Source organism: Paenibacillus sp. GCM10027630, assembly GCF_042676305.1.
GTDB lineage: Bacteria > Bacillota > Bacilli > Paenibacillales > NBRC-103111 > Paenibacillus_S.
Window position 1 is genome coordinate 115,344 of sequence record NZ_JBHTGY010000052.1, and the last position, 57,671, is coordinate 173,014.

Sequence of the window (57,671 nt, forward strand, 5' to 3'; positions counted from 1 at the left end):
ACCACGCCACGCAAATTGATGACACCCTTAACAAACTCAGGTGTTTTGGGAACTCTAGTCATTGGCTGCATACGCTCGATCGTACGCACCTTTTCTACCTCAACGCCGTACTCTTCATGTGCCAAGGCAAATACGATTACTTTGATTTCTTTTCCCATATTCCCGTGCCTCCTCTTAGTTATCAGCTAGCATCTGTTAAGTTAATTTACTGAAGATTACTTAATAAGTGCATTCGTATCAATAATTAACGCCACTTGCCCGTCTCCTAAAATAGTTGCACCGGAAACAGCAAACAATTTGGTGAAATATTTACCCAGCGTCTTTAGAACAATTTCTTGTTGACCAATAAATTCGTCTACCACAAGGGCCGCAAGTCGTTCCCCTTTACGTATGACCACAATCTGTGTTTCTCCTGTAAACTCATCGGCTGCACCTGGTACATCAAACAGCTTGGCTAATGGAACCAAAGGGATAACACTGTTGCGGTAATCCACCATCAGATTGCCATGAACGACGCGAATCTGTTCTTGTTTGATAGCTGCTGTCTCCACGATAGAGGAAAGCGGAATCGCATATTTCTCACTGCCCATACGAATCAGCATTGCTGAAATGATGGACAAGGTCAGAGGCAATTGAACGGAAAATTTGGAGCCTTTACCTAGTTTGGAAGTAACCTGTACTTTTCCTCCCAAGCTCTCAATCTTGGTTTTTACAACATCCAGCCCTACGCCACGACCGGATAAATCAGAAATTTTGTCAGCTGTACTGAACCCTGATGCGAAAAGCAGCAAATATACTTCTTCATCCGACAATCGAGTAGCCTGGTCCTGCGTTACGACTCCTTTTTTAATTGCCGTTCTCAGAACATTATCACGATTAATTCCACGTCCATCATCTTCGATTTCTATGAACACATGATTTCCGCTATGATACGCCCGTAAATTGATTGTGCTCGTTTCTGACTTTCCAGCTGCAATTCGATCTACTGTAGGCTCAACTCCATGATCAACCGCATTTCTCAGCAAATGAACAAGCGGGTCGCCAATTTCATCGACTACGGTTCTATCCAGCTCTGTGTCGGCACCGGTAATGATTAAATCCACCTTTTTATCCAAGGTTTTGGCTACGTCACGAATCATTCTCGGAAATCTGTTAAATACAGTGTCTATTGGAACCATGCGCAGTTTCAAGACGATTCCTTGAAGATCACTGCTGACTCTAGTCATATGTTCAACCGTTTCGGTCAGCTCGCTCTTTTTAATTTCACTGGCAAGCTGTTCCAGACGGACCCGATCAATCAGCAGCTCGCTAAACAGGTTCATAAGCGTATCCAATCGTTCAATATCAACACGAATGGTCCTGTTAGCCACTGGAGCATTTGCTGCTGCCGGCTTCTTAACTTCTACCTTTTCCTGTGACTCAGCCTCGGCTGTTGCTGAAGCTGCTGCGATCTCTTGTTGAGCAGCCATAACTGGAGGCTTCATCAGTTCATCCAGCTTGGCCGAGTCCAATACGCTAACTATAGCTTTATCGATTTCGGATACACTGGAAATTTGCTTCTGGAGGCTTGCCTGATCCGTACTGGATATGAAAAAGACAGAAAACTCATTATCAAATCGCTCTTGTTCAATATCCTCTACAGGAGGGTTCGACTTAATAACCTCACCATTCTGCTCCAATACATTGAATACCATATAGGCACGGGCAGCCTTAAGAACACAATCCTCACGAACCCCAACCTCAATGTAAAATACGCTAATTCCTGCTTCAATCGACTGTTGGATAATGGATAATTGAAATTCATCCAATACTTCAGCAGAGGAAGCTTCCCCCTTCACAGGAGCAGCATTTCCGGCAGCTCCGCCACCTTTTAAATACTCGCCAGTTACGATGGATTTCAAGGCTGCAACGATAACGGATACGTCGGCCTTCCCCGTTCCCCCTTGAATGATATCTTCAACCATAGATTCCAGGGAATCCAAGCTTTTGAAGATACAGTCAAAAATAAAAGAATCCATTTTTAACTTACTATTCCGAACCAGGTCCAGAACATTTTCCATCTCATGTGTTAGCGAAGCCAGATCCTCAAAGCCCATCGTTGCCGACATTCCTTTGAGCGTATGCGCAGACCGGAAAATGTTATGTACGATACTAATATCTTCAGGGCTGCTTTCAAGACTCATCAAATTATCGTTCAAAGCTTGTAAATGCTCCCTGGATTCGTCAATAAACATAGATAAATATTGATTCATCTCCAAAACCATACACCTCCGTCAATGTAGTTCATCCCTAATGCAGTAGTTACACTTCACTTAAATTAAATTCAATTCGTATTCGTAATGACTGCATGGGATATCTTCCGGGCAATTTCCTGCTGAGGCAGCACATGCATAACGCAGTCCAACTCCACAGCAGCTCTTGGCATCCCATATACAATGCAGGTTTCTTCTGATTCCGCGATAGTAGTAACAGCCCCTGCCTGCTTTAATGCCTGCATCCCTTTAGCGCCATCCGCCCCCATTCCTGTCATAAGAACGATGTGCCGTTTTAATTCTTTGAGCGGAAGTATCGATTCAAAAAGGACATCAACGGATGGTCGATGACCGCCCCTTGGCTCCTCTTGATTCAAATGAATTTTGTACATTCCTGGGCCGTTCCGGGCTATAGTCATATGATAACCTCCAGGCGCTACATAAGCAGTGCCATTTTGAAGAATCATTCCATTTTCTGCTTCCACTACCTTCAGCTCGGATACAGAGTCCAGCCGCTGCGCCAAAGATTTGGTGAAATTAGGCGGCATATGCTGAACGATTACGATTGGAGCTGGTATATGTCCAGGAATCTGCGAAATGACTTGATGAAGTGCCCTGGGCCCTCCAGTCGAAGTCCCGATAGCTACAAGATGACTTACATGTGATGACGGTTTCAATTGCTGCTGCTTTTCAGAAATCGACTGAACTACGGTTTCTGAGACTGGTGCTACTCTTGGTGATGGTTTGGCAACCAATGGATTTAATTGAAACTTGTTGACATTCGTTTTAACTGCTATATGAAGCTTCTCCAGTAGTGCTGTTTTTACTTTGTGAAGATCTAAAGAGATGGACCCTGATGGCTTTCCGATAAAATCAACGGCACCTCGTTCTAATGCAGTTATCGTTTCCCTCGCACCATCTTGTGTTAAACTGCTCAGCATGACCACTGGAGTCGGCTGCTCAGACATGATGGCCTTCAGAGCATCAAGTCCGTTCATCTCGGGCATTTCGATATCCATCGTTACCACGTTCGGTTTAAGCTTTTTCACAAGCTCTACGGCTTCCTTACCGTTCTTTGCGGTTGCAATTACTTGAAACTGAGGATCCTCCGTAATGAGGTCAGTAATGATTTTTCTCATAAAAACAGAATCATCGACTACGAGCACTCCATATGGTTTCACTATGATCTAACACCTCCATGTTGTCTGTTTGGTTGGCACAAGAGGTTGTTACTGTTTAAGAAGTCTTATCATTTTCGATAAAAATCCTTTGACCGCCCCATCTTGATTTTCAGCAGGTGTTTGTTTGGCAATGTAATCCTCCACTAACTTATCAATAGCCTGAGAAGCTGGAGAAGAAGGGAATTCAATTGTAAAAGGAACCTGTTTTTTAACTGCTTTGGATACATGGTTATCATCAGCAACAAACCCTAGTGTCGGAATATCAAGCTGCAGGAATTGCTTGGCTACCATGCTGATCTTGTCTGCTGTTTGCTTGCCTTCCTTCCAATCCGTCGCTCGATTTACAACAAGCTTGAACTTGACTGGCTCATTCATAGAGTTAACCATTTTTATAATGGCATAAGCATCTGTGATGGATGTTGGTTCCGGTGTAGTAACAACGAATGTTTCTTCCGCAGCTAGAATGAATTTCAGCGTTTCCTTCGACAATCCAGCTCCAGTATCGAAAATAATAAAATCAACTGAACCATTTAATTGATTAACCTGATTTGCAAAATAATCGAGCTGTTCCTCCGTTAACCTTATTAAATCATTAAATCCGGATCCGCCTGCGATAAATTGAAGATCATTATAACCGGTTTGAATAATTTCCCAGATCGTCTTCTCTTTTTTGAGGAGGTGATACAAATTATACTTAGCTGTAATCCCCATCAAAACATCAATATTGGCTAAGCCGATATCGGCATCAAACACAAGAACCTTAAAGCCTTTCTTCTGTAGGGTAAGAGCAAAATTCAAAGTAAAATTTGATTTGCCTACCCCGCCCTTGCCGCTTGTTACAGTAATAATTCGTGTCGTCTTGGGCAACTGCTGGTTTTGCTGGCTTGAAATGAGATTCCGAAGTCCTTGTGCCTGATCATTCATTGTTACTGGCCCCCAGTATCAAGTCAATGATATGTTGTTCCGCCAATTCCGTAATATCATCCGGTACACTTTGCCCATTGGTAACATAGGATAATTGAAGCTTGAAATCATGGACAAGATTGACGACGGAGCCGAATGAGTCGGTTTCATCCATCTTAGTGAACAATACCTTGTCCAGCTTAAATTTCGTAAAGTTATCCGTTATTGCTTTCATGTCTTTATATTTGGTTGTTAAGCTCAATACAAGAAACGTTTCACTTTTTCCCTGTGAGCGTAAAAGCGAATTTAATTCGGACACATACATCTCGTTGCGATAATTGCGGCCTGCAGTATCCATAAATATAAGATCACAATCTTTTAATTGCTCGTAGGCTTTAGACAAGTCCTGTGGGGAAAAAACAACCTCCAACGGAACGTTTAAAATGGTCGCATACGTCTTTAGCTGTTCTATGGCTGCAATTCGGTAAGTATCGGAAGTGATGAATCCGACCTTACGATTATATTTAAGCACCTGCTCTGCAGCCAGCTTGGCAATCGTCGTTGTTTTACCTACCCCTGTTGGTCCTACAAAATGAACTATTCTTGTATCAGGGGCCATATGCTTCGATTCCCCTACCATAAACAGACCAAGCAATTGCTTGCGAATTAATTTCATTGCCAGCTCGTCTGTCAATGTCAGACCTTCAACATTGACTATTTCCGTCACTTCAGTAATAACTTGTTGGACGAGAACCGGGTCTAGTTCCTGATCCAGCATCCGCTGCTGCAGCGTTGCCAAGGACGGATCCATGGGAGACTGCTGGAAGCCCTGGACTGAAAGCTTATGCATAAACTCTTTCATCTGCTTAAGCTCTTGGAGCAATATATCTTCCTTTGTATTAACCGCTACCGCTGCTGATGCTGATGCAAGCGGCGCTTGTTGTGCGTTTTGTACTTGTTGTGTTTGTGGTACGTATTGTGCCTGTTGTGTTTGTGGTACGTATTGTGCCTGTTGTGTTTGTGGTACGTATTGTGCCTGTTGTGTTTGTGGTACGTATTGTGCCTGTTGTGTTTGTTGTGCTTGTGGTACATGTTGTGCCTGTTGCGCTTGTGGCATATGATTTTGAACCTTTACGGCAACCGGCGGTGGGCTGGGTATAAGGACATCCGGTACCTCAGGAAAAGACAGTGCAGGCTCATCCACTCTTTTGGGCAGCACAGCTCCCGCACTGTTGTTCGGTCTTGAGTACGCCATCTGAGCGGTCTGTAAAGAATTATAGCTCTTAGGCGCTTGCTCCTGCAGCACCGCAGGTGCTGGCGATGAGGCGGCTTTTGTAGAGCTTGCTGCGGCTGTTGAATCCGTTGCCGCGAGCACTTCAATCTTTTTCTTGGAAAACATCCCCATAAAGCCGCCTGAACGTATTTCTTTTGTACTTAAGATGACCGCATCTTTTCCTAAGTCAGTTCGAATTTTTTGTAAAGCATCTGGCATAGAATCAACTACGTAGCGCTTCACTCTCATAAATTAACTACCCCCATGCTTTGAATTTCAACGTTGGGTTCGAGTTCGCTGTAGGAAAGAACCGGTATATCCTGCATAGTCCGTTCCAAAAGCTGTCTTAAGTACATCCGAATCGTAGGTGAGGTCAATACGATTGGCTGTTGGCCTGATTGAAGAAGCTTCGTCACTTGATCGGTTATTCGTTGGTATATCATTTGCGTAGAAGATGGGTCTAAAGCCAGATAGCTGCCCTGATCCGATTGCTGTACGGATTCAGCAATTTTCTTCTCGAGTGTGGGACCAACGGTAATCACCTTAAGCGAATCCCCATTACTTGCAAATTGCTGTGTAATTTGCCTGGATAAAGCTTGTCTAACATATTCGGTCAAGATTTCAGGATCCTTGGTATATGTTCCATAATCCGCCAAGGTCTCCAGTATTGTGACCAAATCACGTACCGATATTTTTTCTTTCAATAATTTCACAAGCACTTTCTGGATATCCCCAATGGATAACACATTCGGAATAAGATCATCCACCAACACAGGATAGCTCTCTTTGACATTCTCTATTAATGATCTTGTTTCCTGACGTCCCAGCAGCTCATGAGCATGCTTCTTAATGATTTCCGTTAAATGAGTGGCTACAACAGAAGGCGGATCAACTACAGTGTAACCGGATAATTCAGCCCGTTCCTTCATTATTTCATCGATCCACATGGCTGGTAATCCGAAAGCAGGCTCCAGAGTGTCGATACCTGTGATTGAATCATCGTCTATGCCCGGGCTCATGGCCAGGTAATGATTCAATAGAAGCTCACCGCGTGCAACCATGTTACCTTTAATTTTGATTACATATTCATTTGGCTTCAATTGAATGTTGTCACGTATTCGGATTACCGGTACGACAACCCCCAGCTCAAGCGCACATTGTCGACGAATTAATATAATACGGTCTAATAAGTCCCCGCCTTGTTGAGTGTCTGCCAGTGGAATCAATCCATAGCCAAACTCAAACTCAATGGGATCCACCTGCAATAAACTAATGACACTTTCAGGACTTCGAACTTCCTCAATTTGCTGTTCTTCCTCCAGCAATTCTTCCTTTGCTTGCTGCTTGACCAAATTTTGCTTCATTTTCATTGCCGCAAAAGCCAACAGAACAGCAATCGGGAATGTAGTGAAAAAGTGAATAGGTGTAAAAATACCCAGCAAAGTAATGGTACCGGCGACAATATACAGGAGATTAGGATAAGAGAAAAGCTGCTTCGTTAAATCATGAGCCAAATTACCATCCGATGAAGCTCTGGTAACAATTAAGCCTGCTGCCGTAGAAATTAGAAGAGCAGGAATCTGACTAACTAATCCATCACCTATCGTCATGATCGAGTATAGTTCTCCTGCTTCGGAGATACTCATCCCCTTCATGCTCATTCCTATAACGAGTCCGCCCAATAAATTGATAATCAGGATGATAATGCCGGCAATGGCATCTCCCTTTACGAATTTACTGGCACCATCCATCGCTCCATAAAAGTCAGCCTCATTGGAAATTTTCTCACGGCGCTCTTTCGCTTGCTGCTCATTAATCAAGCCTGCATTCAAGTCTGCATCAATAGCCATCTGCTTACCCGGCATAGCATCCAATGTAAATCGGGCAGCCACTTCGGCAACGCGCTCAGAACCTTTGGTAATAACGATAAATTGAACAATAACCAGGATTATAAACACTACAAAACCGACTACGATATTACCCTGGGCGACAAAAGAACCAAAGGTTTTGACCACATTACCGGCATCCGCATTTGCCAAAATGTTACGAGTTGTCGAGACATTTAAGGCTAGCCTAAACAAGGTGGTTATTAATAAAAGGGAAGGAAATATTGAAAATTGCAAGGCTTCCTGAGTATTCATGGAAACAAGGATAATCATCAAAGCAATAGAAATATTAATGATCAGCAATACATCTATAAGCCATACGGGTATAGGAACAACCATCATCATTATAATGCCAATTACACCTATCAGTACGACCAGATCTTTTACTTTCATTACGCATGTCCTCCTTTCCTAAGCTAGTTAGCCTTACCTTTTACCTTATATACATAGGCTAAGACTTCAGCGACAGCCTGGAACATATCGGCCGGGATGGCTTCTCCAATCTCAACTTGAGCATAAAGCGCGCGAGCTAAAGGTTTGTTCTCCATAGTAACAATACTGTTCTCTTTCGCAATTTGTTTAATTTTTAATGCAATATAATCCGTACCCTTTGCAAGAACCGTTGGCGCCTGCATGTTTTTAGAATCATACTTCAATGCTACAGCGAAATGCGTAGGGTTAGTAATGACAACATCAGCTTTTGGAACTTCCTGCATCATACGCTGCATAGCCATTCTTCGCTGCTTTTCACGGATTTTACCTTTTATTAACGGATCCCCTTCCGTCTTCTTATATTCGTCTTTAATATCCTGCTTGGACATTCTCAGGTTCTTTTCAAACTCATATTTCTGGTACATATAATCAAACAGTGCTAGTACGATCAGAATAAGTCCGATTTTGATTCCCAATTTAAACGTAACGGATCCGGCAAACACAAATATATTTTCCAGAGGTAGTCTGGCAAGATCCATTAAATGACTTTTCTCAGCCCAAAGCGTTGAATAAACAACATAGCCGATAATGGACATTTTAAGTACAGACTTCATAAAATCTACAACAGTCCGCATAGAGAAAATGTTTTTGGCACCTTCTATCGGATTCAGCTTATTGAATTTCATCATGAGTGGATCGGTAGTCATTAGAAATCCTATTTGCAAATAATTACTGAAAATAGCTGTGACTACAGTTATTAACAGGATCGGTGTAAGAAGCATCAAGCTCTGAATAACGAGTTGTTTGAAGAGTGAGCCCACATTTTCGATAGATAAATTAAGCAATAAATAATCGTTAAATACAGACCGGAACACATTCATCAGCTGATCCTTCATATAACCGCCGAACAAATAGAACGATAAGAATGCGAAAAACAAAATAAAGGCAGCAGGCAAATCCATACTCTTAGCAACTTGTCCCTTTTCTCTGGATTCCTGCCGTTTTTTGGGAGTAGCCGGTTCTGTTTTTTCGCCCGCAAACATCTGTAAATCTAGCTGTAAACGAATACGTTCCACATCCAGTCCTCCCGGTTAACCCGCAAATAACCCAAAAAACTTTTGCAAGTGGTCGAGCATTGAAATAAAGGTATCCTTGAATACATCCTCATACGCTGGAAATAACAAAATCAATAATACGAAGCCTATGATCATTTTGAGTGGCGCCCCAATAACAAAAATATTAAATTGAGGAGCTACCCTGGTTAGCAAGCCAAGTCCAATATCAGTTAAAAAAAGAGCTACGATAACCGGAGATGCCATCTGCAAGCTAATCGCAAATACGGTTGAGAAAGTTTTCAACAAAAATTGTGAAATCTGCCCACCGTACATCCTCGTGAACATGTCATTGGATAATGGAATCCATTCATAACTTTCTATTATTGCTTTGAGCAGAAGGTGATGCCCGTTAAAAGACAGAAACAACAGCATCGCGATCATATACTTCAAATTACCGATAACAGGCGAGGATGCTCCAGTCATAGGATCAATAACATTTGCAATCCCAAACCCTATCTGTATATCAATAAAGGAACCGGCTATCTGCACGATAGTAAAAAACATATAAGCAATAAAACCAAGACAGACACCAACAAGTATCTCCCGTATGACCGTCAGTAAGTAAAGAGAATCAAGCGGAACCGTAGTTGTTGTGCCTGTTACTGTGTATGCCATTAATGTTACGAAAAAAGCAATCCCAACTTTAAAATGTGCCGGGACATTTTTGGCCGAAAAGACGGGTACTACGACAAAAAAGGAGGTTATCCGACAAAAGAAAAGCATGAAGCCAGGAAAAAATTGATTAACCCATTCCAATAGACTCACTACCTAGCCGACATATTTATAAAGGTTATTCAACAGGTTATAAGTAAAATCAACCAACGTTGTCAGAATCCAAGGACCAAAGGCCAATACCGCAAGAAGTACGGCTACAATCTTCGGAACAAAAGCCAAGGTCTGCTCTTGAATCTGAGTGGTTGCTTGAAAAATACTAATGATCAATCCAACTAGCAGAGCGAGTACCAGCATGGGAGCACTAGCCTTCAAGACCGTATACACAGCCTCACCGGCCAGATGGATGACAAACTCGGAACTCACGATTTCTTCTCCTCCTGCTTGGGTCAGAGTACCCTAAGAGTTTTTGACTAGGCAAAAACTGACTTTGTAAGCACCGACCTTACGTATTGTAGCTTAGCAGCAAGGATCTCACGACAAGATACCACCCGTCGACCAAGATAAACAACAATATTTTAAAAGGCAATGAAATCATTACGGGAGGAAGCATCATCATCCCCATTGCCATGAGTGTGCTTGCTACTACCATGTCGATGACCAAGAATGGAATGAATATCATGAATCCCATTTGAAAGGCTGTCTTAAGTTCACTTATTGCATAAGCGGGAACTAAAGCTGTTAAAGGTGTATCCGCGACGCCGCTTGGCGGTTGTGCTTTGGAATAATCCAAAAACAGTTTTAAATCCTTTTGTCTTGTGTGCTCAAACATGAAACTTTTTATCGATAATGAAGCTTTATCCAATGCTGCTGTTTGAGTAATTTCGCCCTTGAGATACGGCTGCAGTGCCGTCTGATTTAAATCACCCAAAGTAGGGGCCATTATAAAAAAGGTCAGGAACAAAGCTAATCCAATCAGCACTTGATTGGGCGGCATTTGCTGGGTTCCAAGCGATGTTCTGACAAAACCAAGGACAATAATAATTCGAGTAAAACTGGTCATCAGAACAAGAATTGCAGGCGATATGCTTAATATGGTGATTAGCAATATGATATTGATTGTACTTGCAGCCCCACCTGTATTACCGGAGGAACCAATATCAATATTAATTCCAGGTATCGGATCAGCCGCATAAGCATATGTACTATAGAACATTATGGCTAACAAGGATAATGCGGTTAAAGCTCCAGCTTTCCATTTCATGGCTTATCATTCAACCGATCTTTGTTTTTGTCATCCATCAACAATTCCTCCACCATCTTCTTGCGATCAGACAAATGCTGCATTTTATTGTGGAATACTTGCTGAAAGGATGCCGTTATATCGGACTCTTCTACATCAATCGTGTCATCCTGCTTCTTTCTCAGTTTGCTCAGCCATCCGCTGAAAGTCTCAAAATTGACTGTATTAGAGCTGCCGACTGTCAGCATATCCGTTATATAAGCAACTTCTTCGGCATCATCAATTTTCTCCATCAATTGTACGTTGTCTCCGACTCCAACAATATAAAGCGAATGACCAATTTCAATGACTTGAATGGATTTGTTTGGCCCGAGCGGCACTCCGCCTAAGGAGCGAAGAGAACGACCAAATAAAAATTTATTTTTTTTGGCTAGAAACTTAATAATCACGAAAAACAATCCGATAATAAGAATAAGAAAAAAAATAACTTTAACGACCATCCACATAGTATCAGCTGTACTTATTCCAGGATAGTCCATATTAGGTGCATCATTCGGAAACTTATCCGCAGCAGTGCCGGATTCCCCATAACAAACTATAGAGAATCCAGCTAGTTGAATCATCCCCACGAATATAAATGAACAAATTCTGGTTGCGAGTCTATTCAAGTTTCACATTCCTTTCGGTTTATGTCAGACTCTCCCCTTACCGTTATTATCCCAACGTTTTCTTAATAGCTTCGATAACACGATCTGCCTGGAAGGGCTTCACAATAAAATCTTTGGCACCCGCTTGAATAGCATCAATAACCATAGCTTGCTGTCCCATAGCGGAACACATAATAACTTTTGCATTCGGATCTAATTTTTTGATTTCCTTTAGTGCAGCAATTCCATCCATTTCGGGCATCGTGATGTCCATAGTAATTAAATCAGGACGCACTTCTTTAAATTTTTCGATAGCTTGGGCGCCATCATTCGCTTCACCACAGACTTCATAACCATTTTTAGTCAAAATGTCTCGGATCATCATTCTCATAAAAGCTGCATCGTCTACAATCAAAATTCGGTTTGCCATGGGTAAACAGTCCTCCTAGGGGTTAGTTAGTATTGTAATTTTTGAATTCGATCCCACTGGTTCACTATATCAGTTACACGTACCCCAAAGTTCTCATCGATTACGACGACCTCACCTTTAGCGATCAGCTTATTGTTGACAAGGATGTCAACCGGCTCACCGGCAAGTTTGTCCAGCTCGATAATGGAACCTTGCGAAAGCTCAAGTATATCCTTAATTACCTTATGTGTTCTACCTAGCTCTACTGTCACCTTAAGTGGTATATCTAACAATAGATTAAGGTTAGTATCCTCCGCAGGGGTTAATTGAGTTGTATTAAATCCTGTGAACTGGGCTGGCTGCACGTTAACATCCCTTACAGGACCCGCACCATAAGCCGCAGGAGCAGGAGGCTGTTGATACATCGGTTGCTGTGGTGGATACATAGGCTGTTGATACATCGGCTGCTGTGGCGGATACATAGGTTGCTGGTACATCGGTTGTTGTGGCTGCATAGATGGATCTAGATACATCGGCTGCTGATACATCGGCTGTGCATATGGATCATGCATAGGTGGTGGTGCTACAGGCTGCTGTTGAACCGGCGCTGGTGGTGGTGTTGGAGCAGCAGGTGCTGCGGCCGCCGCGGTTTCCTCAACTACGTCTCCCCCTCCCATTAATATCGATACCATGTCCTTAGCAAAAGGAACCGGCAGCAATTGCATAATTGTGGAATCAATCAAATCTCCAATTGTTAACCGGAAAGAAATTTTAATAAATACGTCCTCAGGAGGAAGTGAACTGGCCCCTTCTCCCTCAGCCAAATTTAAAATATCAATTCCAGGCGGAGAAATGTTGACAAAACGGTTAAAAATGGTGGACATCGATGTTGCGGAAGAACCCATCATTTGATTCATGGCTTCTTGTACAGCACTAATATGAATTTCTGACAATTCAATATTTTGTCCCGTACCGTCTCCACCCATCATTAAGTCGGCAATTACTTGAGCGTCACGCGTTTTAATTACAAGCAAGTTTATGCCATCAAACCCGTCTACATAATTTACATGAACAGCCACATGAGGTTTAGGAAATTCTTGAACTAATTCTTCTCTTGGAATAACAGAAACTTTGGGAGTTGTAATATCGACTTTTTTACCGAGCAATGTGGATAACGCTGTTGCTGCACTGCCAAAAGTAATGTTACCTATCTCTCCAAGAGCGTCCTGCTCCAGGGAAGATAAATAGTCATCGATATGAACCTCTCCACTCGCGTTATCAAAACTATCACCGGAAGACTGTCTTAATAATGCATCTATTTCTTCTTGAGACAAATAATCTTTATTATTCGTCATTCTCATCCGCTCCTTCCTCAGTGACAATCTCTGTAATCTGAATAGCCAGTTTTCCTCTACTCGTACCCGGAGTTCCTATATATTTCAATTTCTCTCCAATCCGGATGTTCAACAAATCTTCTACCGGCTTGTTCAATGCAATGACATCACCAGCATTCAGGTTCAAAAACTCTCGGATTGATATTTGGGATTCGCCTAATTCGGCTATAATAGGAACTTTGGCCTTATGTAATCTGGATTGCAGCGCCATTACTTCTTCAGGTGCGCTAGTTTTCTTTTGCGATACAAACCAATGATGGACAGACAACCTTGGCATAATTGGTTCAATAACCACGTGCGGAATACATAAATTGATCATACCCGTCGTATCCCCAATTTTAGTGCTTAAGGATATTAAGGCAATCGTCTCATTAGGAGAAACAATCTGCATAAACTGCGGATTGGTTTCCAATGCTTCCAAACGAGGAGAAAGATCAATGACTGTTTTCCAAGCTTCCTGGAGGCTCTCGAACGCTCTGCTGAATATTCGTTCCATTACAATAGTCTCAATCTCAGTCAGCGCATTGATTTTGGTAGGTGAAGTTCCTGCTCCGCCAAGCAAACGGTCCAACATGGCGAACGCTACGTTAGGATGAACTTCAAGCACCATTCTTCCTTCCAGAGGCTCTGCTTCAAAAATATTAAGTATGGTCATTTTTGGAATGGAGCGGATAAATTCATCATAAGGCAATTGTTCGACTTGTACCACATTTATTTGCACAAATGTTCGTAATTGTGCCGAAAAATATGTCGTTAAATAGCGCGCGAAATTTTCATGAATTCTAGTTAAGCTTCGAATATGGTCCTTTGAAAAACGAACCGCCCTTTTAAAATCGTAAGCTCTGACTTTTTTCTGGGTATCTTCCTTCTTTAGCTCCTCTGCATCCATCTCACCGGAGGATAACGCGGCCAACAAGGCGTCTATCTCATTTTGCGAAAGCACATCAACCATCTCGTCACCTCCTTCATGCAATTTCCTTTAAGACCCATCATTATTGAAGAACACTGTCTGTAATCCAAATTTGCTTGATTTTCCCGGAGGAGAGCAATGGGTTCATTTTATTCATAAGGGCCGAAGTTAGATTATCCAAGCCTTTGCTGCCTTGTACCTGCTCTGGAGTCATGTCGGAGAGCGTTTGTACGATTATGGCTTTCATTTTGAAATCCAGCTTTTCAAATTCATCCTTGGCCTTCGTATTTTCCAATTCAATAGCGAAGCTTGCTTTAATGAACCTATTATTGGTTGCAAGATTCGTCAATATATCTTTTAAAATAACAGTGCTGGCCTTTGTTTCTTCAGGGGAAAGCTTTTTGGCCGGCTTTACTTCTTTCGCCGAATTTTGTGCGAGCTCTTGAGGATCTGAGCTTCCTTTTTTGTCCATGTATTCCAATAATACGAAAGCTGCCGTCAATATTAAGGTTATAGCAATTAGAATTGCCACCACTAGCAAGAAGATTTTACTTTTAAACAACTACAACCCCTCCGAATCCAAACTCTTAATTGTTCCGGCAACCGCACCGATTGATTTCATATATTGGGTCACTAGCTGGACCACATCTTTTTCTGGCTCTAATACGGTAATTTTTTTACTTGTAATTAATGTAATCATAGTATCAGGTGTTTCCTCGATACTTTCAATCAGCAAAGCATTGATTGTAATTATCCTCCCATTGAGCCGCGTTAGTCGAATCATGACTAGCCTCCGTTTTATAAAAATTAGAGGGAGAGGTTAGGCTCCCCCATCATTTCTATTATTGTTTCAAATTAACAACTTCTTGCAAAATTTGGTCAGAAGTAGTAATAATCCGTGAGTTAGCTTGGAAAGCACGTTGAGCCACAATCATTTCTGTAAATTCGCCTGTCAAATCAACATTTGACATTTCCAGTTGGCCTGCAACGATTGCTCCTGTTCCGTTAACCGGATCATTAGCTGTAAGAATCGCTCCGGAAACAGGCGCTCCTGCATCATTGGAGTTTGGAGATTGACGGTATAAATTACCTCCAACCTTTTCCAGACCAGAAGGATTAGAAACCTTACCAATACCGATAAAGACACCCGAGCTAGTAGTCGTTCCAGTGCTATCAACCGTAATGATCTCACCTGAGTTGGAGATGGAATAAGCAGTTACAGGTCCGCCAGCTCCCAAATTGTCCAGATCGATGATTGCATTATCCGAGCTAAGAACAAACATACCATCTGAGGTAACAAGCTGATTGTTGGCGTCAAATGAAAAGTTCCCTGCGCGAGTCAAGAAAGGTTCGCCTGTACCAGGAGTATCACTAACAAGGAAGAACCCATCTCCGTCTAATCGCAAGTCGGTCGGTACATTTGTAGTCATTGCACTACCTGGTGTATGGATAGTGTCAATAGAACTGATCGACACACCCAGACCGATTTGCTTTGAGTTGACTCCACCTTTGGTTCCATCTACAGAGGGAGTAACACCTGCAACCGTTTGGCTAAGAATATCCTTGAACATAACGCGTCCGGCTTTAAAACCAACAGTGTTAACGTTGGCGATATTATTACCGATCACATCCAATTTGGTTTGAAACCCTCTCATACCGGAAACTCCAGAGTATAGAGATCTTAACATAGAATGTTGCCTCCTATTGAGTTATATGATTAGGTTGCTTCGGTCGTTCCACAACCAGGGGCTTCCTTAAAAGGTCCGGCCCTACTGTTACGAAATAATGACCGCACTGTCAATTTGAGTGAACAAGTTATCTTTCATCGACGCTTCATCAAGCGCGGTTACAACAGTCCTGTTCTTAATATTCACAATAAGTGCGGTATCGTTGATCAGCATTAGAGAATCCTTGGCGCCTTTGGACGCGGCTTTATCAATAGCAGATTGAATTTTGGCCAATTGCTCAGGCTGAAACTCGATCCCTCTCTGACGCAGCCTCTGCTCTGCATGATGACTAAAACGGACCAACTCATTTTGCAGTACATTCTGAAACGTTCCTTCCTTAGCCGGGGCTGGAGCATCGTTTCTCTTTAACTGCTGAGTTCTTAAACTTCCTGGATATAGCTGGCCTACAGAAATCCGTTCGGTCATGGCTTAACCTCCGAATTGGCAATTTCTGTGATTCGATTCAATCCGATTTGCTCACCATCAATCACAGCATATTGCCCATCAGCCTTCACTACGATCGAACTAACAATTCCCTTTTTAATAATTGGGTTATTGCTGTCACTTGTAACATTAGTCCAGGAAATTTCTTTTCCGATCAAGCCGGAGGCAAAGCCCAAAGTTTGACGGAGATTCTTCATCTCGGTATTCATATTGGTTAACTGCTCAACAGACGTAAATTGAGCCATTTGTGCAATAAATTCTTTATCCTGGAGAGGCTCCATAGGATCTTGATTTTTAAGCTGAGTCATCAGAATTTTCAAAAACTCATCCTTGCCCAGCTTGCCAGCATCCTCTTTTTTTACAGTACCTGAATTTTGGATGTTCGTCTTAGAGTAATAAGGATACACATTCCTGGTACTTACTATTGAATCAGACATTTGTTCACCTCCTAATCATTCGTAAAAGCCGCGTTAGGGCTTATGCCGTAGTATCGATAGAAGTTTGTCCAAGACGATTTGAAACCGGTGCAGTTTTTGCAGCTGCCTGAGTCAATTCTTCATCCAAGGATAAAGCTTTATTCGTTCCGTTACCCTTTTGCTGCTTATTGGACTGCTGGGATTGCTGCTGCCGTTGTTCCTGGAACATCCCGGATTGGAAGGATTGGCTTTGTGTTACTTCCAGCTTGTCTACCTGAATGCCCTGACTTTGCAATGTAGCTCTAAGTTGACTCAATTGACTTTCCAGCATTTCTTTGCCAGTCAAGCTGTCAGCCATAAACTGTGCAATCAATTGACCATTGTGGATCGTCAGCTTCACATCTACTTGACCCAAATGCTGCGGGTATAAGGAAAGCTTCGCTTCTGTAATCCCATCCGCTCTTGCATCCAGTGTAAAAGCTTTAACAAAATCAGTCATATCTTCCGTAAAGCTGTGCGAGTGCATCAGCAATACCGGGGTCTTCGTTAATTGTTCGCCACTCTGAACCTGCTTGAGAAATTCATGCATAGGCATGACACTGTTGTCAGCAGTTGTATCGACTACCATTTCCTGCAGCGGCTCAAATAATGGTGCATCATTTACCACTTCTTCTACCGTTGTCTTGGGAGGCAATGCTCTAGCTGCCAGAAATTCCAATTTAGGATTAACAGCCGTTACATTCACTTGAAAAGCGATATCTCTTTTAATTGGATTGGTAACAGTCGATACTCCTGGTGACCGATCATTCGTTTGAGTAGAAAATAGCTGTGTAGCTACTTCACTGTCCGTAACCGAATCCTTTGAATTATCACTAACAGCTGGAGCGGCAACCAATGGCGCTAATACTTGCTGAAGATCAGCTACTATTTTTTGCAATGAATTCCCGGTCAAAAGATTGGAATTCTGGTCACTGTTTGATTGCAAAAGATTTTTAAAGCTTTCCAGCAATTTATGTGCTTCAGCTTTGGTAACAGGCTTCAAATCGGCAACCGGTACTGTCTGAGCAGTTTCATTGTCAGTAGACGATGTTTCCAAAGGAACAAACAGCAACGGATTCAACCTAGAATTCTGAGCATTTCCATTAGAAGGCTGAATCGCTTCATCAACTGTAGCTTCACCAGTCTCACTTGTTTGATTTGGAGTCACGCTTAATGCAGCTGGGGTTTGAAGCTGTAAAAGTGCTTGAATTTGTGCGAGCCAAGCTTGCACACCAGGATCATCCATAAAGGCTGAAGCAAAATCAGTATCAGAGTCCATGAGGTTAATAAGATCATCCAATTGCTTCAAAGAATCTCCTAAGCCCTGTTCCGGTAATACGGTTGAATCTTCTTTTAAAGCAGCCATTAACTGAGCCAGCACATTTAAACCAACTAGAGAGATTTGTGAGTCCCCTTGACTCACATCAGCTTCACCAGCCAGCATGCTGTTCAAAGTTGCGGAGAAGCCTGTCTTGGCTTGACCCGATAATGCGGGTGCTGCAGATGTACTTCCATTAGCGTTGTTTGAAGCATTCGATGAAACCGAAGCTGTAGGAGTCACTGATACTTGCGCTTGAATTTCCATTTTTATTTTTCACCTCCTTTCGATATTATTGTGCTAGGTGAGTTGAAATAAGTGCAGCGGTTTCTTTCGATTGTTCGGAAATAGCTGTAAGTATTTTGGAACGGCCTGCACTGTCCATAGAGCTTAATATAGATATCACCTTAGCGGGATTGGTGTTTTGTATTTCCAATAATACGGTTGCAGCGCTCTTAGGCGTCATACTCGAGAAAGTAGCTCCAAGATCCTCCTTACTAAGCTTTTGATTGACATCAGTCTCTGGAGTCGATGCTTGCTTTAGACGTTCCTGATGAAGGGCAGCAATTTGCTTGTCCTTTGTTGAAGTGAGATCCTTCAGCAAGATCGATGCATCAGCAGCCATTTTAGGATTCATCTTCTCAAGAACCTTCACCCGCTCGTCTACTTTCATCATGCTTAGCACCAGCACCATCTCAGCTGTAGTTAGGTTTTCCATAATAGGCCCCGCTTTGGAAGGTGACATCTTAGCATACATGCTAGCCAGCTGTTGGACTTTAGCCGTATATTCATCATCATTTTGCGTTTTCGCTTTCATCTGCTCTTCCAAAGTACTGTTTTTAAGCTGAAGCTCTTTGATCGTTTGGTCCCTCTGTTGAACAAGTGTATCTGTTTTCTTCAGCTCCTGATCTTTTTGCTCCAGTTTCGAATTAAGTGCTTGAGCCGTTTCTTCTGCTGCAGGGGCCGAAGCCGCCTGTTGCTGCGCTGTCTTATCGGATGGCTTAGACTCAGCTGATTTATCTTTCGGAGCCGGGAGAACTGTATTAACTATCGGAATCTTGTTAGCTGCACGCAGAACATTGTTCGTTACATCGTAACCAAATATAGTCATCAAGACGCCCAGCAGTACGGCAGTGAATACAAAAGGGATCAAGAACCAAATTAAAAACCGTTCCATTGCGCCATACGAGGAGTTATTCTCAACATCCACCTCTGCCACAAAACTCACCTCCTTGTACGTTTAAGCTCTATGACAATCTCCGAAACCGGGTGGTTGCCATTTCATCTAGCTGCTCTTGTTCTTTCTTAAGGGCCGTTGCAGTGAAACGCTGCTGAGCTCTATCTTTGGCTTTGCACCAAATTTTTTCTTCCAGCATTTTACCATTCAGTACCTCCTGCTTGGTAAGCATAACCTGCTGTGCTTGTTGAAGGTCTTTGTTCTTGGTTACAATTTTCTGATCGATGTGATCAACAAATTGCTGCAGCATCAATATCTGTGAGATTGTCGCTTTGTTCGAAGAAACAGTATGTAATTGATCATGAAGATCATCTTTTTCCGTATGCAGCTCGGTCAACGATGACTCCTCTTCCCTTACCCTGCCTATTGCTTCGGAGAGCATCCACTCCGCTTGTGTTTTCTCATTTGTTTTTAAATCAACAATTTTCTGAAAAGCATAACGGAATCTCATAATTTGTTCTCATCCCTCATCCTTTTTGGAATTCTTGGATTAATCTTTCCCGCGCATCACTATATGTCAGCTTATCTGTCACTCTTTGCTTCGTGTAATCCCAAATTGATTGAATGTATTCCAAGGAAAGATCAATTTCAGGATTCGAACCTTTTTGATACGCCCCTATATTTATAAGATCTTCCGAATCTTTATATACAGATAATAATCGTTTCAATTGTTCTGCAGCGAGCGAATGTTCAGAGGATACAATTTCCTTCATTACACGACTTACACTGGACAGTACATCAATTGCTGGATAGTGACCGCGATTCGCAATGCTCCGGTCCAGAACAATATGGCCGTCCAATATACCTCGTACTGCGTCTGCTATTGGCTCATTCATATCATCGCCATCCACTAGTACGGTATAGAACGCGGTAATGGAACCCTTAGGCCCAGTGCCTGAGCGTTCCAGAAGCTTAGGAAGCATGGCAAAGACAGAAGGGGTATATCCTCGTGTCGCAGGTGGCTCACCTACAGCTAGTCCAACTTCACGTTGTGCCATAGCGAAACGAGTTACCGAGTCCATCATCATCATCACATTAAGTCCACGGTCCCTGAAATACTCTGCAATGCTGGTAGCGATCAAGGCTCCCTTAATACGAATCAATGCAGGTTGATCAGAGGTGGCAACAATAACGACAGATCTTGCAAGGCCCTCCGGACCGAGATCACGTTCTATGAAGTCAAGTACTTCGCGGCCACGTTCACCGATTAGAGCGATAACATTTACATCAGCCGAGGTATTTCTAGCGATCATGCCCATAAGTGTACTTTTACCAACGCCTGAGCCTGCAAAGATACCAACCCGCTGACCTTTGCCGATTGTAAGCAGTCCGTCGATGCATCGTACTCCTACACTAATTGGCTCCAATACACGCGGCCTCTTCAATGGATTGCCGGGCGCATTGTTTGTTGAATATTGAGTCATTCTTGAAGGAAGAAACGTACCATCCAACGGCTGTCCCAGGCCATCTAAGACTTTACCAAGCAGCTCATGACCAACCTGTACGGTAAGAGGCTTCCCTGTTCCTACGACATCGCAGCCTGGCCCAATCGCATGAAGCTCTCCCAATGGCATAAGCAATACTTTGTTATTTTTAAAGCCTACAACTTCCGCCTTAAGCGGCTGATTGGATTTAAGTGGATAAATGTAACATACATCGCCAATGCTTGCATCAGGGCCCTCAGATTCAACTGTCAGCCCTATGACCTGTGTGACCTTTCCATTAACACGGATTGGATCTATCTGTCTAAGATGCTCAATGTATTTGGAAGCATTCGGTATTTGACTCATCTAGTTTCCCTCATTTCTGACGGCTAGATGCTGCAAAGCATTTTTGATTTCCTTAAGCTGTGTATCAATTCTCGCGTCTATGCTTCCAAATGATGAACGGACCACACAGCCTTGATCGTGAACCGAAGGATCCGGAATAATTTGCAGCTCCGCTTGAGAGTCGATATGCAGAAGCAGTTCTTCCCTTGCATCTTGAATATTAGAGAAATGAGCAGGAGCTACACAAAGTGTAATAATCCCTTTCTCTCTTCTTCTCGATAGCACCTTTTGAACAAGTTCAACGATCCATTCCGATTCAATAGTTAGCTGACGTTCAACGATTTTTTCTGCAATCGAGCAGCTTAATTCTATGAGGAACGGCTCAGACTCCTGAATGATCTGCTGCTTCAATATATAAGCCTGATCCAATATCTGGGAAGCTTCCTGAAGCATTCCGTCGTATTGTTCGCGAAGCTCCGCTTCTGATTGCTTAAGTCCGTCTTGATAGCCTTGTTGGAAGCCTTCATCTTTAAGTTGATTTTGCAGGTCAAGATCCCGCTGTCTTTGTTCGTTCCACCAGAGCTCTGATTCTGCTTGAACTTGCTGTCTGATTGCTGCCGCTTCTTCCATTGCTGCCTTTACCTGTTCTTCGGCAAAAGCTTCAGCGTCTTGCAATATTTGCTCTTTAATTTGTATGGCTTCATTAAGTTCTTCCAAATGCGGATTATCAGCTTCACTTGAATCATCTTGAGCTGCATTTAATTCGGGTTTAACCGCAACTTCTACGACTTTTTTATCGTCTAAAGCTATGTATTGAGTAAACTTGATGACATTAGACAATAATATCATCTCCTCCACCGCGAGCGATGATAATTTCACCGGCCTCTTCTAGTCGCCGGATAGTGGCCACGATACGTGTTTGCGCCTCTTCAACATCACGCAATCGTACAGGACCCATGAATTCCATCTCTTCTCTGAACGTTTCAGCCATCCGCTTCGACATATTTTTAAATATCGCTTCGCGTACTTCTTCACTGGCAACTTTAAGCGCTAGCTGCAAATCTGCATTCTCAATGTCACGAATAATACGTTGAATCGAACGATTGTCGATATTGACAATATCTTCAAATACAAACATTCTTTTCTTGATTTCTTCAGCCAATTCAGGATCCTGAATTTCCAAGGAATCCAGAATGGTACGTTCTGTACCACGGTCAACACCATTCAATATTTGAACGATAGCAGCTATACCGCCAGCATTTGTGTAGTCTTGCGTTACAGTCGCTGACAGCTTCTGTTCTAATACTCGTTCAACCTGGCTGATAACTTCTGGAGAAGTGCTATCCATCAATGCAATCCGCTTTGCAACGTCTGCCTGTTTCTCCTGTGGGAGCGAGGAAAGAATAATGGAAGACTGTTCCGGTTGCAAGTAAGCCAATACTAGTGCGATCGTTTGTGAATTCTCATTTTGAATAAAATTGAGAATTTGTGCAGGATCAGCTTTCCTTGCAAAGTCAAACGGCCTAACCTGCAAGGTTGCTGTTAATCGATTGATAATGTCCAACGCTTTTTGGGAGCCTAGAGCTTTTTCCAATATATCCTTTGCGTAAGCAATACCACCTTGAGAGATGAACTCCTGAGCCACACATATTTGGTGAAACTCAGCCAAGATAGATTCTTTCTCAATATTATCGACTTTTCTTACATTTGCGATTTCCAAAGTTAATTGTTCGATTTCTTCATCGCGTAGATGCTTGAATATTTGAGCCGACACTTCGGGGCCTAAACTGATTAACAATATGGCTGCTTTCTGACGCCCTGTTAATCCTTGTTGCTGAACTTTTGCCAACAAAGTACACCTCTCTATTCATCTACTAGCCAAGTACGCAGCAGATTGACAAATTCTTCCGGCTTTCTTTTCGCCAATGTCTCAAGCTGTTTGCGTATTTGGTTATCGTTAGTCACATTATCAATATCAATAGTCGGAAACTCAACCGTTGCAGGTTCAGCAGCCAGTTCATTCTCAGCCTCTTGTTGGGCTTTGCGTCTACGCATAAGCATGAAACCGCCAATAACAAGGAGTGCCAATGCAAGTCCGCCTAAACCTCCGTAAATCAATAGCTGATTCGAGCTTGGAGCTTCGGTTTGTGGTCTCGCAAACGAATGTGCAAAAACGGTTACTTTTTTAGCAAGGTCTGCTTCTGCTACCGGTGGCTTGTTATCTGCCAACGCAGCTCTGACCACATTTACTAATATTTGTTGCACAGCATCCTTTGTTTCCTGCGTCAAAGAATTAGGATCGGCCGGGTTAGGTGGTTCAACTCCGACATTAATGGTTAAATCTTTAACAACGTATGGTGTTGCTACTATATCGTTTGTAATTCGGTTAACCTCGTAGTTCACCGTTTTTTGAAGCTCTTCTGACTGAGATTTCCCATTGTTAGTACTACCCGGATATCCTGGAACATCCGTTTGTCCTGTACCGGGAACACCTGCCGCAGCGGCGCCTCCGTCACTATTATAGTTTTTTTGAATTTCCTGTACCGAAATTTCCAAACCTTTTTGATCAACCGCATTCGGTGCTGTTACCAGTTGCTGCTTCGAGTTGGTTTGATCAAAATTCATAGTTGAGAAAACTTGAACGATAACCTTGTCTTTTCCAAGAATAGCACCCAGCATTTGCTGAATATTCTTTTGAATATCATTTTTGAATTGATTGTTAATTTCAAAATTCTGAGTTGCTAGATTAGCGCTTGAAACCTTGCCTTTTCCTTTAGAGTATTCAAGCAGCTCACCGTTCTGATCGGAAATTGTAATATTTTCTATAGGTAAATCTTTTACGCTATGAGATACTAGATTGTACATGGTATCCACTTTGGCTTGATCCAATGTATAGCCTTGCTTCAAGTTAAGCACAACGGATGCGCTAGCCTTCGCCTTCTCAGACCCCTTAGCCAGAAACACGCTCTCTTCAGGCAAATTAATTAATACCTTTGAGCTGCCTACTGCACTGTTTGAATTAATTAATTGCTGCAGCTCGCCTTGAACCGCATTTACATATTTAATGTTGAACTCTTTGTCTGTAGTCCCGAAAGTACTGCTCTGATTAAATGCACCGTAACCGACGTTACCTGTCTTATTTAATCCCTGGGATTCAACGGCAAGCTTGACATTGGCAACCTCACTTCTTGGAACACCAATGCTTTTACCATCCTCACTAAGCTGATAAGGAATTTTAGCGCCATCCAAATAATTTTTGATCGAAGCAGCATCCGTTGGCTGCAAATTCGTATATGCCAGTGCATATTCAGTCTTTGAAAAATTGTAGCTTATTATAGCAATAGTCAATATTACAAGCACTAATGTTGAAACAAAAGTAATTTTTTGAGCTTTACTAAATTGACTCCAATATTGCTTCACACGGTTCCAATATTGGACTATATTCTCGTTCACTATTCCACCCCATCCAAAGACCGTAGCTACGACTCAACAGATCAATTACACTTGCATTCTCATAATTTCTTGATATGCATCGATTACTTTATTTCGAACTTGAACCGTCAGCTGTAAACCTAAGGAAGCTTTCTCCGTTGCGATCATCAGCTGATGCACATCCGAAATTTCACCCTTCACAAACTGATCATTGAGTTTATCAACACTTTGCTGTTGTTGATTCAGCTTATTCATAGCATCAGTCAAAAAATTTCCGAATTGATCCGTTACTTCTGAAGCGCTCAAGCTTTTAGATGCTACAGGTTGTAACACTCCTTGTAAAGGCTGCAACCCCAACTTGTCTATCATCATTAAACCTCCTCTTCACGATTCGCTTATCTTCCTATTTCCAAAGCCTTCGTCACAAGTGATTTCGAAGCATTTAAAGCGGTAACGTTAGCTTCGTATGAACGAGATGCTGAGATCATATCCACCATTTCTTTAAGCACATCAACATTTGGCATCATAATAAATCCATTCTCGTCTGCATCAGGATGCGTAGGATTGTAAACCTGCTTAAAGGGAGAAGTATCTTCAATGATCTTCGTTACTCTAACCCCTTCTCCAGCCGTTTCTGCTTGTGCATTTCTAAGCGTCTGCTGAAACGATGGCTGTTTTGCCTCAACTGTAACTAATTTTCTTTGGTATGGCATCCATTTTCCATTGACCAGCCTTGCCCTAGTCGAATCAGCGTTAGCAATGTTGGAAGAAATTACATCCATTCGAAATCGCTGTGCCGTTAATGCGGAAGAACTGATGTCAAAACCATTAGTAAGCTTCATCTAACGCTATCTCCCTTCAATGGCTGTTCTGGCTTTTTTGATTTCACTGCTGACTTGTTGAACCATGACATTATACCGAAGCTGATTCTTTGCCAATAGAGACATTTCATAGTCCATATCCACGTTGTTCAAATTATTGTTAATCGTGGACAAGCCATCTTTAACTATTTGAGCCTCTGGTTTAGCAGGACGTCCGATAACAAAATGTCTTGGGTCGGTTCTGTATCCTTGGATGGATGAACCATTTAACTCATTTTGCAGTAATTCCTCAAACTGAACTTCGGATCTTTTAAAATAAGGAGTATCCGCATTGGCAATATTATCTGCAATCACACGCTGACGAATGGTCGAGGCGTTCAAAGATCGTTCCATTTGATTAAATGCCGGTTTATTGAGTATATCCACTGGATCTCCCTGCCTTTTGTGTGATGTTTGAATGTACTATTCAACAAGTTGTTTGCATTATCCTCCTTTCTTCGACAATTTAAGCGAAAAAAATATTGATATGTAAGGAGAATTTTCTAACTTTTTTTTAGTAAATCTGGACTATATCTATATTGAATAAATAAAGAAAGAATTACAATATGAAAAAAGCCCTATATTTGTAATATAGGGCTTGGAATAAGACATTCACTATAATTTAATACTTTGGATACCTTGTATTAGTTGATCATTTAGTACTCTAATGTAGGTTCCTTTCATGCCAAGGGACCGTGTTTCAATGACTCCTGCACTCTCTAATTTACGCATGGCGTTGACAATAACCGACCTCGTAATTCCGACACGATCCGCTATTTTACTCGCTACCAGTAAACCTTCCGATCCCTCAAGCTGGTCGAAAATATGTTCTACAGCTTCTAATTCACTAAAGGATAAGGAGCCAACCGCCACTTGAACTACAGCCTTGCTTCGTGCTTCAATTTCAATTTGCTCCGTCTTTTCCCTTAAAATCTCCATCGCGACGACCGTTGATCCGTATTCGGCCAGAATCAGATCGTCATCAATAAATGCACCGTCCCGCTTAGTTAATATCAATGTACCTAATCTTTCTCCACCACCTATAACAGGGACAATGGTAATGGAAATAGCTTCCTCCGGCAAATGGTCACCAAACAAATGATGATCGTTTTTGGCATCCATATTCGAAGAGGTTTCCTCAACCTTCAACAGCAGTTGGTTATATTCTACGGAAAATCGGTTTTCTTGCAGGATCGTTTCAAGCAACTCTGAATGCTGCTCCGTTGTTGAAACCGCCCTCCCAAGCACCTTTCCCTTACGGCTTACAACAAATATATCTGCACGTAATATATCACTTAAAACCTCTGCCATGTTCTTAAAGCTTACCGAGTTACCGGCTTCCTTTTGCAATAATTTATTTAACCTTCTAGTCTTTTCCAACAATGTCATGGTACTGCCTCCCAGTGCGACCTACGGTTTATTAAACTTTTATAAAAAATATTCGAAGCCTTTCGATGAAGCTAAAAACTTATAATTTTTATGTTATAAGAAAACCTCTATCGAGGCCTTTCAGGATGAGCGAACGCGATTCAGATGTAAGTTTTCTTGAAACATAAGAATTGTTCAGCTACGCTGAAAACTTATAAATTCTTATGTTATAAGATATATTGACTCAAGTCTCGGTTTTGCACGATATCCGAAAGCTTTTCCCTCACGTACTCAGGAGTAATCATAATTTGCTCCAGCGTAATTTCAGGTGCTTCGAATGACAAATCCTCAAGCAGCTTCTCAAGGATTGTGTGCAATCGTCTTGCTCCGATGTTATCGGTATTTTGGTTTACTTCTGCTGCAATTTTCGCAATTTCCTCTATGGCTTCATCTGAAAATTGAACCTGAATGCCCTCAGTTTCCAGCAAAGCTGTATATTGCTTAGTCAAAGCATATTTAGGCTCTTTTAGAATGAGCATAAAGTCCTGCTGAGTCAGGCTGCTTAATTCCACCCGAATTGGGAATCTTCCTTGAAGCTCAGGAATTAGGTCTGAAGGCTTTGCTATATGAAAAGCTCCTGCAGCAATAAATAAAATATAATCGGTTTTCACCGGACCGTATTTCGTAATGACTGTTGAGCCCTCCACAATAGGCAGAATGTCTCGCTGCACACCTTCACGGGATACATCGGGTCCACCTCCGCGACCGGAGCTGCAAATCTTATCAATTTCATCTATAAAAATAATTCCCAGCTGCTCAGCTCGAAGGACGGCCTCTTCAATGACCTCATCCATATCCAGCAGCTTATGGGCTTCTTCTTGAATCAGCACTTTGCGCGCTTCTTTAACTGGAAGCTTACGTTTCTTCAATTTCTTAGGCATCAGGCTGCCAAACAGCTCCTGCATATTCATGCCGGTCTGCTCGTTGCCTTGACCCGACATCATATCGAGTACGGTAGGTGTGCTGTCCTCCACCTCTATCTCGATGATCTTCTGCTCCAGCTCGCCTTTGGCCAGCTGCTCTTTAACCTCCTGACGCCGTGTCGTCAGATAAGGGTCATTCTCCTGCTCCTGCGGTTCATTGGCAGAATTGTTACCGAACAGCATTTCTAAAGGATTACGTTGAGACTTCTGCTTGGAAGGTCCTGGTACAAGCAGTGCAACAATCCGTTCGTCAGCAAGCTGAGCGGCTCTATCCTTCAACTTATCCGCCCATTCCACCTTAACCATGCGGATCGAGGTTTCCACCAAATCACGCACCATAGCTTCCACGTCACGGCCGACATAGCCAACTTCCGTAAACTTGGTCGCTTCAACCTTAATAAAAGGCGCATTCACCAGCTTGGCTAGCCGTCTGGCGATTTCTGTTTTTCCAACACCGGTTGGTCCAATCATTAAAATATTTTTAGGAACGATCTCATCTCGAATTGCTTCGTCCAGTTGGCTGCGGCGGTAACGATTGCGAAGTGCAACCGCTACTGACTTCTTGGCATTTTTTTGACCGATAATATATTTATCCAGCTGGGTGACAATCTCTCTGGGTGTAAGAGCCATATGCTTCAAGAGAGTACCTCCTCATTCACTCGATTTCTTCTACTATAATATTGTGATTGGTAAACACACATATTTCGGCTGCCATCGTCAAAGCCGCTTGTGCGATTTCTTTGGCACTCATATGCGATGCATAGCGATGAAGCGCTCTTCCGGCTGATAAGGCAAAGCTCCCCCCCGAACCAATAGCAAGAATTCCATCGTCGGGTTCAATTATTTCTCCATTGCCTGAAATTAGCAGCACATTGTAAGTATCCATAACTATCATCATAGCTTCCAATCTTCTTAGAACACGATCAGACCGCCAATCCTTGGCAAGCTCTACAGCTGCACGCTGCAAATTGCCTTGATGCTCCTCAAGCTTGGCTTCGAACTTCTCAAAAAGCGTTATTGCATCAGCTACAGAGCCTGCAAAGCCTGCTATTACCTTCCCGCGATACAGTCTTCTCACTTTTTTGGCTTGTGACTTCATTACCATACTGTTGCCGAACGTAACCTGACCATCCCCTGCAATAGCACCTTTGCCCTGATGCCGAATAGCAAAAATCGTTGTTGCATGAAAAGCTTGCTCCATTCCAACCTACCTCCAAAGATAGTACTCCCAAAACAAAACAGTCATTCAATAGAAAAACCTCGTTCGAGACGCACTAACAGGGCAGCCGCGATGCAGAGGTTGGATTTACATGATATATGACTATTAAAGAATAAACAGCAGCGCTCCTATCAAACCATTCAACAAATGCTCTGCTGAATACCAATAAAAGATGTTATCAAAACAACATTATCGTAACATAATACAGCTTTTACTTACAAGTGGAATTGTATTCGTTTTGCGAAAAATTCTGAATTTTCTCAATTGCACGCAAAGCTATTTTTTCATTTTTAAGCTTCTTGTTTTTAATTTTTTCACCTAATGGCGGGAACAATCCAAAATTCGCGTTCATCGGCTGAAAATGTTTGAAGTCGGCTGTCGTTATATAATGAGCCATACTTCCAAGAGTCGTATCCTCCGGAAATACTATGCATTCTTGACCCTTTGCAAAGCGCGCTGCATTCAGTCCGGCAATTAAGCCAGATGCTGCTGATTCTACATAGCCTTCTACACCTGTCATCTGACCTGCAAAAAACAGATTGTCCCGATTAATAAATTGATAAGTCGGTTTCAAAAGTTTGGGTGAATTAATAAATGTATTACGATGCATAACACCATAACGAACGAATTCTGCATTTTCCAATCCCGGTATCAATGAAAAGACCCGCTTTTGTTCTCCCCATTTCAAATGAGTTTGGAAACCTACTAAATTATATAAGGTACCCGCTGCATTGTCCTGGCGAAGCTGAACCACCGCGTAAGGGAGTTCATTAGTATGGGGATTGATAAGACCAACCGGCTTCATTGGGCCGAACAGCGCCGTTTGTTTGCCCCTCTTGGACATGACTTCAATCGGCATACAGCCATCAAAATAAATTTCTTTCTCAAATTCCTTGATGGGAGCCACTTCCGCCGATACGAGCGCATCATGGAAAATATTAAATTCTTCCTCTGTCATCGGACAATTCAAATAAGCTGCTTCTCCCTTGTCGTATCGAGAAGCCAAATATACTTTACTCATATCTATCGAGTCTTTCTCAACGATCGGTGCCGCCGCATCATAGAAATATAAATATTCCTCTCCCATAAGCTCCTTTAGATGAGAGGAAAGTGAAGGCGAGGTTAAGGGTCCGGTAGCAACAACCGTTATGCCGTCAGGCAAAGACTCCAGCTCAGCATTCCGCACTTCTATTAAAGGGTGATTTCTGAGCTTGGATGTTACTTCCGCTGAAAATCCGTCACGGTCAACAGCTAATGCGCCGCCGGCAGGTACAGCATGCTTGTCCGCGGATTGAAGAATTAATGAATTCAACATCCGCATTTCTTCTTTTAACACGCCGACAGCATTGGCTAAACCATTAGAGCGCAGTGAATTACTGCATACCAGCTCGGCAAATTGATCGGAAATATGCGCCGGTGTCTTCTTCACCGGACGCATTTCATATAAAATTACAGACACTCCTTGACTTGCAATTTGCCACGCAGCTTCGCTGCCAGCCAAGCCTGCTCCAATTACGGTAACTTTTGATGTCTCTGACAAAATCATTTCCTCCTGAATCTTTACTCTTTCTCTTGCTGTTCTTCCTTGAAATCACATTGGATGCATTGATGGAAGGTGCCGTTCTTGTTCCTCTTCTCAATCATCATAGAACCACATTTCGGACAAGGCTGCTCAACCGGCTTATCCCAGGATACAAAATCACAGCCTGGATATTGGTCGCAGCCATAAAAGATTCGTCCTTTTTTACTGCGACGCTCGATGATTTTCCCTTCCTTACAGTTCGGACAGGTAACACCGATATCTTTGACGATAGGCTTCGTATTGCGGCAATCCGGGAAACCGGAACAGGCCAGAAACTTACCGAAACGTCCCATTTTATATACCAAATGACGTCCGCATTTTTCGCAGATTTCATCAGATACCTCATCTTGAATCTCTATCTTTTCCATTTCTTCTTCGGCAACCTCGAGCCTTTTCTCAAAAGATTCATAGAAGGTTGCAAGTACTTTGACCCAATCCTCTTTGCCTTCCTCAACCTGGTCGAGCTCGCCCTCCATTTGCGCCGTGAACTCAACGTCAAGAATTTCAGGGAAATACTCAATCATTTGCTGGATTACCAGCTCTCCAAGCTCAGTCGGAATAAACTTCTTCTCGTCGATAGCTACATAACCGCGCTTTTGAATCGTCTCCAAGGTAGGCGCATACGTACTTGGACGGCCAATTCCCATCTCTTCCAGAGCGCGAACCAACCTTGCCTCGGTATAACGCGGCGGCGGCTGAGTGAAATGCTGCTTGGGATCAATCTGCTTTTTCTTAACCTTCTCACCAGGCTTCATAGGCGGCAGCAGCTTATCTTCCTCTGTTGTACCATCGTCATTCCCTTCAACATACACCTTCATAAAGCCAGGGAATTTCATTTTCGATCCAACTGCTCTGAATATGGAATCACCTGCTGTTATATCCACGGTCATTGTATCGAGCACTGCAGAGGACATCTGACTCGCTACAAAGCGCTCCCATACTAGCTTATACAAACGCAATTGATCGCGGCTTAAATGCTCTTTGATTTGATCTGGCTCCCGCAGCACCGAACTGGGTCGAATCGCTTCGTGAGCATCCTGTGCATTAGCCGCTTTTTTCAGATATACCCGCGGGGTCTCGGGATAATAAGCGTCACCATACTTTTGAGTGATAAACTCTTTAGCCTCTTCCTGAGCTACCGGTGAAATTCGGGTAGAGTCGGTACGCATGTAAGTAATTAAACCTACCGTCCCTTCGCTTCCCAAATCAATACCTTCATATAACTGCTGAGCAACGGACATCGTTTTGGATGCACGGAAGTTCAATTTACGAGCGGCTTCCTGCTGCAGCGAGCTAGTGATGAACGGAGGCGAAGGATTGCGCTGCCGTTCCTTTTCTTTTACTTCATTAATAGTAAAGACCGCTTTTTCTACACCAGCTAATATTTCATTGACTTCCTGCTGGTTGCTAAGCTCCTTCTTCTCGCCTTTGAAGCTGTGAAACTTGGCTTCAAATTCTGTAGTTCCTGCCAGAAGCCTGGCCGTTATTGACCAGTATTCTTCGGGAACAAACGCTTTTATTTCATTCTCGCGGTCATAAATCAATTTAACGGCTACTGACTGTACACGTCCGGCTGATAAGCCCTTTTTAACCTTTTTCCATAATAACGGGCTTATTTTATAACCTACTAACCGGTCAAGAATACGACGCGCTTGTTGGGCGTTTACAAGATCGAGATTGATTTTACGAGGCGTTTTGAAAGCATCCTTGACAGCCTGCTTTGTTATCTCATTAAATACAACCCGACATGTCTCGGTTTCATCCAGCTCCAAATAATGAGCCAAATGCCAAGCTATTGCTTCCCCTTCGCGATCCGGGTCAGCCGCCAGATAAACTTTTTTCACTTTTTTACGGGCATCTTTCAATTCCTTCAGTATAGAGCCTTTACCACGAATGGTTATGTATTTAGGTTCAAAATTCTTTTTTATTTCAACACCAATTTGGCTCTTCGGAAGATCGCGAATATGGCCCATCGATGCCTTGACAATAAATTTGCTACCTAAATACTTGCCAATGGTTTTCGCTTTTGCGGGTGACTCAACAATGACTAGTGAATCTGCCATAGCCGTTCTTCCCCCCTCGATTATAAGATATAGTGAAATCCTCACTTCTAGTGAGAATGAAGCTGGCTATCATATCTCATGCTGCCCTTGCTTCTACTCAATTTTCTGCAGGTTCTCACTTAAGTATTTCAATTTAAAGCGTAGATTGACCCAGATAACTGCTCTACTCGCTTTGTCAATAGTAAATTTAACAGAACTGCGTGCAAATGTCCAAAGGTAAATTGACTTTTGGCTAACAGCTCATCAATAGATAGGGCTTGATTTTGCAGTAAATTTACAATAAATTGCTCATCAGTCGATAAGCGGGGCTTGATTTCCTCTACACGCTTACTATATGCGGATTGAACATCCGGTATCCGATGTGTGTATTCCTCCAAAATATCTTGAACGTCGCTGACTAACTTGGCACCTTGTTTTATCAACGCTATAGTACCTTGACTTTTCGGTGAAGAGATGGGCCCCGGTACAGCAAAGACGTCACGCGATTCTTCCAAAGCCTGATCTACTGTAATTAGTGAACCACTGCGGAGAGCAGCCTCTACTACAAGCACACCAAGACTTAAACCTGCAATGATCCGATTCCGCTGGGGAAATAATCCTGGATGCGGTTTAGTTTGCAAAGGATATTCGCTTATAATTAAGCCTTTGTCGGCAATAAGCTGATACAGCAGCTTGTTCTCAGGAGGATAAACATGCTCTATGCTGCAGCCCAGAACGGCGATGGTGCCTCCGCTCTCCCGAAGAGCAGCTTCATGTGCGGCACTATCGATTCCTCTAGCCATCCCGCTTACAATACATAGCTGCGATGCTGACAGCGCTTCCGACAGCTGTTCAGTCGTTTTGCGCCCATAGACTGTCGGCGTTCGAGTCCCAACGACTGCAATGCACGGGCGTTTCATTAAATGCGGATTTCCCCGATAATATAAAACCCACGGCGGTTGTGCAGTCTCTTTAAGAAGAGTCGGATACTCCTCATCGAAGTAAGTAACGATACCGATTCCCTTACTATTATATCCTTCCAGCAGGATTTCCATTTTTTGAGGCGTGAGCTCATAAAGATTCCTCGCTAATTCAACTGCACGAGAAGGAGTCAAACCCAATGCCTGCCAATCAGCAGCTTGCAAATGCAGCATCTCGGATAGTTCTGGAAAGTGGTTAACAATTCTTTGAATGGTTTTCCAGCCTATATTTTCAATGTGATGCAGAACTATTAAAATGTTTGTATTGTTCATTAGTATATATCACTCCTTCATTGAGAACAACTTTTGACCGATACGAACGAAAAAAAGCCCTCTACTCCCTTATCAGGAATAGAAGGCTGCTTGCCTATCTACTTCATTTATTTTTTAGTGATACATTTGTCCAAGAGACCTTTTTCTTCCAAAACACTCACAAGAGTGGAGCCCATTTCAGAAGGTGTAGGAGCAACCTTGATACCGCAGCGTTCCAAAGTAGATACTTTCTCTGCTGCTGTACCTTTACCACCGGAAATAATCGCGCCAGCATGGCCCATACGTTTGCCTGGAGGAGCTGTTTGTCCGCCAATGAAGCCTACAACCGGCTTTTTCATATTAGCAGCAATCCACTCGGCAGCTTCTTCTTCAGCAGTACCGCCGATTTCGCCGATCATAATAACCGCGTAAGTATCTGGGTCTTCATTAAAGAGTGTCAAAATATCAATAAACTCAGAGCCCTTCACCGGGTCTCCACCAATACCTACAGCAGAGGATTGTCCAATGCCGCGGGTCGTCAATTGATGAACGGCTTCATAGGTCAATGTTCCGCTACGGGATACTACGCCTACATGACCAGGAGTATGGATATATCCCGGCATGATTCCGATTTTAATCTCACCTGGTGTAATAAGACCCGGGCAGTTCGGTCCGATCAAACGAGTTTTCTTACCTTCCATATAACGAGACACTTTAACCATATCCAGTACTGGAATGCCTTCTGTTATACAAATCGTCAGATCAAGCTCAGCATCTACTGCTTCCATAATAGCATCAGCCGCGAAAGCTGGTGGTACATAAATAACGGATACAGTCGCACCTGTTGCTTCTTTGGCTTGTGCTACTGTGTTGAAAACCGGCAAGGAAACTACGGAGCCATTATCCAAAGTAATATCGATGTTGGTTCCGCCTTTACCTGGAGTTACACCGCCAACCATTTGCGTACCGTATTCCAAACCACCCTTAGTGTGGAACATGCCCACGGAACCTGTGATCCCTTGTGTAATTACTTTTGTATCTTTATTAATTAAAATACTCATTTGATTTGGTCACATCCCTTGATTTTTTTCACGAAGAAGTCGTGGAGTTTAGCACAATGGTACGAATTACGATACAAGAGCAACAATCTTTTGTGCTCCATCCGCCATTGAGTCGGCTGCCACAATATTTAAACCGGATTCATTCAAAATCTTCTTGCCGAGGTCAACATTCGTGCCTTCCAGACGGACAACCAAAGGACGGCTTAAGCCCACTTGTTTTGCAGCTTCAACTACTCCGTTAGCAATTACGTCACATTTCATGATGCCGCCGAAAATGTTAACGAAAATACCTTTTACAGCCTCGTCAGAAAGAATGATTTTAAAAGCTTCGGTTACTTTCTCCGCTGTAGCACCGCCCCCTACATCAAGGAAGTTGGCCGGGTCGCCACCGTAATATTTAATAATATCCATAGTTGCCATAGCAAGACCTGCGCCGTTAACCAAGCAACCGATGTTTCCATCAAGTGCGATGTAGCTCAAATCATACTTGGAAGCTTGAATTTCCTTTGCATCCTCTTCTTCCAAATCACGAAGCTCAAGAATGTCTTTGTGACGGTACAATGCATTGGAATCAAAGTTCAACTTCGCGTCCAAAGCCATAACATCCCCGCTGCCTGTTACAACAAGAGGATTGATTTCTGCAATGGAGCAATCTTTTTCAACAAACGCTGTATACAAGGCAATCATAAACTTAACTGCTTTGTTTACTAATTCAGACGGTATGTTAATGGCATAAGCCAGCTTGCGTGCTTGGAATGCTTGCAAACCAATCGCAGGATCGATCACTTCTTTGAAAATTTTCTCAGGAGAATGCTCAGCAACTTCCTCAATCTCCGTTCCGCCTTCTTCAGACGCCATCATAACTACACGGCCAGTTCCACGGTCAACAACGACACCGATGTAGTATTCTTTCTTAATATCGCAGCCTTGTTCGATTAAAAGGCGCTTTACTTCTTTACCTTCAGGACCTGTTTGGTGAGTTACAAGAACCTTACCCAAAATTTCCTGTGCGTATGTACGGACTTCGTCCAGGTTTTTGGCAATTTTAACGCCACCTGCTTTACCGCGTCCGCCTGCATGAATTTGTGCTTTAACTACAACTACGGAAGTTCCGAGCTGCTTAGCTGCCTCAACTGCTTCATCGACTGTAAAAGCAACTTTTCCTTCAGGTACGGCAACCCCATATTGCTTTAGTACTTGTTTGCCTTGGTACTCATGGATATTCATTTAGCAAAATCCTCCTATCAGTTATAGCTTACTATTTGAATCAGAACTTGCGGCTCGTACGCGAGTCCCGCATCAAACGAAGAATTCTTTCGCTGCAAATCATGCGGAATCCTGCTTGCTGCAGCCAGTGCAACAAAACCTTCATAATTGTACCACTTTTCTTCGACGGTTTCCTCTTTTTTTCTTGTAAAGCTGTCATTTTTCAATCAATCTTTTTTATGCCACTGAAAAATTTCACGTATTATATCATTCCCAAGGAAATAGAAAGCATAACAAAAACGCATTCTTCTGAACAATCTTTCAGAAAAATGCGCTGAATTCTCATTGGCATAGCCATCCATATTAATTATCACGTATAGCTGGGATCTGTGGGCGTCGTCATCCGCGGTTCTCTCTCTGCTTGCTTAATAAACCGCATTTCATTGCCCGTGAAGCTGCACACCAAGCATTGAATGATAGGTTCTGCTTCTTGAATTTGTTGAGGTTCTGTTACCTCTTGTACAGAGCCTGATAGAGCATCCTTAAGAAATCGCTGCGAGAAACTTGAAATCACACTGAATTTTACCCGGTTTGATCTACAGTTTGGACAGAAATAAGGTTTGTCCTGCATTTCTCATCACCTCTTTATCTGTATAACCAGTTTTCATCAGGTTTAACCGTTGACTCTAAAGTGAATTGCCAAAAACTGTGCATGCATGTACAATTAAAACAAATCATAAGGCGTATAAGGAAGCACCTTTGCCCATGGATCTTATTCCAAGGAGAGGTGTTCTTTGTTATGTACGGTAAAGTAATAAGTGCCTGCTTGCATGGTGTTGAAGGAAAACTGGTCGAGGTGGAAGTGGATTTAAGCAATGGTCTCCCTCAAATGAATATAGTCGGCTTACCGGACAGCGCTGTCAAAGAATCGATGGAGCGCGTACGCGCGGCTATAAAAAACTGCGGATACACGTTTCCTTTACAGCGGATCACTGTGAATTTAGCCCCCGCTGATGTCCGCAAGGAAGGAGCTGCATTCGATTTGGCCATCGCTCTCGGTATTTTAGCCACCAGCGGGCAGCTAAAGCTTGAGCAGCCAGAGGATACTCTGATTTTGGGCGAGCTTGCGCTGGACGGCTCTGTCCGTCCGGTTCCAGGGGTTCTGTCCATGATGGCTAACGCCAAGGATAAAGGAATAGAGCGCGTCATCGTTCCACGCCACAATGCGGAAGAAGCCGCACTTATCGCAGGGATGAAGGTATCGTCACTGTCCCATATTAGCGAGCTTCAACAGGACAAGATTATTATTAATGATGCTAATATTTATCGGCATTTAATAAATCCGGACAGTAAAGCTGATAATACCCTTTCATATAGTGAAGATTATAGCGATGTATGCGGACAACTGCATGTTAAAAGAGCTTTGATGATATGTGCCGCAGGTATGCACAATATTATATTGTTAGGTCCTCCGGGTACTGGCAAAACAATGCTGGTTAAAAGATTGCCTACGATCCTCCCTGACATGTCCGAGCAGGAGTCGTTGGATGTGACGAAAATATACAGCGCCTCCGGGAAATTTTCCGACCGCAGCAGCTTGATTAGTAAACGCCCCTTCCGTATGCCTCACCATACGATCTCAGCGGCTGGGTTAGTCGGAGGAGGCACTATCCCAAAGCCAGGTGAAATCAGCCTGGCTCATCGCGGCGTACTATTTCTTGATGAGCTTCCCGAATTCTCAAGAGCCGTGCTTGAAGTTCTTCGGCAGCCTCTTGAAGACCGGCATGTGACGATTGGACGAGCCCGTGCGGTATATAGCTTCCCTGCTCAGTTTATTATGGCTGCTTCAATGAACCCTTGTCCGTGCGGATATTTTGGTGCTGAGACTGCTTCACATCCCTGCACATGCAGTCCGTTGAAGATTGAACATTATCGTTCCAAAATTTCGGGTCCCCTGCTTGACCGGATCGATTTGCAGGTAGAGGTGCCCCGAATCGATTATGCTCAAATTCTGGAAGCCCAGCCACAGCTGTCTTCACTGGAAATGAAAGAACAGGTAGACCGTGTGAGGCACATTCAGCTTGAACGTTATAAAAAATGTGGCATCATGTTTAACGGTGAGCTCACAGGCAAGCTTCTGAAAATACATTGCAGACTACAAGCCGATGCTGAAATGCTGCTTCGGAAATCATTTGAAATCTTAGGCTTAAGTGTGCGAGCCTATGACCGTGTCTTAAAAATAGCCCGAACGATTGCTGATATTGAAGACAGTGTACACATAGAGTCCCCCCACATTGCCGAAGCGCTGCAATACCGAAGCCTGGATAAAAAAAACTATTCTCGTTCTTTTTAATTTAAAAATTTTATACGGGTTGAATCAAACAAAAGCCTAAAGCTCAACCTTGACGGAGGAGTTTTAGGCTTCTAAGTAGAAAAGCTACACTCATTTATTAACTGTTTTTGCCGATATCATTTTCCAATTCATTGGTAACCGTATTGTTCTCTTCATTTTCGCGGTAATAGTAAGCAAAAACACCATCTTCAGTCGGGTAATAAACATAGTCATTATTCTGCTCAGATATAAAATAATCCCTAAACATTGTTTTTACCTTGGAAAACACAGCTATCCCCTTCTTCTCGATAAGTTAATAGGTAAAGTCTGCACGTTTTTTGTACTAAATATGCAGTTATTATGAATCGAGGGGATATTTATTATTATAATTGGTTATTGGGATTCAGGAAAAATGAGCGCATAATTAAGCAAAATCGTCGCAAGCCCCAGTATTTCAAGCACCACAATATCCACAATATACATATCGAATGCATTAGGAAAAATGATAAACCATACGCCAGTTAAAAGAGGAGCCCAGTTCATTACAGAAAATTTCCATGGTTTCATACTTGCAAGAAGCGAGAAAATAAACTGGATACTTCCAAATATGAGACAAGTATAGTATTCTGTGCTATTTCCCGTGAAGCCAAAAATCCAAGGGGTGAATATAAACCATACGCCAATAAAAGAAGACAATACATTTTTGACAATCATGGTCACACCTCCATCTGCTTGCTCTATCATATTTTATATATATGCAAGCGATTTCATAGATGTGACATAACCTTTAAACTATTCTTGAGAAATACAAAAAAAAGCACTCTAAGCCATTTCCTGCTAGAATGCGTTCGGTATATGGTCTAATGTGAGGAGCTGCCCCTCCCTGTCGGTAACAACAGATATGACATCAAACCTTAGTTGGCGATCGAGAAGCTGATGACGGTGAGTGTAGAATTGTGCCGTTTCCCTAACCTTTTGTTGTTTCAAAGCATTAATGGATTCCTGCGGCATGCCGAAGGTAGTACTGCCGCTGCGAGTACGAACCTCAATAATAATCAGCAATTCTCCGTCCATACCGATCAAATCAATTTCTCCGGTCCTACAGCGCCAATTTTGAGCTAGAATCGAGTAGTTCAACGCTTGTAAATGCTCAAGCGCATATTGTTCTCCCAATGCACCCAGCATTTTACGTGTAAGCTTCACATTACTCATTAGACCTCTTTCTGATCTGCTGCTTCGCACGACCATCAGAGCGGTAAATAAAGCTTAAAACTTCGGCCACAAGCTTGTACAGCTCCGGAGGAATCTCCTGGTCCAGGTCCAGCTTGGACAAAACCTCAACCAACGAGGAATCCTCTTGGACAGGAACTCCGTTGTCCTTAGCTTTCTTCATGATGGCTTCAGCTACATTCCCCTTACCTTTAGCAACCAATGTGGGGGCACTTTTATTATCAGGCGAATATTTTAGAGCTACCGCTTTTTTGATGGGACTCCGGTTGTTTTCCATCATATGCGAACATCCATTCCTTTGTATGCTTTTTTTCCATAAACTGCTTGCAGGTGAGAGCTCACAGGGTTTTCCTGCTTATTTCCTGGAGATTCAGCGGATGCCCCTTGTAAATCTTGTCCTTTTTCTGGATAAGGACCGCATTTTATGGAGATAAACTGATAGCCAATACTTGAAAGACCTGCCGCAATCTCTTCACGATTCGATTCCAAAAGCTCATGGATGAAGGGCTGATCATTTAACACACGCAAGCTTACAATTCGGTCCACCACCTGCACATCAACCATCGTATCCCCTAGAGATTTCATCCGGAGATCAAATACAAGACGGCAATTCTGCGCATCGATTTCCCCTCGCGCCCCCTTGCGTGACTGGATATGAACCGCTGCCGTTTGCTCACCGTTCGCATTCATCAACGGTACAAACAATGTAATATGCGAAAACATCGAGGCTCTGTCTGAATTCAATAGCAGCTGCTGACCGGTTATCTGTTGAACGGCCTGTTGAGCAGACTCCTTGAACGCAGGTGGCACATCATCTGCTTGCATCAGTTGCAGCAGCGCGCTTTTTAACGTTTCACTGGACTTCTGCTGATCTTCCAATGAAGTCGCAGCCGGATTCGGAGTAGCTTGTGTTCCCCATTCGCTATTGACTGAGCCACCTTGTACCATCTTATCAGGCAGTTTGCCAATATGATGCTCATGCTCAATTCCCAATGCCTTCATCATCTTGGGAAGCCAATGGTCATTAGAGCTTGTTTCTTGTGAATTTCCACCACTTGGTGTTACAGCTGTTTCAGCTCCCTTTGCTGTATTGCCAGTGGGATTATTGTTAAGTTCCGCAGTGCTCCCGGAGCTAGCATTTCCAGCTGTTGGAGTTACGCTTTGGCCAGCAATTGGTGTAGGTGTGTTTGCAGCAGCCGGTGGTTGACCAAGTCCGTCATCAGTCGTTACTGTTTGTCCGCCATTCAAACCTGCAGCAGCCGCTCCTAAGGTTTGCGCTGTCATTCTGGATGCAGCTGATGCTTGAGCAAACTGTCCGTTTGGTTCGGCTTGGTCTGAACTGACTGTAGAAGCAGAAGTTCCCGTTACATCACCTTGCAGTAGAGTAGAAGGTCCCGACTTGGGAATGCTGTTATTTCCATTTAACGTCGCTTGTGCACTTCCTGTTTGCCCTGTAAGATTAGAACCTTCATTCATTGGATTCGCAGCACCTGCACCTGATGCTAACAGGGTGCTGCTTGTCACAGCGGCCGTACTTTTGGCAGTCTGGGTTTCACTCTCACCAGCGCTCGACAAAACCTCTGTAGCAAGCCCCGACTGCTTCGGTAGGACTTGGTTGGAGGAATCCTTGATCATGGCAACCACTTGCTTCACGGTATCCAGAGCAGATCGTGTTGCACCTGATAGAACGTGCTCCTCGCCCAGTAACTTGTTCAACTGTGAATCCAGCTGCTGAATCGTCTCATGAAACGCTGGACCAGCGATTGCATGTCTTACTGCCGATACTGTATCCATTGTTAGAGGAAGTCCTTTTTGAAAAGCAACAACTGCTGAAGGAAGCAATTCCTCCAGCTGCTGAGAAGAAGTCACCTGAGCCTGGAGTTGGGTGAAGGCTTGAACATTATCTTTGGTAATCGGAATACCCGATTGATGAAGTGTTTGAATGATTTGCCGATTAGGCGCGTTATCCTGCATGGAGACATTCTTAAGCACCTCGGCCAAAGAAGTATCTGCAATTTGCACACCCGATGCATCTAGCGGCTTAAGCACAATTTGGCCAGACTGCGTTGTTTCCGGCTGAACCTGAAGCAAAGTGACCTCACCTTGCTTCAGAGGTGTTTCCAATTTGGCACGAACATGCACGCCGCCAATATTTATAAGTGCGTCCTGATCAGCTAGCAGCTGCAGTACCAGCCCTTTAACAACTTCCCCTACCTTTAACTCCAGTTTTCTGGGCTCAGCCGCTTGGGTGTCACCGATTAAGCTTCGAATTAATCCGCTAATATTCAAGACCGCACACCTTCCAGCAATTTATATTTATCTATTATATCGGCTTTTGTTGATACTTCTTGCAGTGTTTCCAGGTGCTCTGTTAAAAAAGCTCCTGCTGTTCTACCTCAACCAAAATATTTTTCAGGAATGTTTTTCGATGAAGGGGAGTTGCGCCGTATTCTTGAATGCGCTCACGGTGCAGCTTTGTTGCATAACCCTTATGTAAGGCGATCCCATACTCTGGAAACTGTACCTCCCACTGCAAACACATACGGTCACGGGTAACTTTAGCGATAATCGACGCAGCTGCAATCGACTGACTTAATGCATCTCCATGAATGATAGCCATTTGCTCCAATGGGAGATCGACCTTCTCAGCGTCCACCAATAAATAATCAGGGCATGGATCCAGCTTCTCTACAGCTTGCTTCATGGCTAGACGCGCCGCTTGCTTAATATTAATTTGTTCTATCGTCCTCACATCTACTATTCCAATTCCGATAGAGATAGCTTCCTTATTAATCAATTCGTATAAATGCTCCCGTTTCTTTACACTCAGCTTCTTTGAATCATTTACTTCTTCCAAAACGAGCCCTGGGGGTAAAATAACTGCAGCAGCAACCACATCCCCAAACAGACAGCCTCTTCCAACTTCATCTACTCCAGCTACATGGAGCATCCCCTGATTCCAAATCGATTGCTCATATTCCAAAAGCATATATGTATTTCTTCCTTTCTCTACAGCAAAAAAAGCTTGTACAGCACATTATACTAGAAACGATGTCTGCCGGAAACGAATAAAAAACAAAAAAGCCACCCCTGAGGAGTGACCGGCTTGCAAGATTTATACTTCACTTGGCGTTTCAAGACTAATTCTACCCATTTTGCCTGCACGCAGCTCCCGTAGAATAGTTAAGGATGCCTTGTCCAAATCTACCCGGCCGCCGCTTAACAGAGCTCCTCTTTTGCGCCCTATCGCTTCCATTACTTCAATGACGGCATCTGTATCACTCGGATCTTCCGGCAGCTTCTCGATACCAAAGCGTTCTTTTAAAGACGATCCATAGTGCGTGCACAGATAACGAACTGCATACAAAGCAATATCAGCTGTATACAACAGCTCTTCCTTAATGGCACCAGTAACAGCAAGCCGCATACCGACTTCTTGATCCTCAAACTTCGGCCACAAAATACCTGGAGTATCCAGTAGTTCCATCTCTGTTCCTACCTTGATCCATTGCTGGCCTTTAGTGACACCCGGCTTGTCTCCGGTGGCCGCTATTTTGCGTCCCGCCAACCGGTTGATCAGTGTCGATTTTCCGACATTCGGAATACCGACAATAAGTCCACGTACCGCTCGAGGATTAATCCCTTTTCTAATTTGCGTCTCGAACTTCGCAGCCATAAGCTGCTTACAACGCGACATGATCTCTTTCATCTGATTCCCATTAGCTGCATCTACCGGCAATGCTTGAAGCCCTTTATCAGCAAAATAGGTAACCCATTGAGCGGTAACTTCAGGATCAGCCAAATCATTTTTGTTCAGAAGCACCAAACGCGGTTTATTTTGTAAAATTTCATCAATCATCGGGTTTCTGCTGGAAAGCGGAATTCGTGCATCCAACAGTTCAATCACGACATCAATCAGCTTGAGCTTTGCCTCAATTTGACGGCGAGCTCTTGTCATGTGACCTGGAAACCATTGTATCGTCATACGGTCACCTCAACTTTTTTCAGTACAGCAGCAGTTCTTTATATTTTACATATGAACTAAGCTGATATTTTTGAATGGCCAAAAAATTAAATCGGCCCTTCCTACAATTTTATCATATTCAATAAACCCGATATCGCGGCTATCTGCGCTGTTCGACCGGTTGTCTCCCATTACAAATACCGTTCCATCGGCAACTGTTTTTTCTGAGTAATTTCTCGAATTATAGGGTGTCCCTCTTTTGGCTGCATCATCCAGAGCTTGCTTTAAGTAAGGCTCATCTAACAATTTGCCGTTAACATATACTTTGTCGCCTTCCACCTTAACGGTTTCACCAGGCAGTGCGATCACACGCTTTATGTAATCCTTATCTTTAGTCGCATGAAATACAATTACTTCACCGCGTTCCGGTTTTCCCATCGAATAAATAATTTTATTCACTATCAATCGTTCACCGGTGTGGAAATTCGGCTCCATGGACGGCCCTTCGACAATAAAGGGGGCAAAAATCAACCAGCGAATAAAAAAAACGAGAGCCGCAGCAATCAGCAGCGCTTTAACCCATTCCCATGCTTCATTTTTGAGTGGATTCGATTTCTCCATGGTTTGTTCTTGCTCCATATCAGACCTGCCCTTTCAACAAAATAATGTCTCCAAAAAAAACGAAAGGGAGCTTGGTAAACAAGCCCCCGTTTGTTTTCTTCTTAGCGAATCTCTTGAATTCTAGCTGCTTTACCACGAAGACCACGCAAGTAGTATAGCTTCGCACGACGAACTTTACCACGGCGAGCCACTTCGAGCTTGTCAATCTTCGGGGAATTTAAAGGAAACGTTCTTTCAACGCCTACACCGTAAGAAATTTTTCTAACAGTAAAGGTTTCGCTGATTCCGCCCCCGCGGCGTTTGATAACAACACCTTCGAAAAGCTGAATCCGTTCGCGGGATCCCTCGATAACTTTCACGTGAACCTTAACAGTGTCACCTGGACGAAACTTAGGTAGATCTTGGCGAATTTGTTCTTTTGTAATTTCTTGAATTAAACTCATATATGACTTCCTCCTTCCACTTAGGTGTTCATTCCGCCTCCGATGTCGAATCTATAGATGCCATGCGTAGAGGACCACCGTAATCGGGCAAAAATGCCACAACGTTGTATATATTATCATAAAGGGGGAACGAATACAAGGGGTCCGACAATCCCCACCCAAACCCTCCCCGCCGGGAGGGCTCCGAGGGCTGCCGCCCTCTGGACACCTGCTGGTGCACCTTTGTTAGTTTGATTGGGGATCGCTATCGCATCCCCCACCCAAACCCTCCCCGCTGGGAGGGCCCCAAGGGCTGCCGCCCTCTGGACACCCGCTGGTGCACCTTTGTTAGTTTGATTGGGGATCGCTTTCGTCCCTACGGGACACGCTTTACGTTGGATCTCCCGCATCGTCCTAACGGACACGCTTTCAGTTAGAGCATGAAACGGCCGTTATTGCGTTAAGCTACTGTTTTAGAAGCGGCTGTTTTGCTACGCAAAACACGGCTGTCCCTTTGGGATGCGCTTAAACCTTAGAGCTAAAGACTTGGATGTAAGCTATTCCCATCAGACAACTGGCGTTAAGGATATAAACAGAAAGCTACTGCTCGCTGTCCCCATTTTTACCCTTTTGCTCCTCCAGCCACTGCTTCTCCTTAGCTGTCAGCTCCACTTGCTCCAGCAGCTCAGGACGTTTCTGCCAAGTTCGCCAAATCGCCTGCCGTCTACGCCACTGCTCAATGTTAGCATGATGGCCAGAAACTAATATTTCTGGGACCTCCCAGTCGCGGAATTGAACGGGTCTTGTATAATGCGGATATTCCAGCAAGCCCGTGCTAAAGGAATCTGTGACCGCAGAGGTTTCATTGCCTAGAACACCCGGCAGAAGCCGGACAACACTATCAATGACGACCATAGCAGGCAGTTCACCGCCTGTTAGAACATAGTCTCCAATGGATAGCTCATCAGTAACGAGATACTCTCGGATCCGCTCATCATAGCCCTCATAATGACCACAAATGAAGATGAGGTGCTCTTCCTTTGACAGCTCCTCTGCTTTACGCTGTGAAAAGGGCTCCCCCTGAGGGCACATTAAAATAATGCGAGGTTTATTGCTTCCATTTAAAGAGTCTGTTAATGCTTCAACTGCTGAAAAAATCGGCTCCGCCTTCAGTACCATACCCCCACCACCACCGTAAGGGTAATCGTCTACAGTGTTATGCTTATTATTGGCATAATCACGGAAATTGACTGTATGTAGGTCAACCAATCCCTTGTCACGGGCTTTTCCCAATATGCTCGCTGAAAAGACTCCGTCAAACATGTCGGGAAACAAAGTAAGAACATCGACTCTCATCAGTCCAATAAACCTTCCATGATATGTGCCTTAACCCGCTTCTCAGCAATATTGACCTCAAGGATTACTTCATCGATATAAGGCAATAAAACGGGTTTTCCAACCTCACGTTCAACCACCCATACATCGTTGGCCCCGGGAGATAAGATTTCGCTAATAGTGCCGAGCTCTTCCCCTTCATCCGTAACTACAGTACAGCCAATGATCTCATGGTGATAGAATTCATCGTCGGGTAGCTCGAACACATACTTTTCTTCCACCTTTAAAAGCCAGCCTTTATACTTCTCAACTTCATTAATGTTGCTGAAGCCTTCAAATTTAATAATGAACAGCTTTTTATGTTCGCGCGCCGATTCCACAATGACAGGTAAGGTCGTATGTTTTTCTGGATCGTAGAAAACTAAAGCGCTTCCTTTAGCAAATCGTTCATCTGGAAAATCCGTCTCAGGAAAAATTTTAAGCTCGCCGCGAATCCCTTGAGTATTCACAATTTTACCGATCGTATATAATTTATCGCTCATGAAAGCCCCTCCGGCCATCTGAATATGAATATATAAATGAAGAAAAAGAGTTAGGATTTCTCCTAACCCTTATCATCTCCATTATGAAACAATTTCAACCGAGACACGCTTGCTTTCTTTAACTGCTGCTGAAGTGACTACAGTACGAAGCGCTTTTGCAATACGCCCTTGCTTCCCGATTACTTTCCCGACATCATCGGGATGAACCGACAGCTTGTACGTAATGTCGCGTTCGTCCTCGTCTACTTTCACATTTACTTCGTCGGGATGATCAACCAGCGCCTTAGCGATAACGGTTATTAGATCTTTCATAATACCCTCCGAATCGGCAGATTACTTCTGCAGCTTGGACTCGTGAAACTTTTTCATAATGCCTGCTTGACTGAAAAGATTGCGTACAGTATCAGAAGCTTGAGCGCCAGTTTGAAGCCATTTAAGCGCTTTTTCCTCATCAATATTTACGATTGCCGGTTTAGTAATCGGGTTGTAAGTACCAATCTCTTCGATAAAGCGACCGTCACGCGGAGAACGGGAATCCGAAACTACCACACGGTAAAAAGGAGCTTTGTGAGCACCAATACGCTTAAGACGAATACGTGTTGCCATTGAAAATCACCTCCAACTTAGAATAAACCGCCTATGATTTTATTCCTCCTTCGGATTAACCGAACGGGAACTTCATTCCTTTACCGAACTTGCCTTTCAAGCCTTTAAGTCCGCCCTTAGGTCCCTTAGGCCCCATCATGCCGGAAAACTGCTTCATCATCTTGCGCATATCATCGAATTGCTTGATAAAACGGTTCACATCCTGCACCGAGTTGCCGCTGCCTGCAGCCAAGCGCTTGCGTCGGCTTGGACTAAGCATGTCCGGATTTTGCCGTTCTTCCTTGGTCATCGATTTAACGATTGCAGCAACACGCGCCATCTGCTTATCGTCTACCTTGATATCTTTAATCCCCTTCATTTTGCCTGCTCCGGGGAGCATATCCAAAATCTGATCGAGTGGTCCAAGCTTCTTTACCTGCTCCATCTGATCGAGGAAATCATCAAAGGTAAATCCGTCGGTCCGCATTTTGCGTTCCATTTCTTTTGCCTTATCAGCATCGATACCTGCCTGGGCTTTCTCGATCAAGGTAAGCATGTCACCCATACCGAGAATCCGTGAAGCCATCCGATCCGGATGGAACGGCTCCAGAGCATCCATCTTCTCGCCCATTGCCGCAAACTTGATAGGACAACCCGTTACAGCTTTAACTGATATCGCTGCACCACCACGAGTATCGCTGTCAAGCTTCGTAAGTACTACGCCCGTTAGCTCCAACTGTTTGTGGAAGCTTTCCGCCACATTAACGGCTTCCTGTCCAGTCATTGCGTCGACAACAAGCAGAATTTCATCCGGCTTAACGGCTTCAACGATTTGCTTCAGCTCATCCATCAATGCTTCATCAATATGTAGACGTCCGGCTGTATCGACAATCAAATAGTCATTGCCATGATCTTTGGCATGCTGGAGTGCATTCTTTGCAATTTCAACCGGGCTCACTTGGTCACCCATCGAGAACACGGGAACCTTTATCTGCTCTCCAAGAACCTGGAGTTGCTTGATAGCGGCTGGCCGATATATATCTCCGGCTGCCAGAAGCGGTCGGTGATTTTGCTGCAGGAGCATCTTAGCCAATTTTCCAGTTGTGGTTGTTTTACCCGCCCCTTGCAATCCGACCATCATAATGACAGTAGGCGGACGGTTGGACCGTGCAAGCTTGCTTTGAGATCCACCCATCAATTCCGTCAATTCTTTGTTTACAATGTCAACGACAACCATCGCAGGGGTAAAGCTTTGCAATACTTCCTGCCCGATTGCACGTTCCTTTACTTTGGCAATGAATTCTTTGACGACTTTAAAATTAACATCCGCTTCCAAAAGCGCGAGACGAACTTCGCGAAGCGCTTCGTTTACATCGTCTTCTGTTAGCTTTCCTTTGCCTCTCAGCTTGCTGAACACTTTCTGCAGCCGGTCTGCTAATCCTTCGAATGCCATCCGAATTCACCTCTCAAGTGTTACTTTGCACCTCTTGGTTAAGAGCAGAACCACTTACTTGCTAATCCAGGTTGATCAATTGCTCCATCATAGACTGGGCTTGCTGCCTTTGTTCTGGCTTTAGTTCAGTCATGAATAGTTGAAGCTGCTGCACAACCTGCTGTCTTTGCTCATGCTTCAACAGCAGCTGGAGCTTAGCTTCATAATCTTCGAGCGCAGCTTCCGCCCGTTTTATATGTTCGTAGACCGCTTGACGGCTGATCTGAAACTCAGCAGCAATTTCACCAAGCGAATAATCATCATAAAAGTAATGCTTCAAAAATGTCTGCTGCTTATCGGTCAAAAGCTTCTCATAAAAATCGACCAACATATTGATTCGGTTCGTTTTCGTAAGCATATTGATATTATCTTCCGTCACAGTGCCTCGCCTCCGTTAAGGTAAAACACTTTACAGCAACAACAGTACCTATCATACTCAAAATGAAGAACGATGTCAAGCATCTTTACTTGACAGTTTATTCGCCCTGCTAATTTCCGCTAAACTAACCCTTTTCAGAGGCAGCATCCACTTCGTTTTCAGAAGCAATCCACTTACTGAACAGCGCATTAACGAATTGGTCTGAATCGAACGGCTGTAAATCATCCATTTTTTCACCAAGGCCAACGAATTTAACAGGCAGCTTCAGCTCCTGACGAATGGCTACTACAATACCACCTTTGGATGTGCTGTCCAGCTTCGTTAGCACCAGTCCCGTTAATCCTGACTTCTCATCGAACATCTTCGCTTGACTTAACGCATTTTGACCTGTGGTAGCGTCCAGCACCAGCAAAACCTCATGAGGCGCATCTGGAACTTCGCGGCGAATAACACGGTAAATCTTATTAAGCTCTTCCATCAGGTTGACTTTGTTCTGCAGACGTCCAGCCGTATCACATAATAGCACATCAACGCCCCGGTTTTTAGCTGCATGCAGCGCATCGAACATAACGGCCGCAGGGTCGGAACCGGAATGCTGTTTAATGACCTCCACTCCGGCACGCTGCCCCCAAGCCTCCAGCTGTTCAATCGCACCGGCACGGAACGTGTCACCGGCAGCAAGCATCACCTTTTTCCCTTGCGATTTCAAATGATGGGCCAGCTTGCCGATCGTTGTAGTCTTACCAACACCATTAACACCAACGAACAAAATTACCGTAAGGCCGGAAGGGGCCATTTGCAAGCCCGCGTTTTCTTCACCCTTCAACAGTGCAATAAGCATTTCAGAAAGAACGGGCTGCAGGTCGCTTGGCTCTTCGATCTTCCGTTTGCGCACTTCGGCACGCAGATCTTCAATTAGCTTCATTACCGTATTAACGCCAACATCGGCGCCAATTAAGATTTCCTCCAGCTCCTCATAAAAATCTTCATCAATCTTTTTGCGGCGACTGAACAGGTCTTCTACCCGCTCAACAAACACATCCCGTGTTTTGGTTAAGCCCTCTTTAAATTTATTCGTAACAGCCTCAGCCTTTGAGGAAATGCTTTCCTTCAGTCGTTTAAAAAAACTCATACCAGCCAAACTCCCTTTACCTATGATGTGATTATAACTTCTCTAATTTTACCATCCATTTCAAACAAACCGTCAGCTGGCAATGATCGCTTCATCCTCTTCCAATCGGACGGATACAAGCTTGGATACGCCGCCTTCTTCCATTGTTACCCCATACAACACATCCGCTTCCTCCATCGTTCCTTTGCGGTGGGTAACAACGATGAACTGGGTTTGTTGTGAAAATTCACGTAAATATTCGGCAAACCTCGCCACATTCGCTTCATCCAATGCAGCCTCGACTTCATCGAGCACACAGAATGGTACCGGCTTTACACGGATGATCGAGAACAACAGCGCAATGGCCGTAAGTGCCCGCTCCCCACCCGATAAAAGCTGCAGATTTTGCAGTTTTTTTCCAGGTGGCTGGGCTACTATCTCAATCCCCGTATCGAGCATATTATTGGGCTCGGACAAAATCAGATCAGCGCGGCCACCGCCGAACAGCTTCGCAAACACGACTACGAAGTGGGAGCGGATGGCATCGAATGTTATTCGGAACCGTTTTCCCATCTCCTCGTCCATCTCATGAATAACCTGGTACAGCGTAGTTTTAGCTTCAACCAGGTCGTTTTTTTGCTCGCTGAGAAATTGGTAGCGCTCATTAACCCGCTCGAATTCTTCAATGGCGCCAAGATTGACTACGCCTAAAATAGCAATTTCACGTTTCAGCTCACGCACCTGATTTTGCGTGGCCAATACATCCTCAGGTACCGGATACCGTTCTTTTGCAAGCTCAAAGCTTAGCTCATAATCATCCGCAAGCTTCTTCAGCAAATTTTCAAGCTCCACATCAAGGCGAGTCACTCTTACTTCAGTTTGATGCAGCTGCTCCTCGACTTGACGCAATTGTCCCCGCTCTTCACGCGTCTTGTTCTCTTCTTGCTCCAGCTTGACTAACCATCCAGAGCGTTCGGCACGCTTCATATCCAACTGATCGGAACATTGCTGTTTTTTCAGTTTAATATCGTTAAGCTGCTCTATTTGCTGTATAGTCTCCTGCTGATGATTAGCTAAATCGAGCTCCAACTGCTTCACCAGGCTGCGATTTAAATCTAGCTCAGTTAGAAGCTCGGACAACTCTGTCTTAAATCTTCGTTCTTGATCCTGCAGCGATTGCTTCTCTTGGGACAAAGAGGCAACCTTGATTTTCAGGTCGGTCAGCTGCGTCTGCAGCTCCTCCTTCTGAAGCTCACCCGCCTTACGTGCAAGCTCCGCTTCACGAATTGCCTGCTGTATGATTGCTTCTTCCTCCTGCAATCGTTCCAGCGACTCCACCGCTGTCTTGCCGCGTGCTTCAAGCTCACGACGCTCCGCTTGCAGCGTATCGCCGTCCTGGCTGTACAACGCCAGCTGCTCAGCTACCTGCTTGGCTTCATGCTGCAGCGGCTCCAAGCCGGCACGAATCTGCTGCTCTTCGATACGCAGAGTTTCACCTGTTAAGCGCAGTTCCTCCAGCTTGCCTGATTCTGAAGCAATCTCCTTGCGCACTTGCTCAGATTTCATTCTCAACTGCTGCAATTGCTTATCTGAATCAGTAATTTCTTTATCCATCTCTTCTATCTGACGTTGACGGCTAAGTAAGCTTGTAGTTTTCTTCTGTTGGCTGCCTCCTGTCATCGAACCGCCGGGATTAACGACATCTCCCTCAAGTGTAACAACACGGTATCGATACTGGATCTTGGCCGCAATGCGGTTGGCAACCTCCAACTGGCTTGCAATAATTACGTTGCCTAATAGGCTTCCAATAATATTGCGGTATGTATCGTTAAACTGGACCAAATCAACACCGATCCCTACAAAACCTTCCATTCCTTCGATTGAGCGCTTTTCATTATCTGGAATTGAACGCCCACGAATAACGTCAAGCGGCAAAAATGTTGCACGGCCCAGCTGCCTTTTTTTCAAAAAAGCAATGGCCTCGCGCCCATTGGACTCACTGTCTACAACGATGTGCTGCAAGGCTCCGCCTAACGCGGTTTCCATGGCCACCTCTACATTAGCAGGTACCTTTACGAGCTCAGCCACAGCGCCGCGAATACCCCGGAGCTCGTTTCGATCCTTGGCTTTCAAAACTTCTTTAACTCCATGAATAAAGCCATCATAATCATTGGCCATTTCACGCATCGTATCGCGCCGGGATACAAGAGCATCCAGCTTCTGCTCCCATTTACGCACGGTAGACAGCGCTTCTTCAGACAGAAGCTGCTTCGATTTTAGACCTTGTGTTAACTCAAGATACTTATTGCGTGCCGTTTCAATCTGACGAACGACTTCTTCAAGTCGGATATCGAACACACGTTTGCGTTCAGTGATACTATCCTGCTGTTCCTTCCATTTGCGACGCTCCTCCACAAGACGATCGAGCCGTTTACCCAAAGCCTCGATCTGCTGCTCTGTATAACGTACTTCATTGCGCGCATTAGCCATCTGGTTCAAGGTTTCCAGCATTTCGCCCTTCAATCGGTCTTCTTCGCCGCTGCTGATCCCTCCAGCAACCCCAAGTAACAGATCCTCTTCAGCCTTAAGCTTAGCTTGATAATGTATCAATTCATTCGATATAACGCCAATCTTCTCCCGAAAAAGGGTCAAATCCGTTTCTTTCTCGGCCATTCTCTGCTCTTGCTGTGTCACAGCTTGCTTCAGCTGCATCTGGTTGGAAGAATAATTTTTTTTGCGTTCCTTAAGAACCTCACCTTGGCCTTCACACTTCTCAAATTCCTCACTAAGCTGCAGCAAATGCTCCTGTAAACGCTCGATTTCCTCCTCAAGCCTCCGAGTCTCCCACCGATGCTTCTCCAAATGCGCATCATGCTGTCCTACAATCGCAGAGAACTCTAACTGTTCACGCTTCAGCTTCTCCAGCTTTGTGTTAGTCTCCGTCCAAGAAGAATAAATTTCCTCGATTTGGTACACATACATAGCTATTTCGCTGCTCTTCAACTCATTTTTTAGCTCTTTGAAACGAATTGCTTTTTCCGACTGCACACGAAGAGGTTCAATCTGATCCTCCAGCTCTGTAACCAAATCGTGAATCCTTAGCAGATTTTGCTCCGTTTCCTGAAGCTTTTTTTCTGTTTCTCGTTTGCGCGATTTATACTTAACGATCCCGGCAGCTTCTTCAAAAATGCCCCGGCGATCCTCTGATTTTGTACTTAAAATTTCTTCAATTCGCCCTTGTCCGATAATGGAGTAAGCTTCTTTACCGATTCCGGTATCCATGAAAAGCTCTGTAATATCTTTCAGTCTGCACGGCTGTCTGTTAATCAAATACTCGCTATCACCACTGCGGTGCACACGGCGTGTAACCGTCACCTCATTATAATCCAACGGCAGTGCCTGATCGGTATTATCCAGTGTGAGCGATACTTCTCCATAATTAACTGCTTTACGCGCGTCGCTACCTGCAAAAATAATATCCTCCATCTTACCGCCGCGCAAACTGCGGGCACTCTGTTCCCCTAATACCCAGCGGATACCATCGGAGATATTACTTTTCCCACTGCCGTTTGGACCTACTACAGCGGTGATGCCTTGTACGAATTCCAGCTCCGTTTTATCGGCAAATGATTTAAAACCAGCCAGCTCAATACGCTTTAAAAACATCGTCTCACCTCCTCGCTATTGTATCACAAATTCCCAATTGCTTGAACAATGTTAAGCTACCGCTTCTCTATCTGCTATCAGTTGCCAACACTTGTCTTACGCACATTAAAACTGCTCAGCTATATTGTGTTTCACCATATTGCAGCCAACAGCCTAATTTTAAAAAGAAAATGCACCGGCGGCAGCCTCTAAGCTGTCCCGATGCATCTCTTTTTCCGTTGCATTATTGAACCTCTACCTTCAGAGCCTCTAATGCTTGAGCCGCCGCATGTTGCTCCGCTTCTTTCTTGGAACGACCGGACCCTTGACCCAGAAGAGTATCATTTACAACTACTTGGGCCACAAACTCACGTTCATGGGCAGGGCCGCGCTCATCTACAATCTTGTATTCCAATACCCCCATATTATGCTGCTGTGTATATTCCTGCAGGTGAGTTTTGAAATCCACCGTCAGCAGCTTTCCTTGATGTGGTAAATTGGGAATCAAATACTTGTGGAGAAACGCTTTTACCACCTCAAGCCCTTGATCCAGATACAAAGCTCCAATGAATGATTCGAATACATCAGCAAGCAATGCGGGACGCGTTCTACCGCCTGTCAGTTCTTCACCCTTGCCTAACAACACGTAGGACCCGAAGTCCAGCTCTTCTGCAAAATTAACTAAAGACGGCTCACATACAATAGATGCTCTGAGCTTTGTTAATTCACCTTCGGATCTTTCCGGATATTTGTCGAACAAGTATTCGGACACGGTTAGCTCCAGAACCGCATCACCCAAAAATTCCAAGCGTTCATTATCCTTGTAATTGCTGACACGGTGCTCATTTACATAGGAGGAGTGCGTAAACGCTTGCCTCAATAGCTCCGGTTTGCGAAAATTTATGTTTAACGCTGCCTGAAGCTGCTTCAGGTTTCGATGCATGCCTTCACCACCTACTCGAACAACCGTTTCACGTTACCATTTACTTAGTTTCAATCACTAGGTAATTTATTATTCTGCGAATTTCTTTAAGATAATCGTTGCATTGTGGCCACCAAAGCCAAATGAATTGGACATTACAACTCTCAAGTCTGCTTGTCGCGGCTTGTTAGGCACATAGTCCAGATCACATTCAGGATCCTGATTTTCCAAATTAATGGTCGGAGGAATGACACCGTTCTTCAATGCCAATGCACATATTAAAGCCTCAACGCCTCCGGCGGCACCTAATAAATGGCCTGTCATCGATTTGGTCGAACTAACAGCGACTTTGTAAGCATGATCGCCAAGAGCAGCTTTAATTGCTATAGTTTCAGAACGGTCTCCAGCAGGAGTTGAAGTCCCGTGTGCGTTGATATAATCAAGCTCTTCAGGTGCTATTCCAGCATCATTAATGGCTTTCTTCATGCATCGTGCTGCACCATCCGGATCAGGATCGGTCATATGATAAGCATCGCCGCTCATTCCATAGCCGATAACTTCTCCATAGATGCGGGCTCCACGTTTAGTTGCATGCTCCAATGATTCCAGGATCAATACTCCTGATCCTTCGCCCATTACGAAACCATCTCTGTCTGTGTCAAAAGGGCGACTTGCTCTCGCCGGCTCATCATTGCGTGTAGACATTGCCCGCAGCGCGCAGAAGCCTGCAACGCCTGTTGGACTAATAGTTGCTTCAGCACCGCCGCAAATCATAACATCGGCATCGCCACGCATAATCATTTTGAATGAATCACCGATTGAATGCGTTCCTGTGGCACAGGCGGTTACCGCTGTGCTGTTTGGACCTTTAGCACCTGTCAGCATGGAAATTTGGCCTGACGCCATATTGGCAATCATCATTGGAATAAAGAACGGACTAACACGCTTAGGTCCTTTTTCCAATAAAATTTTATGCTGTTCTTCCCATGTGGATAAACCGCCGATTCCGGAACCAACACTTACGCCAACTCGCTCCGGGTCCGTATCTTCCTTCACATTCAATCCGGCATCCTTGAGAGCCATTAAGCTGGCAGCAACAGCAAACTGTACAAAGCGGTCCATCCGTCTAGCTTCTTTACGATCAAAAAATCGTTCGTGATCAAAATCTTTAATTTCTGCAGCAATACGAGTTGGATACTCGGTTACATCAAATAACTCAATCATCCCAACACCGGACTTGCCTGCCATCAAATTGCTCCAAAACGTTTCCAAATCATGACCCAATGAAGTCATGACGCCCATACCAGTTATGACAACTCTTTGCTTCACTGTAACCCACCTCTATTTAAAATAACAATGTTATGTATTGAGTCAATTAATTGATTGTTAGCCAACGATTAGGTTGAATGGAGATAAGTCCCGTGTCAAATAAGAAACGGGACTTATACCAACTAAATATGAGATTTTATGTACTCAACTACTTGACCTACAGTAGTTATAGTCTCTGCATCTTCGTCAGAGATTTCCAAATCAAACTCATCTTCTAGTTCCATGACTAATTCTACTACATCTAGAGAATCAGCGCCTAAATCATCCTTAAAAGATGCTTCGAGGGTTACTTCAGCCTCGTCAACACCAAGACGATCGATGACGATACGTTTTACACGATCCAAAACATCGGACATCCGGTTCACCTCCTCCTTTGGTATTATACTGGAGTTATGGACAAATTGCCATAGCAAGCGCAAGCTCCATTAAAAAAAACAAATATTGCAACAATTCAGTGTTGCGCGACATTTCAAAATCCGCTTACATATACATGCCGCCATCCACATGGATGGTTTGTCCAGTCATGTAAGAAGCGTCCTCCGAAGCCAGGAAACGTACGGCTTTGGCTATATCCTCCGGCTGGCCTAGCCGCGCAAGAGGGATTTGCTGCAGAAGCTGCGCACGCGTATCATCCGACAGCTTGTCAGTCATATCCGTCTCGATAAAGCCGGGGGCAACCGCATTAACAGTGATGCCTCGGGAACTTAGTTCCTTGGCAGCCGATTTGGTCATACCAATTACACCGGCCTTAGCCGCCACATAATTGATTTGTCCAGGATTGCCAAGAGCCCCAACAACAGACGATATATTAATAATTCGACCAGAGCGCTGTTTCATCATCGGGCGTGTGGCTGCCTTAACACAGTTAAATACGCCTTTCAAATTGGTAGCGATAACCTGATCAAATTCGTCTTCCTTCATACGCATAATCAAATTGTCTCTGGTTATGCCAGCGTTATTCACTAGTATGTCCAGCTTGCCAAAGGTTTCAAGTACAACCTTAAACATGTCCTCAACTTCCTGAGAGGAACTGACATCCGCTTTAACCTTAATTGCTTTACGACCCATCGCTTCGATCAGACTAACAACCTCAGCGGCTGCCGCCTCGCTTCCAGCGTAGTTTACGGCCACATCAGCTCCCGCTTCAGCAAGAGACAGCGCAATAGCGCGGCCAATGCCCCGGGAAGCCCCTGTCACCAAAGCTGCTTTTCCAGCTAGCATGCTGCTTCCTCCTTTTGTTAACCCCACCCAAACCCTCCCCGCCGGGAGGGCTCCAAAGGGCTACCACCCTCTGGACACCCGCTGGTGCACCTGAGCTACGTTTGATTGGGGATCGCTTTCGTCCCTTACGGGACACACTTAAACCGTAGGTTCCAGTTGAAATTGATCGATAGCTTCCTTGCTGTTGATCGAGTATATTTTTACTGAACGATCGATCTTCTTGATCAAGCCTGCGAGAACCGTTCCCGATCCTATCTCTACGAAAGTATCAACTCCCTGTTCGATCAACCAAGCTACACTATCCTCCCACAAGACGGAGGAATGAACCTGATCGACCAGCAGCCCACGA

Annotated in this window: 61 protein-coding genes (2 of these 61 cut by a window edge); 1 reads left to right on the plus strand and 60 read right to left on the minus strand. The window is 43.9% G+C overall.

Annotated features, from left to right (window positions below; genetic code table 11):
* The 38 genes from ACFQ0C_RS25200 to ACFQ0C_RS25385 all read right to left on the minus strand — a co-directional run.
* Nucleotides 1–158: the beginning of a chemotaxis protein CheW gene (locus ACFQ0C_RS25200; RefSeq protein ID WP_379370675.1), read on the minus strand. It extends 304 nt beyond the left edge of the window; only the first 158 of its 462 coding nucleotides appear in the window; it begins with the start codon at nt 156–158; the stop codon falls past the left edge of the window.
* Between the two features lie 57 nt (nt 159–215).
* Nucleotides 216–2,258, minus strand: a complete 2,043-nt coding sequence (locus ACFQ0C_RS25205) for a chemotaxis protein CheW (protein ID WP_379370677.1) — start codon at nt 2,256–2,258, stop codon at nt 216–218.
* A gap of 65 nt (nt 2,259–2,323) precedes the next feature.
* The gene (locus ACFQ0C_RS25210; protein WP_379370679.1) at nt 2,324–3,433 is read right to left on the minus strand and encodes a protein-glutamate methylesterase/protein-glutamine glutaminase; all 1,110 of its coding nucleotides are present in this window, start codon (nt 3,431–3,433) and stop codon (nt 2,324–2,326) included.
* Between the two features lie 48 nt (nt 3,434–3,481).
* Complete coding sequence (locus tag ACFQ0C_RS25215; RefSeq protein ID WP_379370681.1) at nt 3,482–4,357, minus strand: MinD/ParA family protein; 876 nt, start codon at nt 4,355–4,357, stop codon at nt 3,482–3,484.
* Entirely contained in the window at nt 4,350–5,858 is a 1,509-nt protein-coding gene (flhF, locus tag ACFQ0C_RS25220; protein WP_379370683.1) for a flagellar biosynthesis GTPase FlhF, read from the minus strand. Before flhF ends, ACFQ0C_RS25215 begins: the two co-directional genes overlap by 8 nt.
* Entirely contained in the window at nt 5,855–7,888 is a 2,034-nt protein-coding gene (gene flhA / locus ACFQ0C_RS25225; protein WP_258212402.1) for a flagellar biosynthesis protein FlhA, read from the minus strand. Before flhA ends, flhF begins: the two co-directional genes overlap by 4 nt.
* 23 nt (nt 7,889–7,911) lie before the next feature.
* Nucleotides 7,912–8,970: a flagellar biosynthesis protein FlhB gene (gene flhB / locus ACFQ0C_RS25230; protein WP_379370772.1), complete on the minus strand. Its 1,059-nt coding sequence runs from the start codon at nt 8,968–8,970 to the stop codon at nt 7,912–7,914.
* A 48-nt stretch (nt 8,971–9,018) separates the two neighbouring features.
* Nucleotides 9,019–9,798, minus strand: coding sequence for a flagellar biosynthetic protein FliR (gene fliR / locus ACFQ0C_RS25235; protein WP_379370686.1), 780 nt, complete (start codon nt 9,796–9,798; stop codon nt 9,019–9,021).
* A gap of 12 nt (nt 9,799–9,810) precedes the next feature.
* Nucleotides 9,811–10,080: a flagellar biosynthesis protein FliQ gene (fliQ, locus tag ACFQ0C_RS25240; protein WP_258212405.1), complete on the minus strand. Its 270-nt coding sequence runs from the start codon at nt 10,078–10,080 to the stop codon at nt 9,811–9,813.
* 79 nt (nt 10,081–10,159) lie between these two features.
* Entirely contained in the window at nt 10,160–10,870 is a 711-nt protein-coding gene (fliP, locus tag ACFQ0C_RS25245; protein WP_258212495.1) for a flagellar type III secretion system pore protein FliP, read from the minus strand.
* 44 nt (nt 10,871–10,914) lie between these two features.
* Nucleotides 10,915–11,565, minus strand: a complete 651-nt coding sequence (locus tag ACFQ0C_RS25250) for a flagellar biosynthetic protein FliO (protein ID WP_379370688.1) — start codon at nt 11,563–11,565, stop codon at nt 10,915–10,917.
* A 46-nt stretch (nt 11,566–11,611) separates the two neighbouring features.
* On the minus strand, nt 11,612–11,974 hold the full coding sequence (locus tag ACFQ0C_RS25255) for a response regulator (RefSeq protein WP_258212407.1): 363 nt from the start codon (nt 11,972–11,974) through the stop codon (nt 11,612–11,614).
* Between the two features lie 26 nt (nt 11,975–12,000).
* On the minus strand, nt 12,001–13,308 hold the full coding sequence (gene fliY / locus ACFQ0C_RS25260; protein ID WP_379370691.1) for a flagellar motor switch phosphatase FliY: 1,308 nt from the start codon (nt 13,306–13,308) through the stop codon (nt 12,001–12,003).
* Complete coding sequence (gene fliM / locus ACFQ0C_RS25265; RefSeq protein ID WP_171651616.1) at nt 13,298–14,299, minus strand: flagellar motor switch protein FliM; 1,002 nt, start codon at nt 14,297–14,299, stop codon at nt 13,298–13,300. Before fliM ends, fliY begins: the two co-directional genes overlap by 11 nt.
* A 40-nt stretch (nt 14,300–14,339) precedes the next feature.
* A complete protein-coding gene (locus tag ACFQ0C_RS25270) occupies nt 14,340–14,819 on the minus strand; it encodes a flagellar basal body-associated FliL family protein (RefSeq protein ID WP_379370693.1) in 480 nt (159 codons plus the stop codon).
* Nucleotides 14,820–15,041: a flagellar FlbD family protein gene (locus ACFQ0C_RS25275; RefSeq protein ID WP_258212410.1), complete on the minus strand. Its 222-nt coding sequence runs from the start codon at nt 15,039–15,041 to the stop codon at nt 14,820–14,822.
* A 58-nt stretch (nt 15,042–15,099) separates the two neighbouring features.
* Nucleotides 15,100–15,945 (minus strand): flagellar hook-basal body complex protein, encoded by an 846-nt coding sequence (locus tag ACFQ0C_RS25280; RefSeq protein ID WP_258212411.1) that lies wholly within the window; start codon nt 15,943–15,945, stop codon nt 15,100–15,102.
* Between the two features lie 87 nt (nt 15,946–16,032).
* Nucleotides 16,033–16,410, minus strand: a complete 378-nt coding sequence (locus ACFQ0C_RS25285; RefSeq protein WP_258212412.1) for a TIGR02530 family flagellar biosynthesis protein — start codon at nt 16,408–16,410, stop codon at nt 16,033–16,035.
* The gene (locus ACFQ0C_RS25290; RefSeq protein WP_258212413.1) at nt 16,407–16,865 is read right to left on the minus strand and encodes a flagellar hook capping FlgD N-terminal domain-containing protein; all 459 of its coding nucleotides are present in this window, start codon (nt 16,863–16,865) and stop codon (nt 16,407–16,409) included. The genes ACFQ0C_RS25285 and ACFQ0C_RS25290 overlap by 4 nt, the downstream gene beginning before the upstream one ends.
* Nucleotides 16,866–16,905: 40 nt before the next feature.
* On the minus strand, nt 16,906–18,468 hold the full coding sequence (locus ACFQ0C_RS25295) for a flagellar hook-length control protein FliK (RefSeq protein ID WP_379370697.1): 1,563 nt from the start codon (nt 18,466–18,468) through the stop codon (nt 16,906–16,908).
* Between the two features lie 25 nt (nt 18,469–18,493).
* On the minus strand, nt 18,494–19,420 hold the full coding sequence (locus tag ACFQ0C_RS25300; protein WP_379370699.1) for a MotE family protein: 927 nt from the start codon (nt 19,418–19,420) through the stop codon (nt 18,494–18,496).
* 28 nt (nt 19,421–19,448) lie between these two features.
* Nucleotides 19,449–19,889: a flagellar export protein FliJ gene (gene fliJ / locus ACFQ0C_RS25305; protein ID WP_258212416.1), complete on the minus strand. Its 441-nt coding sequence runs from the start codon at nt 19,887–19,889 to the stop codon at nt 19,449–19,451.
* A 16-nt stretch (nt 19,890–19,905) separates the two neighbouring features.
* Complete coding sequence (fliI, locus tag ACFQ0C_RS25310) at nt 19,906–21,228, minus strand: flagellar protein export ATPase FliI (protein WP_379370702.1); 1,323 nt, start codon at nt 21,226–21,228, stop codon at nt 19,906–19,908.
* On the minus strand, nt 21,229–22,047 hold the full coding sequence (locus tag ACFQ0C_RS25315; RefSeq protein WP_379370704.1) for a FliH/SctL family protein: 819 nt from the start codon (nt 22,045–22,047) through the stop codon (nt 21,229–21,231).
* Nucleotides 22,040–23,056, minus strand: a complete 1,017-nt coding sequence (fliG, locus tag ACFQ0C_RS25320) for a flagellar motor switch protein FliG (RefSeq protein WP_258212419.1) — start codon at nt 23,054–23,056, stop codon at nt 22,040–22,042. The genes ACFQ0C_RS25315 and fliG overlap by 8 nt, the downstream gene beginning before the upstream one ends.
* Before the next feature lie 14 nt (nt 23,057–23,070).
* On the minus strand, nt 23,071–24,660 hold the full coding sequence (gene fliF / locus ACFQ0C_RS25325) for a flagellar basal-body MS-ring/collar protein FliF (RefSeq protein ID WP_258212420.1): 1,590 nt from the start codon (nt 24,658–24,660) through the stop codon (nt 23,071–23,073).
* A gap of 45 nt (nt 24,661–24,705) precedes the next feature.
* Complete coding sequence (gene fliE / locus ACFQ0C_RS25330; protein ID WP_258212421.1) at nt 24,706–25,008, minus strand: flagellar hook-basal body complex protein FliE; 303 nt, start codon at nt 25,006–25,008, stop codon at nt 24,706–24,708.
* A 26-nt stretch (nt 25,009–25,034) separates the two neighbouring features.
* The gene (flgC, locus tag ACFQ0C_RS25335; RefSeq protein ID WP_379370707.1) at nt 25,035–25,481 is read right to left on the minus strand and encodes a flagellar basal body rod protein FlgC; all 447 of its coding nucleotides are present in this window, start codon (nt 25,479–25,481) and stop codon (nt 25,035–25,037) included.
* Between the two features lie 6 nt (nt 25,482–25,487).
* Nucleotides 25,488–25,886, minus strand: coding sequence for a flagellar basal body rod protein FlgB (gene flgB / locus ACFQ0C_RS25340; RefSeq protein WP_258212423.1), 399 nt, complete (start codon nt 25,884–25,886; stop codon nt 25,488–25,490).
* A 228-nt stretch (nt 25,887–26,114) separates the two neighbouring features.
* Entirely contained in the window at nt 26,115–26,888 is a 774-nt protein-coding gene (gene codY / locus ACFQ0C_RS25345; protein WP_379370709.1) for a GTP-sensing pleiotropic transcriptional regulator CodY, read from the minus strand.
* A 206-nt stretch (nt 26,889–27,094) separates the two neighbouring features.
* Nucleotides 27,095–28,480 (minus strand): ATP-dependent protease ATPase subunit HslU, encoded by a 1,386-nt coding sequence (hslU, locus tag ACFQ0C_RS25350; RefSeq protein WP_258212496.1) that lies wholly within the window; start codon nt 28,478–28,480, stop codon nt 27,095–27,097.
* 25 nt (nt 28,481–28,505) lie between these two features.
* Nucleotides 28,506–29,051 (minus strand): ATP-dependent protease subunit HslV, encoded by a 546-nt coding sequence (hslV, locus tag ACFQ0C_RS25355; protein WP_258212425.1) that lies wholly within the window; start codon nt 29,049–29,051, stop codon nt 28,506–28,508.
* Nucleotides 29,052–29,280: 229 nt separating this feature from the next.
* On the minus strand, nt 29,281–30,609 hold the full coding sequence (trmFO, locus tag ACFQ0C_RS25360) for an FADH(2)-oxidizing methylenetetrahydrofolate--tRNA-(uracil(54)-C(5))-methyltransferase TrmFO (protein WP_379370712.1): 1,329 nt from the start codon (nt 30,607–30,609) through the stop codon (nt 29,281–29,283).
* Between the two features lie 20 nt (nt 30,610–30,629).
* A complete protein-coding gene (topA, locus tag ACFQ0C_RS25365; protein ID WP_258212427.1) occupies nt 30,630–32,714 on the minus strand; it encodes a type I DNA topoisomerase in 2,085 nt (694 codons plus the stop codon).
* Between the two features lie 128 nt (nt 32,715–32,842).
* Nucleotides 32,843–33,946 (minus strand): DNA-processing protein DprA, encoded by a 1,104-nt coding sequence (dprA, locus tag ACFQ0C_RS25370; protein ID WP_379370715.1) that lies wholly within the window; start codon nt 33,944–33,946, stop codon nt 32,843–32,845.
* A 107-nt stretch (nt 33,947–34,053) separates the two neighbouring features.
* On the minus strand, nt 34,054–34,986 hold the full coding sequence (sucD, locus tag ACFQ0C_RS25375) for a succinate--CoA ligase subunit alpha (RefSeq protein ID WP_258212429.1): 933 nt from the start codon (nt 34,984–34,986) through the stop codon (nt 34,054–34,056).
* Nucleotides 34,987–35,052: 66 nt separating this feature from the next.
* Complete coding sequence (sucC, locus tag ACFQ0C_RS25380; protein ID WP_258212430.1) at nt 35,053–36,213, minus strand: ADP-forming succinate--CoA ligase subunit beta; 1,161 nt, start codon at nt 36,211–36,213, stop codon at nt 35,053–35,055.
* Between the two features lie 349 nt (nt 36,214–36,562).
* The gene (locus ACFQ0C_RS25385; protein WP_379370718.1) at nt 36,563–36,766 is read right to left on the minus strand and encodes a hypothetical protein; all 204 of its coding nucleotides are present in this window, start codon (nt 36,764–36,766) and stop codon (nt 36,563–36,565) included.
* A gap of 225 nt (nt 36,767–36,991) precedes the next feature.
* Here ACFQ0C_RS25385 and ACFQ0C_RS25390 point away from each other — a divergent pair, with 225 nt between their 5' ends.
* Nucleotides 36,992–38,545: a YifB family Mg chelatase-like AAA ATPase gene (locus ACFQ0C_RS25390; protein ID WP_379370720.1), complete on the plus strand. Its 1,554-nt coding sequence runs from the start codon at nt 36,992–36,994 to the stop codon at nt 38,543–38,545.
* 97 nt (nt 38,546–38,642) lie between these two features.
* Here ACFQ0C_RS25390 and ACFQ0C_RS25395 read toward each other — a convergent pair whose 3' ends face one another.
* The 22 genes from ACFQ0C_RS25395 to fabD all read right to left on the minus strand — a co-directional run.
* Nucleotides 38,643–38,813, minus strand: coding sequence for a hypothetical protein (locus ACFQ0C_RS25395; RefSeq protein WP_379370722.1), 171 nt, complete (start codon nt 38,811–38,813; stop codon nt 38,643–38,645).
* A 104-nt stretch (nt 38,814–38,917) separates the two neighbouring features.
* Nucleotides 38,918–39,238, minus strand: coding sequence for an SPW repeat domain-containing protein (locus tag ACFQ0C_RS25400; protein WP_379370724.1), 321 nt, complete (start codon nt 39,236–39,238; stop codon nt 38,918–38,920).
* A 123-nt stretch (nt 39,239–39,361) separates the two neighbouring features.
* Nucleotides 39,362–39,736, minus strand: a complete 375-nt coding sequence (locus tag ACFQ0C_RS25405) for a YraN family protein (protein ID WP_379370726.1) — start codon at nt 39,734–39,736, stop codon at nt 39,362–39,364.
* Nucleotides 39,729–40,034 (minus strand): EscU/YscU/HrcU family type III secretion system export apparatus switch protein, encoded by a 306-nt coding sequence (locus ACFQ0C_RS25410; protein WP_379370727.1) that lies wholly within the window; start codon nt 40,032–40,034, stop codon nt 39,729–39,731. The genes ACFQ0C_RS25405 and ACFQ0C_RS25410 overlap by 8 nt, the downstream gene beginning before the upstream one ends.
* Entirely contained in the window at nt 40,031–42,043 is a 2,013-nt protein-coding gene (locus tag ACFQ0C_RS25415; RefSeq protein ID WP_379370728.1) for a hypothetical protein, read from the minus strand. The genes ACFQ0C_RS25410 and ACFQ0C_RS25415 overlap by 4 nt, the downstream gene beginning before the upstream one ends.
* A gap of 82 nt (nt 42,044–42,125) precedes the next feature.
* Entirely contained in the window at nt 42,126–42,743 is a 618-nt protein-coding gene (locus tag ACFQ0C_RS25420; RefSeq protein ID WP_379370730.1) for a ribonuclease HII, read from the minus strand.
* Nucleotides 42,744–42,869: 126 nt separating this feature from the next.
* Nucleotides 42,870–43,739, minus strand: coding sequence for a ribosome biogenesis GTPase YlqF (ylqF, locus tag ACFQ0C_RS25425; protein ID WP_258212439.1), 870 nt, complete (start codon nt 43,737–43,739; stop codon nt 42,870–42,872).
* 45 nt (nt 43,740–43,784) lie between these two features.
* Nucleotides 43,785–44,357 (minus strand): signal peptidase I, encoded by a 573-nt coding sequence (gene lepB / locus ACFQ0C_RS25430; protein WP_258212440.1) that lies wholly within the window; start codon nt 44,355–44,357, stop codon nt 43,785–43,787.
* 83 nt (nt 44,358–44,440) lie between these two features.
* Entirely contained in the window at nt 44,441–44,782 is a 342-nt protein-coding gene (rplS, locus tag ACFQ0C_RS25435; RefSeq protein WP_171651646.1) for a 50S ribosomal protein L19, read from the minus strand.
* A 579-nt stretch (nt 44,783–45,361) separates the two neighbouring features.
* Entirely contained in the window at nt 45,362–46,117 is a 756-nt protein-coding gene (trmD, locus tag ACFQ0C_RS25440; RefSeq protein WP_379370734.1) for a tRNA (guanosine(37)-N1)-methyltransferase TrmD, read from the minus strand.
* Complete coding sequence (gene rimM, locus ACFQ0C_RS25445; RefSeq protein ID WP_258212442.1) at nt 46,117–46,638, minus strand: ribosome maturation factor RimM; 522 nt, start codon at nt 46,636–46,638, stop codon at nt 46,117–46,119. Before rimM ends, trmD begins: the two co-directional genes overlap by 1 nt.
* Nucleotides 46,639–46,719: 81 nt before the next feature.
* Nucleotides 46,720–46,950: a KH domain-containing protein gene (locus ACFQ0C_RS25450; protein WP_171651649.1), complete on the minus strand. Its 231-nt coding sequence runs from the start codon at nt 46,948–46,950 to the stop codon at nt 46,720–46,722.
* A gap of 21 nt (nt 46,951–46,971) precedes the next feature.
* A complete protein-coding gene (gene rpsP, locus ACFQ0C_RS25455) occupies nt 46,972–47,244 on the minus strand; it encodes a 30S ribosomal protein S16 (protein ID WP_171651650.1) in 273 nt (90 codons plus the stop codon).
* Nucleotides 47,245–47,299: 55 nt separating this feature from the next.
* Nucleotides 47,300–48,676: a signal recognition particle protein gene (gene ffh / locus ACFQ0C_RS25460; RefSeq protein WP_258212443.1), complete on the minus strand. Its 1,377-nt coding sequence runs from the start codon at nt 48,674–48,676 to the stop codon at nt 47,300–47,302.
* Nucleotides 48,677–48,737: 61 nt separating this feature from the next.
* Nucleotides 48,738–49,073 carry a putative DNA-binding protein gene (locus ACFQ0C_RS25465; RefSeq protein WP_379370775.1) on the minus strand — a complete coding sequence of 112 codons (336 nt, stop codon included), beginning with the start codon at nt 49,071–49,073 and terminating at the stop codon, nt 48,738–48,740.
* A gap of 145 nt (nt 49,074–49,218) precedes the next feature.
* Nucleotides 49,219–50,226: a signal recognition particle-docking protein FtsY gene (gene ftsY / locus ACFQ0C_RS25470; protein WP_379370738.1), complete on the minus strand. Its 1,008-nt coding sequence runs from the start codon at nt 50,224–50,226 to the stop codon at nt 49,219–49,221.
* Nucleotides 50,227–50,298: 72 nt separating this feature from the next.
* Entirely contained in the window at nt 50,299–53,871 is a 3,573-nt protein-coding gene (gene smc / locus ACFQ0C_RS25475) for a chromosome segregation protein SMC (RefSeq protein ID WP_379370740.1), read from the minus strand.
* A gap of 223 nt (nt 53,872–54,094) precedes the next feature.
* Nucleotides 54,095–54,793, minus strand: a complete 699-nt coding sequence (rnc, locus tag ACFQ0C_RS25480) for a ribonuclease III (protein ID WP_258212447.1) — start codon at nt 54,791–54,793, stop codon at nt 54,095–54,097.
* A gap of 69 nt (nt 54,794–54,862) precedes the next feature.
* On the minus strand, nt 54,863–56,101 hold the full coding sequence (gene fabF / locus ACFQ0C_RS25485; protein ID WP_379370743.1) for a beta-ketoacyl-ACP synthase II: 1,239 nt from the start codon (nt 56,099–56,101) through the stop codon (nt 54,863–54,865).
* A gap of 122 nt (nt 56,102–56,223) precedes the next feature.
* Nucleotides 56,224–56,457, minus strand: a complete 234-nt coding sequence (locus ACFQ0C_RS25490) for an acyl carrier protein (protein ID WP_171651656.1) — start codon at nt 56,455–56,457, stop codon at nt 56,224–56,226.
* A 124-nt stretch (nt 56,458–56,581) separates the two neighbouring features.
* Nucleotides 56,582–57,322 (minus strand): 3-oxoacyl-[acyl-carrier-protein] reductase, encoded by a 741-nt coding sequence (fabG, locus tag ACFQ0C_RS25495; protein ID WP_379370745.1) that lies wholly within the window; start codon nt 57,320–57,322, stop codon nt 56,582–56,584.
* A 138-nt stretch (nt 57,323–57,460) separates the two neighbouring features.
* Nucleotides 57,461–57,671 carry the end of an ACP S-malonyltransferase gene (gene fabD / locus ACFQ0C_RS25500; protein WP_379370747.1) on the minus strand. It continues 728 nt past the right edge of the window, so only the last 211 of its 939 coding nucleotides appear in the window; the start codon falls outside the window, past its right edge — the gene reads right to left on this strand; it ends in the stop codon at nt 57,461–57,463.

Coding starts and splice junctions, on each gene's coding strand:
- fliY (WP_379370691.1), bottom strand. CDS start 13,308: ATGACGAATAATAAAGATTATTTGTCTCAAGAAGAAATAGATGCATTA.
- fliE (WP_258212421.1), bottom strand. CDS start 25,008: ATGATAGACAAGTTGGGGTTGCAGCCTTTACAAGGAGTGTTACAACCT.
- rplS (WP_171651646.1), bottom strand. CDS start 44,782: ATGAGTTTAATTCAAGAAATTACAAAAGAACAAATTCGCCAAGATCTA.
- ACFQ0C_RS25465 (WP_379370775.1), bottom strand. CDS start 49,073: ATGCTTACGAAAACGAACCGAATCAATATGTTGGTCGATTTTTATGAG.
- rpsP (WP_171651650.1), bottom strand. CDS start 47,244: ATGGCAACACGTATTCGTCTTAAGCGTATTGGTGCTCACAAAGCTCCT.
- ACFQ0C_RS25280 (WP_258212411.1), bottom strand. CDS start 15,945: ATGTTAAGATCTCTATACTCTGGAGTTTCCGGTATGAGAGGGTTTCAA.
- ACFQ0C_RS25275 (WP_258212410.1), bottom strand. CDS start 15,041: ATGATTCGACTAACGCGGCTCAATGGGAGGATAATTACAATCAATGCT.
- ACFQ0C_RS25410 (WP_379370727.1), bottom strand. CDS start 40,034: ATGATGGAAAACAACCGGAGTCCCATCAAAAAAGCGGTAGCTCTAAAA.
- ACFQ0C_RS25255 (WP_258212407.1), bottom strand. CDS start 11,974: ATGGCAAACCGAATTTTGATTGTAGACGATGCAGCTTTTATGAGAATG.
- fliP (WP_258212495.1), bottom strand. CDS start 10,870: ATGTTCTATAGTACATATGCTTATGCGGCTGATCCGATACCTGGAATT.
- flgC (WP_379370707.1), bottom strand. CDS start 25,481: ATGAAGCTTACTAATGGTTTTGACATCAGTTCTTCCGCATTAACGGCA.
- ACFQ0C_RS25490 (WP_171651656.1), bottom strand. CDS start 56,457: ATGTCCGATGTTTTGGATCGTGTAAAACGTATCGTCATCGATCGTCTT.
- ACFQ0C_RS25405 (WP_379370726.1), bottom strand. CDS start 39,736: ATGAGTAATGTGAAGCTTACACGTAAAATGCTGGGTGCATTGGGAGAA.
- fliM (WP_171651616.1), bottom strand. CDS start 14,299: ATGGTTGATGTGCTTTCGCAAAATGAGATAGACGCCTTGTTGGCCGCG.
- ACFQ0C_RS25420 (WP_379370730.1), bottom strand. CDS start 42,743: ATGCTTTTGGAATATGAGCAATCGATTTGGAATCAGGGGATGCTCCAT.
- fliI (WP_379370702.1), bottom strand. CDS start 21,228: ATGAGTCAAATACCGAATGCTTCCAAATACATTGAGCATCTTAGACAG.
- ACFQ0C_RS25295 (WP_379370697.1), bottom strand. CDS start 18,468: ATGGAAATTCAAGCGCAAGTATCAGTGACTCCTACAGCTTCGGTTTCA.
- codY (WP_379370709.1), bottom strand. CDS start 26,888: ATGACATTGTTGGAAAAGACTAGAAGGTTAAATAAATTATTGCAAAAG.
- fliJ (WP_258212416.1), bottom strand. CDS start 19,889: ATGAGATTCCGTTATGCTTTTCAGAAAATTGTTGATTTAAAAACAAAT.
- topA (WP_258212427.1), bottom strand. CDS start 32,714: ATGGCAGATTCACTAGTCATTGTTGAGTCACCCGCAAAAGCGAAAACC.
- rnc (WP_258212447.1), bottom strand. CDS start 54,793: ATGCATCGAAACCTGAAGCAGCTTCAGGCAGCGTTAAACATAAATTTT.
- fabG (WP_379370745.1), bottom strand. CDS start 57,322: ATGCTAGCTGGAAAAGCAGCTTTGGTGACAGGGGCTTCCCGGGGCATT.
- sucC (WP_258212430.1), bottom strand. CDS start 36,213: ATGAATATCCATGAGTACCAAGGCAAACAAGTACTAAAGCAATATGGG.
- flhB (WP_379370772.1), bottom strand. CDS start 8,970: ATGTTTGCGGGCGAAAAAACAGAACCGGCTACTCCCAAAAAACGGCAG.
- ACFQ0C_RS25390 (WP_379370720.1), top strand. CDS start 36,992: ATGTACGGTAAAGTAATAAGTGCCTGCTTGCATGGTGTTGAAGGAAAA.
- hslV (WP_258212425.1), bottom strand. CDS start 29,051: ATGGAGCAAGCTTTTCATGCAACAACGATTTTTGCTATTCGGCATCAG.
- ylqF (WP_258212439.1), bottom strand. CDS start 43,739: ATGACGATACAATGGTTTCCAGGTCACATGACAAGAGCTCGCCGTCAA.
- ftsY (WP_379370738.1), bottom strand. CDS start 50,226: ATGAGTTTTTTTAAACGACTGAAGGAAAGCATTTCCTCAAAGGCTGAG.
- rimM (WP_258212442.1), bottom strand. CDS start 46,638: ATGAGCGATAAATTATATACGATCGGTAAAATTGTGAATACTCAAGGG.
- ACFQ0C_RS25450 (WP_171651649.1), bottom strand. CDS start 46,950: ATGAAAGATCTAATAACCGTTATCGCTAAGGCGCTGGTTGATCATCCC.
- hslU (WP_258212496.1), bottom strand. CDS start 28,480: ATGGCTCTTACACCCAGAGAGATTGTCACCCAGCTGGATAAATATATT.
- ACFQ0C_RS25215 (WP_379370681.1), bottom strand. CDS start 4,357: ATGAATGATCAGGCACAAGGACTTCGGAATCTCATTTCAAGCCAGCAA.
- ffh (WP_258212443.1), bottom strand. CDS start 48,676: ATGGCATTCGAAGGATTAGCAGACCGGCTGCAGAAAGTGTTCAGCAAG.
- flhA (WP_258212402.1), bottom strand. CDS start 7,888: ATGAAAGTAAAAGATCTGGTCGTACTGATAGGTGTAATTGGCATTATA.
- smc (WP_379370740.1), bottom strand. CDS start 53,871: ATGTTTTTAAAGCGTATTGAGCTGGCTGGTTTTAAATCATTTGCCGAT.
- sucD (WP_258212429.1), bottom strand. CDS start 34,986: ATGAGTATTTTAATTAATAAAGATACAAAAGTAATTACACAAGGGATC.
- ACFQ0C_RS25285 (WP_258212412.1), bottom strand. CDS start 16,410: ATGACCGAACGGATTTCTGTAGGCCAGCTATATCCAGGAAGTTTAAGA.
- ACFQ0C_RS25290 (WP_258212413.1), bottom strand. CDS start 16,865: ATGTCTGATTCAATAGTAAGTACCAGGAATGTGTATCCTTATTACTCT.
- ACFQ0C_RS25400 (WP_379370724.1), bottom strand. CDS start 39,238: ATGATTGTCAAAAATGTATTGTCTTCTTTTATTGGCGTATGGTTTATA.
- dprA (WP_379370715.1), bottom strand. CDS start 33,946: ATGAACAATACAAACATTTTAATAGTTCTGCATCACATTGAAAATATA.
- trmD (WP_379370734.1), bottom strand. CDS start 46,117: ATGAGAGTCGATGTTCTTACTTTGTTTCCCGACATGTTTGACGGAGTC.
- flhF (WP_379370683.1), bottom strand. CDS start 5,858: ATGAGAGTGAAGCGCTACGTAGTTGATTCTATGCCAGATGCTTTACAA.
- lepB (WP_258212440.1), bottom strand. CDS start 44,357: ATGGAGCAAGAACAAACCATGGAGAAATCGAATCCACTCAAAAATGAA.